Genomic DNA, 56,753 nt, shown 5'->3' on the forward strand with positions numbered 1-56,753 from the left:
CGACATGACCGCGCTGTATCTTGAGCGTTACATGAACTTCGGGCTTTCGCTCGAGGAGCTCCAAAGCGGCAAGCCGATCATCGGGATCGCTCAAACGGGAAGCGACCTCAGCCCGTGCAACCGGCACCACCTCGTCTTGGCGGAAAGAGTGCGCGAAGGCATTCGGGAAGCTGGCGGTATTGCGATCGAATTCCCCGTCCATCCAATCCAGGAGACGGGCAAACGCCCAACCGCCGGACTCGATCGCAATCTTGCATACCTTGGCATTGTAGAAGTGCTCTACGGCTATCCGCTTGACGGCGTGGTGCTCACGATTGGTTGCGACAAGACTACTCCCGCCGCTTTGATGGCTGCTGCGACCGTGAATATTCCGGCGATTGCGCTCTCGGTTGGCCCAATGCTGAACGGGTATTTCAAGGGCCAGCGAACGGGATCCGGAACTATCGTCTGGCGCGCACGGGAAATGCTCGCGTCGGGCGAGATCGACTACAAGGAATTCATCAAGCTCGTTGCCAGTTCGGCCCCATCGACTGGATATTGCAATACGATGGGTACAGCGACGACAATGAATTCGCTGACCGAGGCGCTCGGGATGAGCTTGCCGGGTTCCGCAGCGATTCCAGCTCCTTATCGCGACCGCCAGGAATGCGCCTACCTCTCAGGCAAGCGCATTGTCGAAATGGTGGCGGAAGATCTCAAGCCTTCGGATGTTCTGACTCGGGAAGCATTCGAGAATGCTATCCGGGTCAATTCCGCGATTGGCGGTTCGACCAACGCGCCGATCCATCTGGCCGCAATCGCTCGCCATATCGGCGTCGATCTGCCGATCAATGAATGGGAGCGGCTGGGCCACGAAATTCCCTTGCTAGTCAATCTCCAGCCCGCTGGCGAATTTCTTGGTGAAGACTATTACCGGGCCGGCGGAGTTCCCGCAGTTGTCGCGCAGCTGATGGGTAAGGGCCTAATCCACGAAGGTGCCACAACCGTTAATGGCAAGTCGATCGGCGACAACTGCCGGGATGTCGCGATCGAGGACGAGCGGGTGATCCGCCCATTCAACGATCCGCTGCTCGAAAATGCCGGTTTCATAGTCCTGTCGGGGAACCTGTTCGATTCCGCGATCATGAAAACCTGCGTAATCTCGAAGGATTTCCGCGAGCGTTACCTCTCCGATCCTGACGACCCCGGTGCGTTCGAAGGGCCCGCGGTAGTGTTCGATGGGCCCGAAGAATATCACGCAAAGATCGACGACAAATCGACAGGGATTACGGCAGAGACCATCCTGTTTATCCGGGGCGCTGGGCCGATCGGCTATCCCGGGTCTGCCGAAGTCGTTAATATGCGTCCGCCCGCATACTTGCTCGAGGAAGGCATTCGCGCCTTGCCGTGTGTAGGCGATGGCCGGCAGTCAGGGACGAGCGGCAGCCCTTCGATCCTCAACGCCAGTCCGGAAGCTGCCGCGATGGGTGGGCTTGCACTCCTGCGCACCGGCGACCGGGTGCGGATCGACTTGCGTAAGCGGAGCGCCAATATGCTCGTGCCGGACGAGGAACTGCAGGCTCGGCGCAAGGAACTGGAGGCAGCTGGCGGCTACGCCTACCCGGAAAGCCAAACACCGTGGCAGGAAATCCAGCGCAGTGTTGTAGGACAAATGTCATTCGGCGCGATCCTTGAGGGCGCAGAAAAATACCAGCGGATAGCGCAGACAAAGGGAATCCCGCGCGACAGCCACTAATCCTATGGCTTCGTCAGGATTTGGCGGAATCTTCCCTGACCGCCTGGTTGGAAACGATGTCTGGATCGGTCGCCAGTTCATAGAGGTAGTGGAAGCGTTCCTCTGTGCCCTTCTTCATCTTGGCGAGACCGGCTGCCTGGTCAGGCGTCAAGGCAAACTCGCTATATCCGCGTGACACGAGGCAGCGGGTCATAACCGAGACCAGATATTGCTGGAGTTCCGGGATGTTGACATGGAAATTCCTGCGCTGGATCATCACGTAATCCGTGAGCGGATCGAGAGCCTGCTGGTCCTGTAAGATGGTGTCCTGCTGCTCGACACCCCGCAGTGTATCCTTGTACGCTGTCTGGCCGGACATATCGGCCTTCGCACCAATCGTAGCGCAGTGGACCGCATCGGTGCGATAATTGGCGTATGAGACGCCAGCTTTGCCCCAAGATGTCACTTGCGGGGCATTGGGTGTCGCGCAAGCCGACAGGAAGCCTAGCGGCAGCAGAAGTCCCAGAGTTATAGCCCTTGAACGCATGACTGCCTCCGAAATCGACTGGTCCCGAGCTTGTTGATCACGCTTCGAGAAGAGCGTGCGTATCTTGTTCGGCCTGCGTGATCAGATCGATCGTCACCGATCGCGCTTTGGCCCCGTCGCCTTCTGCAATCGCGTCGAAAAGCGCGCGATGTTCCTCGATCGGATTGCGCGGCTTTCGATTGCCTCGATATTTGAAGTAGGTCGTCCAGCGGACCGCCGCGCCGATACTGGCGGACAGGCTTACCAGCAGTTCGTTGTCGGTCGCCTCGAGGATTGCCGCGTGGAATTCCTGATCCGCGAGCTGTCCTTCTGGGGTAGCAAGCGTGTGACGCGCCATTTCCTCAAGCGCGTGGCCCATCGTGGCCAACTGGCGGGAGGTTTTTTTATTCGCGGCGAGCTCGGCCGCTGCGGGTTCCACAATTAGGCGCAGTTCGAACAGACTCCTGACGAACTGCTTGGGCGGTGCGCCCTCGAACATCCACTCCAGCAATATCGGGTCAAGCAGGTTCCATGCCTCGCGCGCCCTGACCCTCGTTCCGATTTTCGGCTTACTTTCGATCAGACCACGTGCCGAGAGCATGCGCAAGGCTTCGCGAACGACACTGCGTGAAACGCCGAATGTTTCGGCGATCTCTATTTCACCCGGCAGCACGCTGCCAGGCTTATGCTCGCCCGTTACGATTGAAATACCGAGCGCCCGGGAGATCTTGATATGCGATGGCTCTCGTTTTGTCTTACCGTTGGCCAACAGCGGTCCCCCTTGCATATTCATGGCATCTCCCGCCCTTTTCCATAGCAGAGTTCGGCATTGCAACCTGAATCTCCGCTCTTGATTTTCGATTAGCATCCTATATTGTCTGACAAACAAGTCAAAGGCTGATTGAGGGATGGGGAAATGGCGGTGCTTGCAAGGCTCGCGGCTCTGGGAATTGTTGCTGCATTGCCTGTTTGCGCTGCATTGGCGGCGTCCGACGATCCGCGCATCGATCCGGTACAGGTCGACCCGTTGCGGCCCGATTGGGAAAATCCCGCAGTCTTCGCGCGCAACAAGCTTCCCGCTCACGCCACCGGCTTTCCGTTCGAGAGCCGGACGCTTGCGCTGCGCAACGATCTGGGAGCGTCAAATCGCTACGTGCCTCTTGACGGATTGTGGAAATTCCACTTCTCGCCCAACGTGAACCAGCTGCCAAACGGCTTCGAGAAGCCAGGCTATGATGTTTCGCACTGGAAAGACATTCCGGTACCATCCGATTGGCAAGCCCAGGGATACGGGCAGGCGCTTTACAACAATATCCACTATCCCTTCCCGGCTAACCGGCCGCTGATCCCGCACGATATCGACCCTGTCGGCTCGTACCGCCGCGATGTAACCATTCCTGCTGGCTGGCAAGGCAGCGACGTGATCCTGCACGTCGGCGCGGCCAAGTCGGCCTACTATGTCTGGGTCAACGGAAAGAAGGTCGGCTATTCGCAAGATTCGAAGCTTCCCAGCGAGTTCGATGTCACCTCCTTTCTGCAGCCTGGCCAGAATACGGTAGCGATTCAGGTCTTCCGGTGGTCCGATGGAAGCTATCTCGAGGACCAAGATTTCTGGCGAGTCTCCGGAATCGAACGCTCGGTTTATCTCTATGCCGTGCCCCAAGAACGGATTGAGGACACTTTCGTCCACGCAGGGCTCGACGAGGCTTATCGTAATGGCCAGCTGAGCGTCGACTTGAAAGTGCGAGGCGGGAATGCTGCTCAAGTGCGCATGACGCTGTTCGATGGTGATCGCGAACTACTCTCCCGCGTTGCCAGGCTTGGAGCGAGCAGAACAGACCGCACCGTCACTTTGAAGGCAGCGATCCCAAATGTTCGCCAATGGACCGCAGAAACGCCAAACCTTTACACGTTGGTTACAGAGCTGGTGGATGCCAATGGCAAGTTGCTACAGTCGACCGCACGCCGGATCGGTTTCCGCACCGTGGAAATCCGCGACGGACTGGTCTCTGTAAATGGCAAACCGATCACCATCCGCGGGGTGAACCGACACGAGCACGATCCTGAGACGTTCCACGTCGTTTCCCGCGCCACGATGGAACATGACATTGCCTTGATGAAGCAGAACAACATCAATGCTCTGCGCACCTCGCACTATCCCAACGACCCGTACATATACGAACTCGCTGACAAATACGGGCTCTACGTGCTCGATGAAGCCAACATCGAGAGCCACGGTTACATGGATTTTGCCAATCGGCATCCCGATGAGCGCGCGCATTGGCAGATCGGATTCGACCCGGCCTGGTATGACGCACATATCAGCCGCGTGACCAACATGGTCGAGCGGGACAAGAACCATCCCTCGGTCATCTTCTGGTCACTCGGCAATGAAGCCGGCATCGGTCCGGCGTTCGAGAAGGCGGCAATGGCCGCCAAGGCGCGCGATCCCGGCCGCTTAATAAGCTATTTGGGCTGGGGAACGTGGGGTGATTATCAGGACCACCGTCCCAACTGGTACGCGGACATCTATGCGCCGATGTACGACGGCGTGAAGGCCCTAAGTGACTACGCAACCAACTGGACATTCAAGCAGCCGGTGATCATGTGCGAATACGCCCACATGATGGGTAATTCGGGCGGCGACCTGAAGGATTACTGGGACACGATCTACGCCCATCCTGACAAGCTTCAGGGCGGATTTATTTGGGATTGGGTCGACCAGTCGATCTATGCCTATACCAAGGATGGCCGACGCTACTGGGGTGATGGAAGCATCTACGGGCACAACCCGAGCGGTGATCAGGACATCGAATTCGGCGATGGGCTGCTCCAGTCCGATCGCACACCGAACCCGGCTCTCTACGAAGTGCACAAGGTCTATTCACCGATCGCCTTTGCGGACTTCGACCCGACGACTGGCAAGGTAACTGTTATCAACCATCACGATTTTCGCGACCTTTCAGGTTGGGATTTCGAATGGGAACTTGAAGAGGATGGCGTACCTGTTGCCGGTGGTTCGCTACCGGCAAGCAGCTTGGCAGCGCGCAGCGAAGGAACAATGGAGATCCCCTTTGCCCGCTACGCTCGCAAACCGGGCTCGGAGTATTTCGTGACCATTCGAGCCCGGGCCAAGGCGGGCGCGGTCCCCTTGGTGCAAGGCGGGACCATAACTGGCTGGGAGCAGTTTCTGGTCCAGTCGCCAAAGGAACAGGCAACACCGACGTCCCCGGGCACGGTTAAAGTAGACCAGTCCAAAACGGCGATCACTTTGTCGGCAGGCGATACGCAATTGTCGATCGACAGCAATACCGGCTTGGTCGGATCCTACACCGCACAAGGCAAGTCCTTGCTCATTGGAGGGGCGCCCAATTTCTGGCGAGCCGTGACCGACAATGATCTGGGCGTCGGTACGGCACGGAATTTCGCGATCTGGAAGGAACTCAGTTCCAAACGCACCGTATCCGCAATCACGACAAAGAAGCTCGATCATGCTGCCTCGATTTCGGTGGTCTATCAACTTGGCGAAGGGCAAGCGCGCTTCACGACCAGTTACACGATGATGGGCGACGGATCGGTCAAGGTGAACGGCCAACTCGAGCCGATCTCGAAGGACCTGCCTCCGCCCTATCGCGTCGGCCTCTCGTTCTCGATGCCGGAGGATTACAGCACCGTCGAATGGTACGGCAGGGGGCCGCATGAGAGCTACGTCGACCGCAAGACGTCGGCAGCAATCGGATTGTGGCGCGGTGCAATCGCTGACCAGAATCACGACTACATCCGCCCGCAGGAAACCGGCAACAAGGTCGACGTGCGCTGGATGGAAGTTGGCGGAAATGGGCGCGGCGTGCGGATTGTAGGCGACCGGCCACTGATGATGAATGCTCTTGCGTTTCCTTACGAAGACCTCTTCCGGCGTCCGCCGGGGACCTGGAAATCGACCGACGTAGTTCCGCACGGCAACGGCTCGCTACTTGTCGATTCGGTTCAGTGGGGCGTGGGTGGTGACACCCAGTGGAGCGACTTCGGTTGGCCGCTGGAACAGTATCGCACGACAGCAACACCGACAAAAATCAGCTTCAGCCTGTCCCCGTTCAGTGGGTCGGGCACAACCCCTGCAAAAGCGCGCCCAGCGCGCGAAACGGAGAGTGAATGATGTTCAAGCAGCTTGCCACAGCTTTGGCACTGGTGACCGCGGCGCCGCTGGCGGCGCAGACCACGGTTACCGTTGAGGCGGACCATCCGGCGCCGGTCTACAACAAACGACTGTTCGGCCAGTTCGCCGAGCACCTCGGCACGGGCATCGAGGATGGTATCTGGGTCGGCAAGGACAGCAAAATCCCGAACATCGACGGCTATCGCAAGGATGTCGTGGACGCCCTGAAGGAGATCCATGTTCCGGTAATCCGCTGGCCAGGTGGTTGCTTCGCAGACGAATATCACTGGCGTGAGGCGATCGGCGATCCGGCCAAACGCAAGGTAAAGATCAACACTCATTGGGGCTACGTGACCGAGGACAATGCCTTCGGCACTCATGAGTTCATGAATTTTGCCGAGTTGGTCGGTGCGGAACCCTATGTTTCGGGCAATCTCGGCAGCGCACCGCCCTACGAAATGGCGGAATGGGTCGAGTACATGACCGCGCCGATCGGATCGAGCCTCGCCAAGGAACGCGCCGCGAATGGGCGCGACAAGCCCTGGAACCTTACAATGTTCGGCCTCGGCAACGAACTGTGGGGTTGCGGCGGAAACATGCGGCCCGAATATGCCGCCGATCTCACCCGCCGCTACAGCACCTTCGTCAAGGTTCCTGCCGGCGAGCACCTGACAAAGGTCGCGAGCGGCGCGAATGCCGACGATACCAACTGGACCGACGTGATGATGAAAATGGCCGGCAATTCGTTCGATGCCATCGGTGTGCACTACTACACGATCCCGTACGACTGGGGTCACAAGGGCTCAGCGATCGGCTTCGATGAAGACCAGTGGGCCCGCACGCTTGCCAAGACTGAACGCGTCGACAAGATCATCTCCGATCACTCGGCGATCATGGATAAGTATGACCCGAACAAGCGGGTTGCGCTGCTGCTTGATGAATGGGGTACCTGGTACGATCAGGACCCCGGCACCCACCCGGGTTTCTTGCGCCAGCAGAATTCGCTGCGTGATGCTCTGGTAGCGAGCCTCAACTTCGATATCTTTGCCAAGCACACGGCTCGCTTGCGAGGCGCCAACATCGCCCAGATGGTCAACGTGCTACAGGCGATGATGTTCACCGACGGGGCCAAGATGGTGCGGACGCCGACCTACTATGTGTTCGACATGTACAAGGGATACCAGGATGGTGTCGTCTATCCCGTCGAAATTCAGACGCGCACCTATTCAAAGAACGAATGGTCACTCAATGATGTCAGCGCGAGTGCGGTCAAGGGCACCGACGGAGTGTTGCGTGTTGGTCTGACCAATGTCGATCCGAACAAGTCGGAACCAGTGTCAATCACGCTCGAAGGAGTGAGCGGAAGGTCGGTAAGCGGCCGCATCCTGACCGCTTCCAAAATAGACGCGCACAACACTTTCGACAATCCGGACGCCGTCGTGCCGGCCCCGTTCAACGGTGCACGTATCAAAGGCGAAAAACTCACGTTGACGCTCCCGCCGAAGTCAATCGTTATGCTTGAAATCCGCTAGTCAATGTCAGTGTCTCTGGTCCCGAAAGCACTTCTCGTCGCTTCGCTGGCCTGTGCGAGCGTGGCGGCGAGTGCTTCCGGGGAGATTGTTCAGCCGACTGTCAACACCGGCTCGGCTCTCCCACACGAATACGTGTCTGTGCACGACCCGGTAATGATCCGCGAGGGCAACACCTACTACGTCTATTCAACGACGAGAGGGGGACACGGCCCCCTGGTAGCCTGGAAGTCCAACGATCTGGCGCATTGGCAGCGCTTGCCCAGTCCGTTGGCGAACCTTCCCGACTGGGCCAGGGAGGCCGTGCCTGATGCGCGCGGCATGTGGGCGCCCGACATTACCCGTGTTGGTGGGAGATATCGGCTCTATTACGCGGTTTCCCGGTTCGGTACGCGCAATTCGGTCATCGGCCTTGCCAGTTCGGCGAGCCTTGATCCCAAGTCGCCGCACTACGGCTGGCGCGACGACGGGCCAGTGCTTTCGAGCAGTGACCACGATAATTTCAATGCGATCGACCCCAACCTGGTCGTAGACAGCAATGGACGCCAATGGCTTGCCTTCGGCAGTTTCTGGAGCGGCCTCAAGATTATCGAGCTCGATCCGGCAACAGGCAAACCAAGGTCCGATGCCAGCCCGATTTCAATCGCAGGTCGAGACGCAGCGCACGGCCATGCGATCGAGGCAGCGCTAGTCATTGCGCACGGGAAGTATCACTATCTCATCGCCTCGTTCGACAATTGCTGTCGCGGCGTGAAAAGCACCTACAAACTTGCTGTCGGGCGCTCGGAAGCGGTCACCGGCCCGTATGTCGATGAGCAAGGCGTCCCCATGCTCGACGGCGGCGGGACGATCATACTTCAGGCGGATAAGGACTCGCGCTTTCGCGGGCCCGGCCATGCAGGCTACTTCAAGGACCGGGATGGGGCCGAACTGCTCGTATATCACGCCTACGACGCGGACCGCAGAGGCCAATCGACCCTGCGCATCGCAAAGATTGTGTGGGATGCCCAAGGTTGGCCGGTGCTGGAAGACTTGCACTCATACAAGAGGAGAGACTGACATGGATCGACGTGGATTCCTGCATGCATCTGTGGCTGGGGCCGGGATGCTGGCTGTCCCTAGCCGCAGTTTGGCCGCCGAAGACTGCAAAATGCAGCAGGCCATAAATCCGCTGGTCTTCCAGCGCGCCGATCCGTGGGTCTTGCTGTCCGAAAGCGGAGATTACTACTTCACGGCATCGGTGCCCGAATACGATCGTGTGATCTTGCGCAGCGCACGCAGCGTGGCGGGGCTATCCAACGCGACCGAGCGGGTGCTGTGGCAACGACCGGCGAAGGGTCGCATGGGAGGGTATATCTGGGCTCCGGAAATTCATCGGATCCGCGGCCGCTGGCTCATTTATTTCGGTGCCGGTGACAGCGACGAGGTATTTCACGTCCGCGTCTATGTTCTCGTCTGCGATAGTGACGATCCGATGACCGGAAACTGGAGCGTTCTCGGTCAAGTTGAGACCGAGTGGGACACCTTCACTCTCGATGCGACAAGCTTCAACCATCGCGGCACGGACTACCTCTGCTGGGCACAGCAAGAACCCGGCATCAAGACCAATTCAAACCTCTATCTCGCGCCGCTGGCGACACCTACGACTTTTGCCGCGACCCCGGTGCGCCTTTCCATCCCGACGCTCGAATGGGAAATCCAGGGCTTCAAAGTCAACGAGGGTCCCGCATTCCATGCGCACGGGGACAAGGTTGTATTGACCTATTCGGCCAGCGCTACCGATGCCCGTTATGCGATGGGAATGCTTTGGGCCGATGCGGGTTCGGACCTGATGGATGCAGCCAGCTGGACCAAATCAATTGAACCGGTTTTCAAGAGCGCGCCCGATCACTGTGTTTTCGGACCAGGCCACAACAGTTTTACCAAGGACACCTGCGGGCGAGATCTGCTTGTCTATCATGCACGCAGTTACAAGGATATCGTAGGCGATCCGCTTTACGACCCGAACCGCCATACACGGGTGCAGCACTTCACATACGATGACAGGGGCCTGCCGGATTTTGGAGAGCCGGTCCGCGCTGGTCCGCTGCGCGATTGAGGTCGTGTGGCGGCTTTGCCGCCGCGCAACTCAGCGAAGCGCGACCACGAAATGGTGGACTTCGCCAGCGAAGGCCACATTGATCGTCGCGACCTTTGCCCGGCGTGAAACGCGATCTGTCAGGAATGCACCGCCGTGGCTTCCATGCGGCGTGATCTCGCTCTCGCCCAGCATGGACGCGCGCAGCTGACGGGCCTGGTCCGATTCTTCGACCGCCTCTTCGTCGGCATATCTCTCGCCGGGAATACCCGCCTTGACCCCGGTCCGATCACTGTTGTCGCTCTTAGCTCCCGTCGTGAAATCCGTCGTGCTAGCGGCGTTTGCTCCGTTTGCACTGCCACCGGCCCCAAAGCCGGCGAAATTGGGAGCACTAGCAGCGCGGGCCAAGGTGCTGTCGCTTGTACCGTGGCTGCGAGACCGGCCCAACAGATCGTCGACGGTAGCAACGTTTACCGCCTTTTGGTCGACAGTGATCGAAATCGAGCTTGGCCCGAACTGCTGCGAGGTATCGCTCCAGTTCGCGGCCACGATTCTGACGCTTAGGCGCTTGTCCTCGCGATCGGGGCTTACGTTGAGTGTGATCGCGCCCTTCACGCCCTTCGAGGTCAGCGTGTCGCCAGTTGCACCGTTTGTCGTTGATGTTTGGGTATCGCTCGGCTGACTGGCGGCCATCAGCGGTGCAGGGATTGCCAGCCCCAGGAGGGAAGCGGCGCAGAAAATTCTGATCATGGTCTTTGCCTCTTTTGAACTTCGAGTGGCATGTCCGGCAATCAGCCAGTGGGAGTCCCCTTGCCTCCGGGTGGAAGCGTCACGCCTTCACGCGTCTGGACGATCGGCTTCATGAGGCCATTTTTGTCGTAGCGCAGGTTCTCGACTGCGACCGAACGGCGGAATTGCATGCCCTTGACGCCATCGATTGTAAGCGTGCCGTTGTGGTAGAAGAAGTACCAACGCCCTTTGAATTTCGCGATGCCCGGGTGGATCGTGAAACTGTTGGTCGCCCTGCCGGTCAGTTCACCGCGAAATGTCCACGGCCCTTCAACCGACGGCGCGGTGGCGTAAGAGATGCGCTCGTTCTTCTGCTTGCCTTCGATGATCGAAGCATAAGTCAGGTAATAAAGCTTTCCTCGCCTATGCAACCAGGGACCTTCCAGGTAGTTGGTGACATGCAGCTCCTGGGGCTCGCCATCCAGCTCGATCATGTTCGGCTTGAGCTTGGCGAGATAGAGGTTGGAATTGCCCCACGCGAGCCAGCCGGTCCCATCGTCGTCGATAAACACCGTAGGATCGATATCGCTCCAAGTGCGCCAAGTCGCCTTGTTGTCGAGAACGAGAGCCGAGCCGCGTGCATCATGGCAGGGGCCGACGGGCGAAGCGCATTGCGCCACCCCAATCGCCTTGCCCGGATCGCTCTTGTCGTGTTCGACCGTCATATAGAAGAAGAACTTGCCGTTCTTCTCGATCATCTGCGTCGCCCATGCTTCGCCAGACGCCCATGCAAAGTCGGTCGGCTTCATTATCACGCCCCGGTTGGCCCAATGGCGCATATCCTTGGTCGAATATACGACCCAGTCATTCATCTTAAAGTTCTGGTCGCCTTCGTCGTGACCAGCATAGAGATAGAGCGTATCGCCCACTACCAGCGGTGCCGGATCGGCGGTGAACTCGTCGCGGAAAATCGGATTACAGCCAACACAATCGGTCGAATTCGCAGAAGCTGAACCGGCAGCCATCAACAATGCAATCGACAGAGCCGAGTTCAAGAGCGTTCGCATGACAACCTTCCCACTTTTCCGGAAGGCTATTTTGTCCTACAAAATATGTCAAGCGAGAGGAGATAAGCAATCATGTCAAAGGATGTGGCTTGTGCCACCGCGGTCCATCGGCGAAATTTCCTCGCCTCAGTCGGATTTCTTGCCGGACAATTAATCTGTCCGGTGTCATTCGCAAAGTCGCCTAGACCTCGCCAGAGGGTCATCATCGACAACGATTTTTCGGGCGACCCCGACGGTCTGTTCCAGCTAGCACACCACTTGCTTTCTCCATCAATAGCAATCCCCTTCGTAATCGGATCGCACATACATCGAGACGATTTCCTCGATCACTCAGAACTGCAAGCCGACAATGCCGCCGCGCGTGCGCATGCTTTGGTCGCGGCGATGAAACTTGCTCGCGCGCCGGAGATTCTGGCCGGACGAAATGCATCCCCAGTGCCAAGCGCAAGACCGCAACGCACTGTTGTAACCGATCGGATCATTGCCGAAGCCAATCGCTCGGACACTTCCGTACCGCTAGTTTATGCAGCTGGCGCCGGACTGACCGAGTTGGCAGAAGCTGTGCGCATAGCCCCCAGCATCGGCCGAAGGATAAGGCTGGTGTGGATCGGCGGGATGGAGTGGCCGCAGCTCACCGCCCCTGCGCTGCTCAAAACCGCGCCGGAGTACAACATGACGATCGACCTCGCAGCCGTGCGGACGATCTTCAATGCCAGCGATATCGAAATCTGGCAGGTGCCACGCAACGTCTATCGGCTGGCAGTGGTGTCGATGGCAGAGCTGCGAGCAAGGCTGGCAGAAGCCGGCTCGCTCGGCTCGTTCCTAGTCACCTCTCTGGATAGTGTCCGCTCGAGGTGGGACGATCAGATGGGCGAGACGTACATCCTTGGCGATTCCCCGCTCGTGACACTGACGGCGCTTCTCAGCGCGTTCGAACCGGATACTTCGTCGAGCAGCTATGTGGTTCGTTCGACACCGCTTATTGCGGCGAACGGAAGTTACATTCTGCAAGCAAGTGGCCGGCCAATGCGCGTCTACCGCTCGATTGACACGCGGCTGACCTTTGCCGACATGTTCGCGAAGTTTGCAGCTTTGGGTCAAGGTAAGGGAACGAGCCAAGCCGATGGATAGACGACCGACCAGCCGAGACGCCGACGCGGTGACGCGAGTTGTAATCGTCGGCGGCGGGACCGCCGGTTGGATGGCGGCTACCGCACTTTCCCGATTCTTCGGCTCCTCTACCTGTTCGATCACGTTGGTCGAATCCGATGCGATTGGCACCGTCGGAGTTGGGGAGGCGACAATCCCGCCGATCGTCGGTTTCAACTCGATGATGGGGATTCCCGAAGAAGAATTCATGCGCGAAACGCGCGCGACCTATAAGACCGCGATCGAGTTCGTGGGTTGGGGCAGCCCAAACAGCCGATACATGCATCCATTCGGTGCCTTTGGGCAGGACTTTCACGGGATCCCGTTTCATCAGCTTTGGTACAGCGCAAGATCGCGACAAAAGAGCGGACAATTCGACGAGTATTCGATGAGTGCGGCGGCCGCTCGCGCAGGTCGCTTTGCCAAGCCAGGACGGAACGAACAAACACCCTTGGCTCACATCGGCTACGCGTTTCACTTCGATGCCACTCTCTATGCGGCATACTTGCGTCGACGCGCAGAGCATCAGGGCGTCAAACGGCAGGAAGGTCGCATCGTCAAAGTCCACCGCAACGGCGAGAGTGGCGATGTAGCGTCAGTTGAGCTTGAAGACGGAACCGGAATCGATGGCGATATCTTCCTCGATTGTTCCGGATTCCGCGGACTTCTGATCGAAGAGGCGCTCGAAACAGGCTACGAAGACTGGAGCCAATGGCTGCCGATGGATCGGGCATTGGCGATGCCCACCTCCAATGTAGGTGCCCTGCATCCTCACACCCGGGCAACAGCCCATGCAGCAGGCTGGCAATGGCGCATCCCGTTGCAGCACCGCACCGGCAATGGCCACGTGTTCTGTAGTTCCTACATGGATGCCGACGAAGCTGAACGCATCCTCATGGAAAACGTCGACGGCGAGGCACTTGCCGAGCCACGCCTCCTCAAGTTCTCGACCGGAATGCGCAAGAAGGCATGGAACCACAACGTGATCTCGTTGGGGCTTTCGTCCGGTTTTATCGAACCGCTGGAATCCACAAGCATCCACTTGATCCAGCAAGGCGTCCTGCGATTCGTAGCCCTTTTCCCGGAAAGGCGGATCAACCCGGCCGAGCGCGACGAGTACAACGCCAATTTACGCCAGACCTATGAATACGTGCGCGATTTCGTGATCATGCACTACAAGGCCAACCGGAGAGAGGATAGCGAGTTCTGGCGTGCGATGCAGGCGATGGAGGTTCCGGACTCGCTCCAACATCGGCTCGACTTGTGGCAAGTCCATGGGCGGATTTTCCCTAAGGAAGCGGACATTTTCGTGACCCCGAGTTGGGCGGCAGTACTGTTTGGGCAAGAGGTTTGGCCTGAGCGACCGGACCAGGTGGTCGACGGGCTGGTCGTGGAGCATGTCGACAAGGCACTCGACGACATCCATACCGCTTATCGCGGGACCGCAGCGCGCCTGCCGACGCACGAAGAATACCTTCGCAAGATCGGCGCGTGGTCTGATCGCGCAGACGCGCGTCCCGATTGATCGTTCGATGAACTCAATCAAGACCAGTAGGCGAGATTTTCTTGGTGGCCTCTCTGCAGGTCTCGGAGCCTCCCACATATCAACGACAGCACTTGGCGCCGAAGCTCCTGTTTTTGAGCCAACCTGGGCATCGCTTACCAGCAAGTTCGCAGTTCCAGATTGGTTTCGCGACGCTAAGTTCGGCATCTGGGCACACTGGGGGCCGCAGTGCGTACCAATGGCAGGCGATTGGTACGGACGACGCATGTACCTCCAAGGTGACTGGAAATACCGCCATCACCTGAAACACTACGGGCATCCGAGCCGGACAGGCTACGTCGACCTGCTGGACGGTTGGACTGCCGAACGTTGGGAGCCGGAAAAGCTGCTCGATCTCTACCAGAGGGCAGGTGCGAAGTATTTCATGGCGCTTGCGGTTCACCACGACAACTTCGACACTTTCGCGTCGACTCATCACCCGTGGAATGCGACGCGGATCGGCCCGAAACGGGATGTAGTCGGCACTTGGGAGAGGTTGGTTCGCGAGCGAGGGATGAAATTTGCGATCTCCAACCACGGCTCGCACGCCTGGCACTGGTTCCAGCCCGCCTATGGTTATGATCCCGAGGGGCCGCTGAAAGGCGCTCGCTACGACGCGTGGCGCCTGACAAAGTCAGACGGCAGGGGCAAATCGTGGGAGGGGTTGGACCCACAAGCACTCTACACTGGGCGTAGCATGCCATTGCCGCCCGGTATGACTTCGATCAAACAAGCCAATGATTGGCATGAAGCGCACGATCGCGTCTGGACAGAAGCTTCGCCGCCGCACAACCCCTACTTCGCTGAACTCTGGAAGGCACGAGCGATCGATGCGATCGACCGCTATCGCCCAGACCTGCTTTATTTCGACGACACTGGCGACCTTCCGCTTGGCCAGGCCGGGCTCGATGTAACTGCGCATCTTTATAATCGAGGGATCGAATGGCACGGCGTACCCAACCAAGTTGCCGCTACCGCCAAGGAATTGCCGCCTGAAAAGGCTGCAGCAGTGATAGACGATGTCGAACGCGGGAATCTTTCAGAGATTGCTAAGGAACCATGGCAGTCTGATACCTGCATCGGGGACTGGTTCTATGACGAAGGCGTTTACATGCGCCACGAATACAAGACCGCAACTACCGTCATCCACCGGCTATGCGATACCGTCTCCAAGAACGGCAACCTCATGCTGAGCATACCGATCCGGCCAGACGGGATGCTCGATGCGGATGAACACGCGATCCTCGATCAGATCGGCGACTGGATGCAAATCAACTCCGAGGCGATTTTTGGCTCGAGACCTGCGCCGATTTTTGGGGAAGGACCAACGAAAGTTCCGGGCGGGATGATGGACGAGCATTCGAACGAGCCGTTCACGGCAGCCGACATTCGCTATACCCGCAAGGATGATGATCTCTACGCAATCGCACTCGGCCTTCCCGCAGACCGCAAAGTCCGCTTGAATGCGATAGATACAAGCGCAGTCCAGTTTGTCAGGCTACTGGGAGAAGCGGCACCGCTTCCATTCAGGCGAGAAGCGGGCGGATTAACAATCGAACTACCAGACAATTTGTCTCGGTCCCACGCGCTGGTGTTCCATTTGCCTTCGGTTCTTAGGAATTGAAAAGCGATTAAATAAATCGAACCTTGCGCAGAATCGGACCGCGAAACACTCCTAACTGCCGTTCTCTTAGTCCATGCTGTGGGCAATCCATTCCTAATCCCCACCATATTGGGCCGGTGGCGGAGTTTGCGAAAGGTGATGGATCAGCTCCACTTCGGCCTCACGGTATGGTCGTCCGTCGCGGTAGAGGACATCGTGAAACCATACCGACGGTTCGCTCAGGACATAGGGACGTTCCCAGCTGTCCCAAGGTAGCCATGTTTGCTCTTTTCCTCTCACGAACCCCCAGTTGAACATGGCAACATCGTGCTTCCAGCCGACCGGTAGCGATCCATCGAATGTCGAGCCCGCGCCACGTGCCATGTACTCCGTGCAAAACACCGGGCGGCCGTACGTCTCGAGTTGCTTTATGCGAGCCCGCATGCTCTCGGGCCATCCATAGTCATGGAAACTAATGACGTCAGATTGGGCGAGCTGGATCTTTTCCATAGGGATCAGCTGCTCGGGATCCGACCAATCGGCCACATAGCCTCCCCAGACGCCGCTCGTAAGCGGTTGCTCAGGGTCGACGCTGCGAGCCCATTCAAATACTTCCGGAAGTAGCTTTTCTACCAGCTGCACCTTGTCAGATGGTTGCCCAGGGTACTGGCTCGCGAGGTTGTCCGGTTCGTTCCAAAGATCCCAGCCAAGAATGCGCTTGTCGTGCGCGAACGTGCCGATGATGCCCTTCACATAGGCTTCCAGCCGCGGAATCTGTGCTGGATCCTGAAGCGCATCCGTGCCCGGAGACTGAACCCATCCAGAGTTATGGACACCAGGTATTGGGGGATGCTGTGGCCCCAGCTTGGGATGCGGATCCCAACAGCTATCGAAAAGCACGAACAAGATCTTGATGTGATGCCGGTCGGCAATGTCGAGTAGGGTGTTCATTCTCTTCACCAGGCCCGCACGATCCTGCCGCCAAAGCAGGTCGTGCAGGAAGACGCGCATGCTGGTCATCCCGATCTGCTGCGCCCAGCCGAATTCCTTGTCGATCTCAACCGGATCGAAGGTGTCGGCTTGCCACATCTCCAACTGGTTGATCGCGTTCGAGGGTAAGTAGTTTGCGCCCACGTGCCATTGCTGTGCGGCATACCATTGTTGAGCTTGCTCGGGGGTCCAACGGTCCCGCGCATGAGCCGCAGGTGAGGCAATCAATACAATGAGCAAGGCGATGAGGGTCGGGAATAACCTAACGGGAGGCAGTCCAATGGGTTTGGCGCAAAGGCCAACGGCCCGGTCGTGCAGCAATGGGAATAGGGTCAGTCGATCACGATAGTCCACCATTCCAACCAATCCCCCCAAATAGTTCGCATTCGGTTGCGAGCATCCGGGACCTAGCATTGGAGAGATCAAGCCGCCACAAACAAGAGATCGGAACCTGGATCTTCGCCAATGCGGCCATTCCGCTTCTGGGCCATTTGCGGACTGTCGGCCTTTGGTTCTCAGGGCTGAGAATGTAGAATGTCCGCAATTGGGTCTCTAGCTAAACGTCACTTCGGGTGAAGATCCTGGTTCTGACAGGTCGTAATTGGAGCTCCTCTCAAGGTCTCAAGGCCTCGATTGCGAAGGCGTACATTCGCGAAACTTGCGTATACTCCTCGAAGCGACCTCCGGCTCCATGGTGTCCACCCGCCATTTCGGTGTGGAGCAACATTGGTTGATCGCTTGTCGACAACTCACGGAGCTTTGCGATCCACTTTGCCGGCTCCCAGAAACCTACCCGGTCATCTGCAATTGCCGTGGTCGCTAGCGTAGGTGGATAGGCCTCAGGTCTGACGTTGTCGTACGGCGAGTAGCTGGCGATGTAGTCGTAAGCTTTTGGATCACTCAAAGGGTCACCCCATACCGGACGTGTAAGGGGAACGAGAGGATGCGTCGCGTCACTCATGGTGTTGAGCATATCTACGAAGGGTGCTTGGCCAATGACTGCTCCCCACATATCCGGCCGCATATTCTCAGCTGCTCCGACGAGCAATCCGCCGGCTGAGTACCCGTGTAAAACGATGCGCTTTTTGGCGGCATGCCTCTGCGTGATGAGCTCTTCGGCGCAGGCAATAAAGTCAGTAAAGCTGGTCTTCTTCGAAAAGCGTCGAGCTTGCTCAAACCACTGCCAACCCTTTTCTGACCCGCCGCGCACATGTGCGACCGCCCAGATCCAGCCGCGGTCGATTAGGGAGATGAGCGGGAGCGAGAACCCGGTTTCGTAACTGTAGCCATAGGCACCATAGCCAGTCAGCAGCAACGGAGCGCTACCATCGAGTTTCGTCTTCTTCGATCGAAGCACCGTGATCGGAACCTGAGCACCGTCTGGCGCTGTCGCATGGAGCCGCGCGACTACATAATCGCTGGATGAATATCCCTTTGAGAGCTCCGTCCGAGCAAGGAGCCGTCTCTTTCCTGTCGTCAGGTCACACGACAACCATTGCTCGGGAGTCCGCGGAGACTGGTACTTCAGTCGAAGCGTATCACGAGCGTATTCCGATGGCACCAAACTAAGCGAATATGCAGGTTCGTCGAACCTTATGGGTTGATACGGTTGGCTCCGATCCGCCCCAACCGCGTTCACATGGGCATTGCCTTCCACGCGCTCCAACCAAACCAGATGTCCTGCAAAGGGCTTCAATTCCGTTATGAAGCGCCCCGGCCTGACGGGAATCCACGGCTGCCAGTGTTCCCTTTGCGGCGTCGAAATCGGCGTGCGCATGATTTTGAAATCTTCTGCACCGTCAGCGTTGGTGCGGATCACGAAATCATCGCGCCAATGTTCGACGTCATAGAAAATTCCAACTTGCCGCAGCGCAACGAGAGTGGGCTCGCTGGTCGGATCATTGCCAGAAATGATTCGCACCTCGCTCGTCACATCGTTCCAGCATCGGATGAAGAGATATTGGCGCGAAGCGCTTGCCAGTACCTCGAGCAGATAGGCGGGGTCTTTCTCCTCATAGACGAGTTCATCATGCCCACCTCGAGCCAAGCGACGATAGAGGCGCGCGGGACGACTGTTTGCGTCGCGCCAGACCCAGAACAGCCACTTTGAGTCGGGGGAAAAGACGAAGTCGCCGAACGCGCTGGTCGGTGGATCGGGCATCAGATTGCCTGTCAGGATGTCTTTTACCTGGATCGTGAACTTCTCTGATCCAGTCGTGTCTTCTGCCCATGCAAACAACGACTGGTCCGGACTGTGTGTGACGTTCCTCACGGAAAAGTAGGGTCGGCTATCTGCCCGCGCCGCCACGTCCAGGAGTACGGTTTCTTTCGTACCTTTGCGCGGACGACGCAGATATGTCGGGTACTGCGCTCCAGGCGAGAAGCGAGTGATATAGGCCCAGTTGGCATCGAACTCTGGGAGTGGAGCAGGATCGGAGCCTGTCCTAGCAATCATATCCTGAACCAATTCGTGTTGCAGCTGGACTGTCGGTTTAAGCACCTGGCTGCTGTAGGCATTCTCTTGCGCGAGATAGGCCCCTATTCCCTGGTCGAGCGTCGTTGGATCACGCCAGACGTCCTTCCAGTTTTCTGGCTTGAGCCAGGCGTAGTCGTCGACTCGAACTCGCCCTAGTTGTTCAATCCGGCAGGGATGCTTTGGAGTGACAGGTGGCCGTGGCAATTTACACGCTGGGACCGGCCATGCTCGCGCTCCAGCCGAGACTGCTGCAAGTGCTACACCAGCTAGGAAGCTTCGCCGCCTCACGATGAACCCGCTGAGGATTGCCTCAGGCGATTGGTTTCCAACCGAGACTGGCGCTTCTTCCACCAAGTGTAGACACCGCTCACGCACATCTCTGCCGTAGCAAGACCAAGCAAGAAGATGATCGCGACGCCGATTGGACCAATCACTTCACCGCTGTGAAGAGGATAGAGAGATCGACTGAGCTTTCGACCCGCGCTGTCGGAATACGGGCTATCGATATATTCGAGATGTCCGTCGGCACCGCTCACATAGTAGGTAATGGGACCCAACCAACGATAGTTCTCGACTCCCGAGGGCGTAAACATAAGTCCATATAGATCCCGAGATCCAATGTAGCTGAGCTTGGCTGGTTTCCATTGAACGCCGTCAGCCAAGGCTGCCGCATTCGCCTCCTTGAGGGCTTTCGAAAATCCAATTGGCTGCTTGCTCAGGATCTCGGGTTCAGGTTGGTCGAATGGAGATTCCCGCGCAGGAGATATTGCCTCAACAGCTGGCGTGAAGGCCTCATCAAAGAAGTTCATGCATACAGAAGTGAAGGCGAGGACCACGACGCCAATAAAGAGCCACAACCCGCTTGCCCGGTGAAGGTCCAGCATGAAACGACGCAGCTTCGCACGACCATCAATCTTCCACATTCGCTTCCAACGCCGCCAAAATGGTTTGGTCAGAGGCAATGTCAGATAGAAGCCTACGACGTTTCCAACGAGCCATCCCAGGGCTGCCAGACCCATTATCCAGCGGCCCCAAGTTCCAGCGAGCAGAGTATAGTGAAACTGGAAAACGCCTTCGACGAGGTGGCGACGTCCCCACCCAGGTTCTAGCTTGCGGGTCCCGACGAGATGCCCGTCATGTGGGTCCAGGAACGCCTGATCAAAGCCTAGCGGCGATGCCGAATTTCGAGATGTGACGCCAAGCTCAATGGTATGTCCAACTGCAGTGCGGAGCGGGAAGGATACGACCTCGATTCCGGGATGACGGGCTTCGAACTTGGTGACAGCATCGATTGGATCAATCTGCACTCCTACAGATGAGGCAGAGAACAAATCAGGATTAAGCTTGGCGTCGATGGCCTTGTCGAAGCACAAGAAGCATCCTGTCACTGCAGCGATGAACAAGAAGCCAAGAGTCGTGAGCCCGAGGTATCTGTGAACCACTATCCAGAGCTGGTGAGTGCTAGCCCTGCTCATCAGACCTGATCTGACTTTGCCGCGCCGCGCTTCACATTAAAGCTCTGCATCCAATGCGCGAGGCCGTTTCCAGCGAGACTTTCGACGATTGCTGAAAGTACATCATCGCTCTCGTCCTGACCCAGTTTAAAGCGCGCATCGATCCTTCGGATTGGGGCGCGGAAGGCAATGATCCGTTGGATCAATTGATTGTAGCGCTCCCCAAGCTGATCTGCGCTCCAAGCAGGAGAATGGTCGCGCTCCATTTTCCTGACGAGCCTGGCGACCACCTCATCGTTCAACTTGGGGTCAAGATCGATTTCCGCCTCGATTCGCAATGCCGCATAGTTCCAAGTTGGTCCCCAGTTCGTGCGACCCGCCATCGATGGGGAAATGTAGCCGTGCGGGCCCATAAAAAGAAACAACGCAGACGAATCCGCAGTCACTGCTTCTACTTGCGGGTTGGAAACTGCGAAGTGGCCCACCAGTGAAATCGGTGCGCCTTGCTCATTCGTTTCGAGTAAGATTGGGAGCGGTGTCGCGCGAAATCGATCGGCGTTTGAGACAATCCAGGCAAACGGGTACGTCTCGATCAGTTCCACCACGTCCGAATTGGACCAATTTTCAAACCGTTTGCTCACGCAGAATTCGTCCCAAGAATGGTGCCCAGCCAATCCGCGGCATCGTCGAGAGCATTGGACGCAAGCCTGGAGATGCTCATTGCTTCGAGGAAGCTGTGCGTCGCACCCTTGTAAATTCTTTCGGTAACCGGAACGCCAGAATCGCGCAGCCGCCTGGCCATTTCCCGATTTTCATCGGCAAGGATGTCACATTCGGCGATGCACATGAACGCCCGAGGCAATCCTCGCAGATCACCTAAAAGCGGGCGCGCAAGTGGGTTCGCCTCGTCAGCCGAGTTGCGCAGATAGTCTGACCAAAAGTCAGCCATCTCGGCGACCGTCAGCATGAAATTGTCGCCATCGTAGCGCGCGTGCGAAGGGCGATCGGTCATGTCGTACGCGCCGTAGTTGAGCAGCATTCCGGCGACGACGTCTCTTCCGCTATCCCGCAATGCAAGATTTGCCGCCAATGCGAGGTTGGCTCCCGCCGAATCACCACCGGTTGCGAGACAGCCGGGATCCAGTCCGAACTGCTCACCCTCGGACCTTATCCACGAAATGACGTCAGCGATTTCCTCGAGCGCGCGTGGAAACTTCGCTTCGGGCGACAGACTATAATCTATGCCGATCACAGCGATCGATGCCCGGGCCGCGTATTCGCGCATGAGCCGATCGTGCGTATCGAGGCTGAATATCGTCCACCCGCCGCCGTGCATGTAAACTAGTCCCGGGATAGGCTCGCTACCTTCAACCGGACGGTAAATCCGAATCCGAGTTTCCCGAGGACCAACTTTAAGCTCTTGGGTGGAAGACATGGTTGGTCCCCCGGCTACCCACCGCCTGCGAACTTTCTCGGCGACAAGCCGTCGCTCGGCGGGCGCAAGGCCAGGCCGACCGCCGAATTCGGCACCATCCTCCGCGATCTGGTCGAGAAATTTCCGAATTTCGGGATCAACATCTTTCTGTTGTTCGGCTAGTCTGCTGATTCCGCTGGAACTCCCCGGCATCGTGCTCATACCTGCAAATCGGCGTTGCGCCTGTCGACACCTTGCAATGAACGACGACTGCAAGCTGTGCCTGCCGACGCGGGCCAGAAATCATTCCGCACGGGCAACTGACGCCCTGGATTCAAGGCTCGGTGTTGACTCGGCAGAGTAGAAGCATAGCCTGTGAAGTCGATTTGAGCAGTGATCAACGGGAACGGGCCAATCAAATCGTTCGATGAAACCACCTGCGAAACGCGCCCCGTTGTCGGCCTCGAAGATGAGTACCCGGCAGGATTTGTTGACCCCCCACACATGCACAGCCACGCGCAACTTCTCTACGCCTCGTCTGGCGTGATGTCGGTCGTTGTCGATGCTGAAAGCTTCGTTATCCCCCCTCAGCGCGCGCTCTGGATTCCTGCGGGCGCATTACACGAGGTGTCATGCAGAGGTCCGGTCTCGATCCGGACGCTTTATTTCGAAGATGCGCTGGGCGACCTCGCGGGAAGCGAGTGCAGGGTCATCGAGATTTCTGACTTTCTCAAGGCGCTTATCCTTGAATTGATACGCTGTAAGGACAACCACGATGTAGGTGGGAGACAAGAGCGTATCGTCGAACTTCTGATCGATGAGGTTCGCGCAATGCCCGTAGCTCCGTTCAGTGCTAAAATGCCTACGGACTATCGTTTGCTCAGGGTGTGCAGGCGGATCCTTGAGAACCCTGCGGATGACAGTGACCTCGATGACTATGCTTCGCTAGCAGGCATGAGCCGGCGAACCTTTACCCGTCTCTTCAGGCAGGAGACAGGCATGGGTCTCGCGGTCTGGCGACAACAGGTCAGGCTGATGGAAGCGGTTTCGCTGCTTGCAATGGGGCAACCAGTTACCACGGTCGCCTTTGATGTGGGCTACGAGAGTCCGAGCGCCTTCAGCGCCATGTTTCATCGCTCATTCGGCTCATCCCCGAGCCACTACAGGCCAGGTGGTTCGCAAAACCCACCCAGCTGACCAAGGAGGTCAGCAACTTCTAATCTCAGCGTTCCTCTCGCACGTATCTCCGCTGGCTTGGCCCATTCGCGACAATGTCAGGCCCTTTCGCGGATGCAGCATAGAGCGAGCAGCCGCAAACTGCATACCCGATGGCAACAGGCTTCCGTGAAGCCAATGCAAAGGGCGGTCACCATGACTCTTCGAACGTCAGCCAACCGAATTCGGTCGACCTTGCTCGTCGGCATAGCGGCGGGTGCGGTCATTGCAGTTCCCGCCCATGCGCAGGAAGCGAGCGACAGCAGCGCGCCGAAGACAGTCAAGACGACCGAGAATGGTGAAACCACGATCGTCGTTGTGGCCAAGAACTTCGTGCCGGCCGCTGCGGTTACGGCTACCAAGTCCGACATCCCTTTGGTCGAGACACCACAGTCCGTTTCGGTCGTCTCACGCGACCAGATCGACCTGCTCAACTTCACCGACGCGCAGCAAGCTGTTCGCTACACAGCAGGCGTATTTGGCGAGAACTATGGGCCGGACCTTCGCTTCGATTTCTTCACGGTTCGAGGCTTCACGCCAACCCAATACATCGATGGCCTGGCAGCACCTGCTTCGACCACGATCTCGACTGTGGGCCTCGACCTTTATGCCTTCCAGTCTCTCGAAGTACTCAAGGGCCCAGCGTCAGTGCTCTATGGCAGCTCACCTCCGGGAGGCATCTTCAACGAGACCAGCCGCCGCGCAGACAGCCAATTTGGCGGCGAGTTCGAGGTCAAGGGCGGCACCGACAACTTCAAGCAAGTTGCTTCCACGATAACCGGTCCGGTCAGCGATTCAGTCGATGTCCGCCTCACCGGCCTCTACCGCGATCGCGACGGCAACCCTGATTTCACTCATGCCAAGCGCGTGATGGTCGCGCCAACGGCGACGTTCCACTTGGGGGCTGATACCCAATTTACCCCGCTGTTCTACTACCAGTACGACAAGGTCACAGGTGGCACCGAGGGATTCCTGCCCGTCGCCGGTACGCTTGAATCCAATCCCAACGGTCAATTGTCGCGCAAGACAAACTCGGCGAATCCCGACGATGTATATGAACGTCATCAGTGGGGGGCAGGTTACAATTTCGAGCACAGTTTCGGTCCAGCATTCAAGTTCGTCTCGAACCTGAGGTGGAGCCATTACAAGGAAGAGACCCCTTACGGAGTCTACGATTCCGGTGGTTTCGTGAACACCACTGACTCGACCTTGGCGAACTATTACAAGACTATCTATCAGTCGAACTTCACCTACCGCGAGCAGGTGGAAGCCTTCACGACAGACAATCGGATCGAAGCGAAGCTCGGCAGTGGCCCGATCGAGAGCAACTTCATTGCCGGCATCGACTATCGCAACATTCACAATGTCGCAGACTATGGATTTGCCGGGTTCAATGAGACGATTGATCTCTACAATCCTATCTACGTCCCGGTCGAACCCACTCTTGGTTACACGACGCGATACAACCACCAACGAGTGAAGCAGACGGGCATCTACGCTCAAGATCAACTTGGAATTGGCGGCTTCAAGCTGCTCGCAAGCGGTCGCTATGACTGGGTCGATAGTTCGTACCTCACGCCTTACACGCTGGTCACCGATCCCGAGACCGTGAATTACGAGTCCTCGCACAAGTTCACGTACCGTGTCGGCGCAACCTACGTCACGGCCTCAGGGATCGCTCCCTACGTGAGCTATGCAACCTCGTTCCTGCCGCAGATCGGCACCGACTCGAATACAGGCAATCCGTTCGAGCCAAGTACTGGGAAGCAGTGGGAAGCCGGGTTCAAATTTGATGGTCGAAGCCTTGGCCCGGGCGTCAAGATCTTCGCGACCGCTGCCCTTTTCGACATCAAGCAGACAAACGTGGTTTCGACCAACCCGTCTGCCGGACCGGTCTACGGGACCGCTTCCGGTGAAGTTGAAGTCAAGGGAGGTGAGTTCGAGTTCGTCGCTCGCATTCACAACCAGCTCTCGATAAACGGGTCCATCAGCTATAGCGACTCTACCGTTCTCAAGAGCAACACTGCGGCTGAGATCGGTGCTCCACTTCCCGTCACACCGGAGTACAAGGCGTCGCTATTTGCTGACTACACAATCAGCAAAGGCACGCTTGGCGGCCTCGGCTTCGGCGCGGGCGTCCGCTACACTAGTTCGAGCGCAGGCAGCCTTCCGGGCTTCTACAACCCAGTTGTCTACTACGGCCAAGCTGCGACACTTTTCGATGCTGCGGTCCACTACGACACGCCCAGTTGGCGATTTGCCGTCAACGCCTCAAACCTCTTTGACAAGACGTACGTAGCGCGCTGCTCGGGACCAGCCGGCTGTGTATATGGTGCAAGTCGCGAGATCATTGGCACGGTGACGAAGAAGTTCTGATCAAGCAGCGTTCGCGCTCAATTATCACGCCGAGCTACGCCTCTCGAATCAGCAAGCTGTCTTAAACGGACCGGTTACGGACTGTCGGGTTTTGGGGCTTAAGGCCGGATTACATACGGCCCTCTACCGCACTGATCGAACAGCATGACAAGACCAGCAGATCGTCAGCGACAATAGTACTGAGCCCACCGGCAATGCCGTGCTGGCACGCTGTAAGGTGATCGGCATGGAGTGGCATTACATCGCGCCGGGAAGGCTGATGCAGAATCGCTACGTCGAGAGTTTCAGAGTTCACATGCGTGACGAGCTTCTGAATGAGACGTTGCTCCCCAGCATGACCCACACCCGCGTCAAGATCGCCGCCTGAGTGGAAGACAACAACCGGGAGAGCCCGTACTCATCCCTAGCATAAGTGACTCCGGTGGCGTTCGCCGCCGAACTTGATAAGCAATTGCCTGCTCCGCTACGCCTTATGCGTTCGACTAAGCCTTATCGGCTCGAATACGCAGCCCATTGTTTAGACCGCACTTATGCGCGAAATAATCGGCCAGTTCTAATCCAAGCTGGGGATCACGTCAAAATCCTTGCGAAGTTAGCCATTCATCATCTCAAATATCTGTGATGTGATCCCCTCATTCGCCGCGCGAAGCGGCTCGACCGCGAGGTGCGCATAGCGAGCGGTTGTCGCCGGGTCCGCGTGACCAAGAAGTCCTCCAATGATCGGAAGACCGAGGTTTGATGCTACCCCAACGCTTGCGAACGAATGCCGAAGATCATGGAGTCGAAAGTCCGACAGACCCGCTTCTCGTCGAACGAGAGCCCAAGGCCTTTGTAAGTCTGGTCTCGGTTTCGCCGGATTCTTTCCTTCGATCACAAACCTTGCGCTCTTCGCCTTTGAACGTAGCACTTGAAGGGAACATAGAATCTCGATCGCTGGCGCGCCCAGAATGATGGTCTTTGCTCCCGTCTTCGAATCAGGCAGCCGCACCAACCCAAGCGCCAAATCAACCTGAGACCACTCAAGATTTAGAATCTCGCGCAGCCTGGCACCGGTAAAAGCGAGGAGACGAATGGCCGCCGCGGAAAACGGACAGATTTTCGTGACCCTGTTTTCTGGCTTCGGCGCGTGTTTGATCTTCTTCGCAGGATCGGGCTTCCACTCAATTCCGATTGTTTCCGCGCGTGTAATCGCCGCCCCCAGCCTCGCGAACTCCTCCGGTGACAAGTAGCGCTCTCGAGGCTTGATTTTGAACTTCTTTATCCCTCGGGCAGGGTTCCGCTCGAAACGTACTCGGTCTCCTTCGCGACACCATTCGAAGAAATGGGAAAGTAGGATGACAACTCGGTTCGCAGTTGCGGGGTGACGAAGACCCAGTCGAGTGTGTACCTCGGTGATCTTGGACTTCGTGACTTGGTCTACTTTCATAGCACCGATTGCCGGAGAAATGTGCAACCGCCAGAGTCCCTCATATAAGTCGCGAGTTCTCTGCTTTCGAAATGGATTGGTTGCTGAAAGATAGTCGTCTCGAAGATCGTCTATCTTCTTGGCAGATCGAGCGCGCGCGATGGTCTCGGCGGGGTCGGATCCATTGGCAAAAACCTCGGCAAGAATATCGCGAGCCCGGCGCCGGGCTTCATCTGCGGAGACAACGTCTGCTCTACCAAGCGAGATTCGTCTCTTGGAAACACCGCGCCCGCCCGAACCTGGGCGGTACTCTACAATCCACGTTCGTGCACCGTTTGGATGTCGTGAGCTGGGGCTCGCAATGCGAATTCCGAAGCCCGCCAAGTCCGGATCATAGAGTATCCGCGGACGATCTGTGATAGGAAGAGACGTTGCCAGCTTGGTCGTGAGCCGAGGTCTCTCTTGAGCAATTTGTCGCCACCATGTCGCCACCGATCTGAATCTCGCATTTTTCCGAATCTGGCTGTGATTCGTGGATTCAATATCGGATTTCTGGAATAATGTGGACTCCAATCAATATCTTAATCTTAGAATCGGATCGCTCTTGTGTGCCCTAAAGTGCCATACAGTGCCAGGCCGTGACGAAGAAAATCTGGCCAGAATCGCTCTGGGGGTGTGGGGGTCGCTGGTTCGAATCCAGTCGTCCCGACCAGTGGATTTCCCCCTCTTCCTATCGCTCCGCCGCGCTCATCGAGTACGGTCTTGCCGAACGACCGCTCGCCCATCGCTTGTTCGGGCGGGCCTGCATTGTGAAACGCAGCGTGCTGCCGGCCATGATCTCGCCTTGGGTGACGTAGCTGCGCGCGAAAGGCTTCCCGTCGAGTGTAACAGAGCCGACGAACGGGTGCGCATCGTCCATATTGTCGGCGATGACGGTGAATGCCTTGCCGTTTGGCAGGTGGATCGTCGCCCGGTCCACGAAGGGTCGCCCGATCGCATATTGCAGGCTCCCCGGCGTGACCGGATAGAAACCCAGCGAAGTGAACACCAGCCAGGCAGACATCTGGCCTAAGTCGTCGTTCCCCGAAAGTCCGTCGGGTGTCGGCTTGTACTGGCTCTCGACGATCTGCTTGAGGCGCCCCTGCGTCTTCCACGGGGCACCCGCGTAGTCGTAGAGATAAGCGACGTGATGACTCGGCTCGTTGCCGTGAATGTATTGCCCGATCAGTCCAGCGATATCTTCGGCATGACTGTAGTCGAGTTTCGAATTGTCGAAATCGAACATCGCATCGAGCTTGGCGATGGCTGCCTTGTCGCCGCCCATTGCCTTGAACAGCGCAGCCTGGTCCTGCGGCACGAACCAGCTGTATTGCCAGGCATTGCCCTCGGTGTAGTCCGAGCCGTAGTTGATCGCGGTAGGATCGAACGGCGTGCGGAACTGGCCGTCCGATTTCCGCGCACGGACGAACCCGGTTTTCGGGTCGAACGTGTTCCGCCAGTAGCCCGCCCGCTTGTAGAACCGGGCCGCGATATCCTTCCTGCCCATCGCATCGGCCATGCGGGCGATGGTCCAGTCGTCGTAGGCGTACTCGACAGTCTTCGATGCCGCTTCGGGCTCTTTGTCGATCGGGACATAGCCCAGCTTCATGTAGTCGGCGAGATCGCCATAGGGACCGTAGGTTGCGCTCGCCACCATCGCATCGAGCGCCTTGTCAGCATCGAATCCCTTGATCCCCTTGAGATACGCGTCGGCGATGATCGGCACCGCGTGATAGCCGATCATGGTCCACGTTTCGCGCCCCTGGAACTGCCACACGGGCAGGATGCCGAACGGGCTGTCCTGCTGGCTGGCCAGCAGTGACCGGACGATGTCGGAGTTGACCTTCTCGGGCTGGATCAGGGTAAGCAGCGGCTGTTCGGCACGGAACGTGTCCCACAGCGAAAAGGTCGACCGGAAGGGAAAGTCGACCGTGTGGACCTGGTTATCCGCCCCCCGATAGCGACCATCGACATCGCCCGCGATCGAGGGGGCGAGCAGCGAATGATAGAGCGCAGTATAAAGGCTCGTGCGCATACCCTCGGGTGCTTCGATCTCGACCGCTCCCAGCGCTTTCTGCCACTCGGCCCTGGTCTTCGCGCGGATCGCGTCGAAGTCGCCCGGTTCGCTCGCTAGGTTGGCCAGTGCGCCTGCTTCGTCGACCGACGAGATTGCCACCTTCACTTCCAGCGGCCTGGGAAGTTGGCCGAAATCGAGCCGCGCAACGATCGCGCGCCCCTGTTTGTAGGCCACCTTGTCCGTCCCGCGTCCCGGCCCCTGGAACCCGCGGTAGGCGACACTTTTCTCGGTATCGACGAACGCGTGCCCGGCGACCGGCGCGGAGAGCTGCATCGCAAAGCACAGCACGCGGTCGGGCGCCCAGCCGCGCGTCTGGCGGCAGCCGGTGATCGTGCGATCGCCACGCAACCGGATCGAGGACCACAGGACCTTGCCCGGGTAGTTGTACAGCGACGTCCTGAGATCGAAAACGAGATGTGCCGCCTTGTCCGCCGGAAAGGTATAGCGATGGACACCGATTCGCGTGCCCGCGGTCATTTCTGCTCTCACGCCGTAGTCGGCGAGTGTAACAGCATAGTATCCCGGCTGCGCGACCTCGGTCGCGTGGCTGTAGCGCGAGCGATAACCCGATGCCGAGTCGGTCGCGCTACCCGGTTCGAGCGGCACTGCATCGCCGCTGACCGGCATCACCAGGAAATCGCCGAGGTCAGAGTGGCCCGCGCCCGAAAAATGGGTGTGGCTAAATCCCTGGATCGTCGGATCCTCGTAGCGATAACCTGCCGCGTGGCCGTAGCAATCGCGGATCGTGCAAGTCGTGTCGGTGTCGGGCGAGAGCTGGACCATCCCGAACGGGGCGACTGCGCCGGGGAAGGTGTGCCCTTCGCCGCCGGTGCCGATCATCGGATCGACGCTGTCATATGGCGTCGGTTCGGACTTTGCCGACAGGAGCGCGGGCCCCGATACGAGCGCGGGAACAGTAGCGAGAACGGCAGCGATACGAAGCAACTTGGGCATTCTGGCTCCTGTGCCGAATGGAAATTTCGCTTCCGCTCGATTGGGCGAGAGCCGCGCGCGACGCAAGACGGTTGTGAAACCGGACAAAATCGGCGAGGCCCGGTCGGCGAGGGAACAGGAGGATGGAGCGCGTGAAACTGCAACGGCGCACCTTGTTGCGCGGCGCGGCGGCGCTGGGTGCGATCGGCGGCTTGCCTCAATCGCTCCGCGCTGCGGATCCTGGTAGCGGGATCGACTGGAGCGCACTCGCGACCGACGTTCGCGACCAGATGGAGTTCGCGTGGGACAATTACCGCCGCCTAGCGTGGGGCAAGGACGAGATCAGGCCTGTTAGCGGGACGTTTTCCAGCTTCCCACTCAAGGACCGTCACCTCGGCCTGTCGCTGATCGAAGCGCTCGATACGCTTTGGGTCATGGGCCTCGACGAAGCGTTCGCCGCCGGGGTCGATTGGGTAAAGGGCAACCTCGATTTCGCGGTCGACGGCGAAGTATCGGTGTTCGAGACCTCGATCAGGCTGGTCGGAGGGCTGCTATCTGCTCATCATGCCAGCGGCGACCCTGCCTTGCTCGCCAAGGCCCGCGACCTCGCAGACAGATTGCTGCCCGCATTCGATACGCCCACCGGGATGCCGCGCCGGTTCATTAACCTAGCGACCGGCGAAACCCGCCAAAGCGTTACCAGTCCGGCCGACATCGCCACATACCTGCCGGAATGGGGTACGCTTAGCCTCCTGACGGGCGATGAGCGCTATGTCGAAGCGACAAAGCGCGCCGCAGTCGCAGTGTTCGAACGCCGGTCGAAGCTGGGCCTTGTTGCCACCCAGATCGATGTCGACACCGGTGAATGGCATTCGCGCAGGGCCACCGTCGGATCGTATTGCGACAGCTTCTTCGAATACCTGTGGGACAGCTGGCAACTGCTCGGGGATGCCGACTGCAAGGCGATGTACAACGTCTGCACCTCAGCCATCCTGAAGCACCAACAGGTCTGGCGGGATGGCGCGTTATGGTTCGCCGATGTCGATTTCGAGACCGGTGAGATCGTATCTACCGAACAGGACGAGCTGGCATCGTTCTACGGCGGCTTGCTTGGCCAGGGCGGCGCGATGAAGGAAGGGGCGGCATACACTGAAAGCTGGGCTGCACTGCAGGCGCGCTACGGCATCCTGCCCGAAGGATACGACTATCTGGCTGGAGAGGCGACGCAAATGACCAATTCGCTGCGCCCCGAACTGGCGGATTCGGCATTCACGCTGTGGCTGATCGATCGCGACCCGCGTTGGCGGTCGATCGGGCGCGACCACTTCCTGGCAATGAAACAATTCAACCGCGCACCCTTCGGCTTCACCGACATGGCGGATGTAACCAGCAATCCCAAGAGGCAGGCCGATCACTGCCCGGGTTACTGGTGGTCGGAGCAGATGAAATACTACTACCTGCTGTTTTCCGACACACCGCGCTTCGATTATGCGCGCAATTACCTGACGACCGAAGGCAATGTGTTGCAGGGCTTCCTGCCGCAGAGCGGCGCGACTTCGTAATGTGCACGGAAGCAGGAATGTGCGCCTGATCAGCCCCGGGCAGCACGGTCAAGCGGTTCGCCGTCGACCGGATAGCCGCAGTCCGCCGGGATTACGATCCACGGCCGGCCATCGCGCTCTTCGGTCCAGGGCGTGATCGTGCGCACCGGATGCGCCGCCGCATCGGCCCTTGCAGCGTCGAAATCGGCGAACCGGGCGAGCCGTTCGAGGTTTCGGCGGGTCGGGAAGATAATCATGATGTCGCCGCGATCGGCCGCCGCCAGAGCATCGGCAGCGGTGGTCCAGAACAGGCGGGTGTTCTCGGTCGCATCGATCTCGATCTCGACCGCCCCAGTGCCAAGGTCGGCGAGGTAGAAGCGGGTATCGAAGATGCGCGGGATGCGCTCGTTCTTCGGATGCCAGCGGGCGAAGGCGACCAGCGCATCCAGGTCTAGCGTCCAGCCCATCGTATCGAGCACCGGAGCCAGAACTCCGCTTTCGAGCAGCATCGCGCGCGCTTTGCGGGCATCGTCGGCCCCGACGGGCTCGCGCACCCCGATGACCAGTCCGGTTTCTTCCAGCGTTTCGCGCACGGCTGCCACCCGGCTGGCAGCTTCACTCCGCTCGAGACCGGTTTCGAGTGCATCGGCAAGGGCGAAATCCGCGTCGTCGATCCGCCCGCCGGGGAACACCGCCGCACCGCCGGCGAACGACATCTGCCGTGCGCGGGTAACCATCAGGATTTGCGGGGGGCCGCCCTCGGGGGCGTTGCGGAACACCACGACCGTGGCGGCAGGGATCGAAGGGCGCGGGCTGTCGGGGGAAGTTCGGTCGTTCATTGCAACCGTCTGTGCCGCCCTGCCGCGCGCTTGCCAAGCGGCAATTCAAATCGCTGTCGGGAAACCTTACACAATCGGATCGGGGTAAAAATTGTTAACCATCATGACCCGCAAGAATCCGCCACGAATTCGACTTGGCACGGTCCGTGCTAGGAACAGGGCACCCCAAAGTCTTCCTAAATGAGGCGGGGCCCCCGGTCTCCCGGCCCCGCCTCCCCGAACCCCAAGAGAAAGGCCCGCCCGGATATCCCGGACGGGCCTTTTCTCATTCGGCCACGAAGGGCGAGGATCAACCGGCCTTTGCGACCTGCTTTTCAGCCAAAAGCTGCTGCAGTTCGCCCGCTTCGTACATCTCCATCATGATGTCGCTGCCGCCGACGAATTCGCCTTTCACGTAGAGCTGGGGAATCGTCGGCCAGTCGGAGAACGACTTGATCCCTTGCCGGATCTCCATGTCCTGCAGCACGTCGACGCTGCCGTAGGCGACGCCGCAGTGATCGAGGATCGCGACCGCGCGGCTCGAAAAGCCGCACTGCGGGAACAGCGGAGTTCCCTTCATGAACAGGACGACATCGTCGTTCGAGACGATATCGGAGATGCGCTGGTTGACGTCGGACATGGCAATACGACCTGCTTTGGAAATTGGGCTTGCGCGTAATTAGTTGGGGACGGCGGTGGTGAGTTGCAAGGCGTGGAGTTCGCCGCCCATCCGTCCGCCGAGCGCTTCGTAAACCAGCTTGTGCTGTGCGACGCGGCTCTTGCCGGCAAATTGCGGCGCGATAACTCGGGCGGCCCAGTGATCGCCGTCGCCCGCAAGGTCGGTCATCTCGACCACCGCCCCGGGGAGCGCGGCTTCGATCATCCCGGCGATGTCGCCGCCGTTCATCGGCATGGCGTCAGGCCTCGCCCATCAATTGGCGGCGCGCTTCGATCGCTTGCTGCTCGAGGGCGGTTCGCACTTGCGCTTCGTCGATCTCGATCCCGGCCTGGGTCAGGTCGCCCAGCACCTTGCGGATCACGTCTTCGTCGCCCGCTTCCTCGAAATCGGCCTGGACCACCGCCTTGGCATAGGCATCGGTCTCTTCGGGCGTCAGGCCCATTTTTTCGGCCGCCCACTGGCCGAGCAGCCGGTTGCGGCGCGCGGCAATGCGGAAGGCTGTTTCCTGGTCGAATGCGAAGTGCGCTTCCTCGGCGCGCTCGCGGTCATTGAAATCGGTCATCGTTTTCCCCAAACGGAATATGGACTTCTGGACATAGGCGCGCCTGCCATGAGCGGCAAGCGCGGTCAGTCCATTGTCACGACGAGCTTGCCCACCGCTTCGCGATTCTCCAGCTTGGCGATAGCGTCGCCGCCGCGCTCGAGCGGGAAAGTCTCCGACACCAGCGGATCGATCTTTCCAGCCTTGAGCAAGGCGAACAGCTCCTTGACCTGTTCGTGGAACTTGCCCGGCTCGCGGGCCGTAAACGCGCCCCAGAACACGCCGCAGATGTCGCAGCTCTTGAGCAGGGTCAGGTTGAGCGGCATTTTCGCGATGCCCGCCGGGAAACCGACCACCAGGAAGCGCCCCTCCCACGCGATCGCGCGCAGCGCCGGCTCGGAATACTGCCCGCCGACGATATCGTAGACGATGTTCGCCCCATCAGGACCGCACGCTGCCTTGAACGCATTAGCGAGCTCCTTGCTCGCAGCCTTGTCCATCTCGCCCTTGGGGTAAATGACCACGTCGTCAGCCCCGGCTTGTTTCGCAATCTCGCCTTTCTCCGCGCTCGAGACGGCGGCGATCACTTTAGCGCCGAACGCTTTGCCGAGTTCGACCGCAGAGAGGCCCACGCCCCCCGCCGCGCCGAGGACCAGCATCACGTCGCCTTGCTTGATGTGGCCGCGATCCTTGAGGCCGTGGATCGTAGTGCCATAGGTCATCATCAGCGATGCGGCCTTCTCGAACGGGACGCCGTCGGGCACCGCAAACATCCGGTTGGCGGGCACGCAGACCTTCTCCGCCAGACCGCCATTGCCGATCCCGGCGAGCACCTTGTCACCCGCTTTCCAGCCTTCGACGCCTTCGCCGACCGCTTCGATAACCCCGGCGATTTCACCGCCCGGCGAATAGGGTCGCTCGGGCTTGAACTGGTAGAGGTCGCGGATCATCAACGTGTCGGGATAGTTGATCGCACAAGCCTTCACATCGACCAGCACCTGCCCTTTTCCGGGCGTGGGAACATCGACTTCGTCGAGGGTAAGGGTTTCGGGCCCGCCAACTGCGTGGGTCCTCAAAGCTTTCATGCGGCTCTCTCCGTTCCGTGGGCCAGCCAGGGCATGTCGCCCGCTTGCCTCTGTTCATAGGTAGCGATAGCGGCGTCGCGCGAGAGAGTCAGCCCGACCTCGTCGAGCCCCTCGATCAGGCAATGCTTGCGAAACGGGTCGATCTCGAACGTGAAGCGATCCTGGAACGGGGTAGAAACGATCTGGCTTTCCAGGTCGATCGAGACGGGATCGGTCTGCGCGACCTCCATCAGGCGGTCGACCTGCTCTTGCGGCAGGACGACCGTGAGGATGCCGTTCTTGAACGCGTTACCGGAAAAGATGTCCGAAAAGCTCGGCGCGATCACCGCCTTGATACCGAGGTCGAGCAGAGCCCAAGCTGCGTGCTCGCGGCTCGATCCGCAGCCGAAGTTGTCGCCTGCGATCAGGATCGAAGCGCCGGCAAATTTGGGATCGTCGAACACGTTCCCGGCTTCGGCGCGCACTGTCTCGAATGCGCCTTGCCCCAGCCCGTCGCGGGTGATGGTCTTGAGCCAGTGGGCCGGAATGATCACGTCGGTATCGACGTTCTTGCGCCCGAACGGGATCGCCCGCCCTTCCACTTCGCTCAAGGGTTCCATCAGTCGGTCTCCGGTGGCTCGCCCGACGGGATCGTGTCGGTCTTCTGCGCCTTCTTTTCCTTGCGCTTGTTGGCATAGAGCAGGGCAGCAGCGATCGCTGCCGACCCAATGGCACCAGCGGCCATGGCCGCGGCTTTCCCGGTGATCTTCTTGGTCATGCGATCACACATGGTCCGCGCACGGTAAGCGTGCAAGGGGTCGCGTTCGGTTCCACCCCGCGCCTGCTCAACGCACCAGTTCGCGCACGTCGGTGAGTTTGCCGGTCACTGCGGCGGCGGCCGCCATCGCCGGGCTGACCAGGTGCGTGCGTGCGCCCGGACCTTGCCGGCCGACGAAATTGCGGTTGCTGGTCGAAGCGCACCGTTCGCCTGCGGGCACCTTGTCGGGGTTCATCGCGAGGCACGCCGAACAGCCCGGTTCGCGCCATTCGAGCCCGGCATCGATGAACACCTTGTCGAGCCCTTCGGCCTCGGCCTGCGCTTTCACCAGTCCTGACCCAGGGACAACGATCGCCCATCGCACGTTCGCGGCCTTGTGCCGACCGCGCAGCACTTCGGCAGCGGCGCGCAAGTCTTCGATCCGGCTGTTGGTGCAGCTGCCGATGAACACGTTCTCGACCGGGACTTCGGACAGTTTCTCTCCCGGCTCGAGCCCCATGTAGGCAAGGCTCTTGCGCACCGCTTCCTGCTTAGAAGGATCCACGAAACTTTCCGGCGACGGAACCACCGCCCCGATCGGTGCGACGTCTTCCGGGCTGGTGCCCCAGGTCACGGTCGGCTCGACCGTGCTGGCGTCAATCGTTACCGACTTGTCGAACCTTGCGCCGTCGTCGGTGGCGAGCGAACGCCACCACGCGACCGCGCGTTCCCAGTCGTCTCCGGTCGGCGCGTAGGGGCGGCCCTCGAGGTAATCGAACACGACATCGTCGGGGGCGATCAGGCCGGCGCGTGCGCCCGCCTCGATGCTCATGTTGCACACCGTCAGCCGGCCCTCCACGCTCATCGCCTCGAACACGGGCCCGCGATATTCGATGACGTAGCCGGTACCGCCCGCCGCGCCGATCGTGCCGATGATATGGAGGATCAGGTCCTTTGGCGTCACGCCGGGGCCGAGCGCGCCGGTCACGCGCACTTCCATCGTCTTCGATTGCTTGAGCAGCAGCGTTTGCGTCGCGAGAACATGCTCGACTTCGCTGGTGCCGATCCCGAATGCCAACGCGCCGATGCCTCCATGGGCCGCGGTGTGGCTGTCCCCGCAGACGATCGTCGCGCCGGGGAGCGAGAAACCCTGCTCGGGCCCCACGACATGGACAATCCCCTGCGCCGGAGCGGTCGCATCGATGTATTCGATCCCGAAGTCGGGCGCGTTGCGTTCGAGCGCGGCGAGCTGTGCCGCGCTCTGCGGATCGGCAATCGGCAAGCGCTTGCCTCGCGAGTCGAGCCGGGGAGTTGTCGGCAGGTTGTGGTCGGGGACCGCCAACGTGAGGTCTGGCCGGCGGACCTTTCGCCCGCTCACGCGCAGCGCCTCGAACGCCTGCGGGCTGGTGACTTCGTGGACCAGGTGGCGGTCGATGTAGATCAGGCTGGTGCCGTCATCGAGCGTTTCGACGACATGGGCATCCCAGATTTTCTCGTAAAGCGTGCGGGGGCGGCTGGCCATGCAGTGCTGGCTAAAACCGCCCCCGTCGGCGGGCAAGATGGGAAATCTTGTCCCGGCTCAAGCATCAGCCCTTGGCTGGCGCCTTGGTCGTTGCCTTGACCGGAGTTTTGACCGTCGTCTTCGACGCGGTCTTCACCGGCGCCTTGGCGGCAGTCTTCTTGCTCGAGGTCTTCATCGATGCCTTGGTCCACTTGGCCTTCTTGCTCGACTTGGTCGATGCAGTCTTGGTGGTGGCCTTGGCCGGAGTGGCCGTGACCTTGGCTGGGGCCGAAGTCTTTGTCGTCGCGGCAACGGCGGGGAGGGCCATACCGAGAGCGGCGGTGGAAACGAGGGTAACAGCAACAATCTTGAGCGAATTGCGCATTGTACATTTCCTTAAGGTCCCGGTGGACAATCACGCCGGGCCAATCGCGAAAATTTCCGACAGAGGTTTTGTTTCCCGCCAATTTTGTAACGAATTGTCGCTTCCAAGCAGGCATCTGACGAATCCATTGAAATTCCGACTTTTGTCATGGATTGGAAACGATTGGCGTGGTAACTGACATGTATGTCAGCAAAGCCGTTCCACCACCCGATCAATATCACCCCCGACGACATCGATTTCATGGGGCACGTGAACAATTCGCGTTACCTCAACTGGGTGCAGGACGCGGTGCTGGCGCATTGGAACAAGCTGGCCCCGGCCGAAGCGGTCGCCGAGCGGTTGTGGGTCGCGCTCAAGCACGAGATTACCTACCGCAAGCCCGCGTTCCTCGACGACGACGTGATCGCTCGCACGGTGTTGGAAAAGATCCACGGTGCACGAGCTTTCTACCACACCGTGATCGAACGCGGCGAGGAAGTTATCGCCGAAGTACGTTCCAGTTGGTGCTGCGTCGATGCCGGAACGCTGCGTCCGGCCCGGATCGGCGAGGAAATCGCGCGGTTCTTTTTCCCCGTCGACTGACCTATATTGCCGCGCGCAATGGTTGCGCTGGTCCCCTTTCTCATCGTGCTTGCGAGCACTCTCGCGATGGAAGGCGTCGCTTGGGCGAGCCACAAGTATGTGATGCACGGGTTTGGCTGGGCATGGCACCGCGACCACCACGAACCGCATGATGGTTTTTTCGAAAAGAACGACCGCTTCGCGCTGGTCGGCGCGGCAATGAGCATTTCGATGTTCGCGCTCGGCAGCCCGCTGGTGATGCGAGCAAACGCATGGTGGCCGGGCACCTGGATCGGGCTTGGCATCTTGCTCTACGGTATCGTTTACACGCTGGTGCACGACGGGCTGGTCCACCAGCGCTGGTTCCGCTGGGTGCCCAAGCGCGGTTATGCCAAGCGGTTGGTCCAGGCGCACAAGCTGCACCATGCAACGATCGGTAAGGAGGGCGGGGTCAGCTTCGGGTTCGTGTTCGCGCGCGATCCTGCAAAGCTCAAGGCCGAACTGGCCGCCCAGCGCGCTGCGGGCATAGCGAAAGTACGCGAGAGCGCCGGGGCCTAACCGGCCAGCAACCGCTCCGCCATTGCGCGCACCTCGGCACCCATGTCGTCCCGCTCGAGTGCCAGTGCCAAGGTCGCTTCGACAAACCCGGTCTTGCTGCCGCAGTCGTAGCGCTTGCCGTCGAACGTCACTGCGTGGAACGGCTGGTTGCCGATCATCCGCGCCATCGCGTCGGTCAGCTGGATCTCGCCACCCGCGCCTTTCTCTTGGTCTTCGAGCGTGCGCATCACTTCGGGCTGCAGGATGTAGCGGCCCGAAATGATCTTGTTCGATGGGGCTTCGGCCACCGGCGGCTTCTCGACCAGTCCGGTGACTTCGGTCAGGCTATCGGAGATCTGCGCACCGGGCGCGATCACGCCGTAGCTCGAAACGGCTTCGTGCGGTACTTCAAGCACCGAGATCAGGTTCCCGCCGACCTCATCGTAGGCTTCGACCATCTGCTTCATGCAGCCGGTGCCGCCCTTGCGCGCAATCATCAGCTCGTCGGGCAGGAAAATCGCGAACGGCTCGTCCCCGACGATCGCGCGGGCGCACCAGATCGCGTGACCGAGGCCCATCGGCACCTGCTGGCGCACGGTGATGATGTCGCCCGGCGTGAACCGCGTGGGTTCGAGCACGTCGAGCGACTTTCCGCGCTCTTCCATCGTCGTCACGAGTTCGTAGGCGATGTCGAAATGTTCGACGATCGCAGTCTTGCCGCGACCGGTGACGAAGATCATCTGCTCGATCCCCGCTTCGCGGGCTTCGTCGACCGCGTACTGGATCAGCGGCCGATCGACGATCGGCAACAATTCCTTCGGGATCGCCTTGGTCGCGGGAAGGAATCGGGTGCCGAGGCCCGCGACGGGGAACACGGCTTTCTTGATCGGTTTGCGGCTGCTCATGGGGTGTAGCGATACGAAGCGCGTGGCGCCTGCGCAACCGCCGACTTGCGGGCGCGATCAAACGCGCTAAGGCCTGAAGTCATGGACAAGATCATCATCGAAGGCGGCAAGCGCCTTTCCGGCACGATCCCGATTTCCGGCGCGAAGAACGCCGCGCTCACGCTGATCCCCTGCGCGCTGCTCACCGACGAACCGATGACGCTGCGCAACCTGCCGCGCCTCGCCGATATCGACGGGTTCCAGCACCTGATGAACCAGTTCGGGGTGACGACCGTGATCCAGGGCAGTCGCCCCGAAGATTTCGGGCGGGTGATGAGCCTCGAAGCGACCCGGATCACCGGCACCGTCGCGCCGTACGATCTCGTGCGCAAGATGCGCGCCTCGATCCTCGTGCTCGGCCCGATGCTGGCGCGAATGGGTGAAGCGACCGTGTCGCTGCCCGGAGGCTGCGCGATCGGCAACCGCCCGATCGACTTGCACTTGAAGGCGCTCGAGGCGTTCGGGGCGACGATTGAACTCGCGCAGGGTTACGTGCGCGCGCACGCGCCGGATGGCGGGCTCCCGGGCGGCGAATTCGACTTCCCGGTGGTTTCGGTTGGCGCGACCGAGAACGCGCTGATGGCTGCGGTGCTGGCGAACGGCACCTGCCGCCTGCTCAATGCCGCGCGCGAGCCGGAGATCGTCGACCTGTGCAACCTGCTGGTGGCGATGGGCGCGGAGATCGAAGGGATCGGAGGGTCGGAACTGACGATCCACGGGGCCAAGCGCCTGCACGGGGCGACCTACCGCGTGATGGCCGACCGCATCGAAGCGGGTTCCTATGCCTGCGCCGCGGCGATTACCGGTGGCGAAGTCTATCTTGACGGAGCCAAGGCCGACGAAATGCAGGCCACGCTGCACGCGCTGCGCAACATCGGGGTCGAGTGCGAAGCCGACAAGAAGGGCGTGCGGATTGCTGCGAACGGCCCGCTCAAGGCAACCAACCTCACCACCGCGCCCTATCCCGGCCTTGCGACCGACATGCAGGCGCAGCTGATGGCGTTGCTGACGGTGGCTGAAGGCACCAGCGTGCTGACCGAGACGATCTTCGAGAACCGCTACATGCACGTGCCCGAACTGGCGCGCATGGGGGCCGATATCGAGACCAGCGGCCGCACCGCGATCGTCAAGGGCGTGAAGCAGCTGCACGGCGCGGAAGTGATGGCGACCGACCTGCGCGCTTCGATGAGCCTGGTGATCGCCGGGCTCGCCGCCGAAGGGCAGACGCAGGTCCGCCGCCTTTATCACCTGGATCGCGGCTACGAACGGCTCGAAGAAAAGCTCGCGCTGGTCGGCGCGCAGGTCGAGCGCGTCGGCGACGACTGACGCTGGCTCAACGCCCGGGCGCGTTCGCCACAAGCCAGATCCGGATTGCTCCCGCCAACCCGCACGGATGCTCGGCGCGGATACGCTCCTCGTCGATCCGTGCGACGAGCCCGGCGATCGGCACGCTTTCGCGTTCGGCCGCTTCGCGCAGCATGTCCCAGAACAGCGGCTCGAGGCTGATCGAGGTCTTGTGCCCGGCAATCGCAACCGAACGCTTGACCGGCGGGTGGTAGGGCGTTGTCATTCGCTGCTCCATAGCGCGCCGCACGCCATCTGTCCGCCCCGGCTGGCTAGGTCGCTTCGCTACCGATCAGCCAGCAAGCGCCCGGGAGGGCGACGCTCTCTCCCACCGTATGCGCAGCAAAGGCCTCGCGGATCGAGGCGGTCGCGGCGATCTTCACTTCGTCGGGTTGCGGGCGCAGCCAGCTGTTGACTGCGCCGATCAGAGTCGATTGCGCGACCGCTTCGTCGAGCCCGCGGCCGGCCGCAATGTCGAGATCGAGCGACAGTTTTTCGAACCGTGGTGCCGCCCATCCGGCGGCGGTGAGCACTTCGGAGGTATAGTCGGGATTGGCGAAGCCGAACATGCCCGGCGAATTGGGCGCACCAGCCGGGCGCGGCGGGATATGCGGCCGGACCGCGTCCATCGGCACTTCCATCCACTGGTTCTCTGCAAGCGGGGCCCAGCAGACCATCGCCAGACGTCCGCCCGGAGCCACCGACGAACGGATGTGCGCGAACGCAGCAACCGGATCGCCGAAAAACATCGTGCCGAACGCCGACACAACGAGATCGAATGTGCCGAGATCGGCGGTGGCGGCATCGGCTCGGTGCCAGGAAACATTGCCGATCACCGCTGCCTCGGCCCGGCGCTGCCCTTCGGCAAGCATCGGGCCGGAGATATCGACCCCGACTACCGAGCCGCTTTCACCCACTGCACGTGCGATGTCGAGCGTGACCGCGCCACATCCGCAGCCGACGTCGAGCACCCGCTCCCCGGCTTGCGGAGCGGCAAAGGCGAGCAGCGCGTCGGTTACCGGCTGGAGCGTGATGTCGGTGTGCGCTTGCCGCTCGACCCAGATATTGCCGCCGGTACCGTTCCAGAACGACAGCATGTCGGCATTGACTTCAGCGGCTTCGGTCATCGCTTGCGACCCTTCTTCGGATACATTCGGCTTGCAGACGGGCAGCCGCTATCCCCCGTCCTGCGGCCGAAATTCGACGGCGGCAAGTCTCCGAATTGCGGGGTCGGGTCAGGCGACTGCGGGTTTGCGGGCGAACACGCCGAACCCGGCGATGATCGCGTAGCAGATTGCCGGGATGATCAGGGCGAGCGCATAGCCGGTGTGGTCGGACGTGAACCCGTAGAGAGCCGGGATCACAGCGCCGCCGGCAATGGCGACGTTGATGATGCCGGAACCATCCGCCGCGCGCGGACCGAGCTTTTCGCAAGCGAGCGAGAAAATCGTCGGGAACATGATCGAATTCATCAGTCCCACGGCAAGCAGGGTATAGGCTGCAACCGTCCCATGGCTGTTGGCCGAAATGAGGATCAGCGTGATCGCGCCCAACGCATTGAACGCCAGCACCTTGCCTGGGCTGAACAACCGCAGCACGCCGGAACCAACGAACCGCCCGACCAGCGCGCCGCCCCAGTAGAACGATACGAGCCAGCCGATCGCTGCTGCACTCTGGTTGAGCACGCTTGCTTGCTCGAGATAGTTGATCATGAAGCTGCCGATCGACACTTCGGCACCAACGTAAAGAAAGATGCACGCCGCGCCGTAACCGAAGCGCGGCCGCCGCAGCAGCTTCAACCCGTCGATGAAGCTGGAATCCTCGTGGCGTTCGCCTTGTAATTTGTTGCGGAACATCCACACGACGCCCGCGACCACGGCAATCGCCAACGCCAGGCCGATGTAGGTCTTGGCGATGATCTGCGTCTCGGTCGCGCGATAGGCATCGAGAGCCGGACCCGAGAGATCGGAAGCACTGACACCAGCGATGCTGCCGAGGATGATCCCGGCGCCGACCAGTGGGAAGATCGTCGTGCCGAGCGAATTGAAAGCCTGCGCGAAGGTCAGGCGGCTATGAGTCGTCTTCGCTGGACCGAGCAGGCTGATCAGCGGGTTGGAGACGACCTGCACGATCACCACACCGCTCGCGAGCACGAAATACGCAAGCAGGAACAATTCGAAGACCGCCATCTGGCTCGCCGGGATGAACAGCAAACAGCCTACGATCATCAGCGAAAGACCGGCCGCAGCACCGCGCATGTAGCCGATCTTCTTGACCAACTTGGCGCCGGGGATGCCGACGATGGCGTAGGCGACGAAGAACCACACCTGCACCAGCGATACTTCGAAGTTGGAGAGCGTGAACAACTCCTTCAACTTGGGGATGATCACGTCGTTGAGTGAAGTGATCCCGCCAAAAATGAAAAACAGCCCGAAGACGAAGAACTGCAGTCCCGGCGCATTGATGTTCTGCCCGTCCGCATCCTCGGGTAGCGGATCAGTGCTGCTGGCAACGTCGGGGGCAAGGGCCATCGCGGTTCTATCCTCTCTATACCGGATGCCGGGTCTATCTACGCCCGACCATATTGTAAATGTGATCGTTCACATTCGCAATATGGTCAACAGGAATATGAATGCACGGGCCTTGCCGACCAGATCGTTCAGCCGAGCGCCTTCACCTTGCGGCGATAGGCGTGGAGCAACGGCTCGGTATAGCCGTTGGGCTGTTCGAGTCCTTCGAACACCAGCGCGCGTGCAGCCTGGAAGGCGAGGCTGCCTTGCGGATCGCTCGCCATCGGCTTGTATGCCGGATCGCCTGCATTCTGCGCATCGACCTTGGCCGCCATCCGCAGGAACACCGCATCGACTTCCTCGGGAGTTGTGACCCCGTGATGCAGCCAGTTGGCGATGTGCTGGCTGGAAATGCGCAGGGTTGCACGGTCTTCCATCAGCCCGACGTCGTTGATGTCCGGCACTTTCGAACAGCCGACCCCTTGGTCGACCCAACGCACGACGTAACCGAGGATGCCTTGCGCGTTGTTCTCCAGTTCCTCGCGCACTTCGCCTTCGGACCAGTTGGTCCCTTCGGACACCGGGATCGTCAGCAGGTCCGACAGGGCCGCAACCGGCTCGGCGGCGCGTTCGGACTGACGCGCGAACACATCGACTGCGTGATAGTGCGTCGCGTGGAGCGTCGCGGCGGTCGGGCTCGGCACCCACGCGCAGTTGGCCCCGGTCATCGGATGGCCGATCTTCTGTTCGAGCATGGCAGCCATCAGGTCCGGCATCGCCCACATGCCCTTGCCGATCTGCGCCTTGCCCGAAAGACCGCAGGCGAGCCCGATCTGGACGTTGCGATCCTCGTAGGCGGTGATCCACGGCGTGGTCTTCATCGCGCCCTTGCGCAGCATCGGGCCGGCCTGCATCGCGGTGTGCATCTCGTCACCCGTCCGGTCGAGGAAGCCGGTGTTGATGAACATGATCCGGTCCTTCACCGCCTCGATGCAGGCGGCAAGGTTGACGCTGGTCCGGCGTTCCTCGTCCATCACCCCGACCTTGAGCGTGTTGCGCGCCAGCCCCAATAGGTCTTCCACCGCATCGAACAGATCGTTGGTGAAGCGCGCTTCCTCCGGCCCGTGCATCTTGGGCTTGACGATATAAACCGATCCTTCGCGGCTATTGGCCAGCTTGCCGAGCCGCTTGAGATCGTGGAGCGCGACAAGGCTGGTGACGATCCCGTCGAGAATGCCCTCGGGTGCTTCACTGCCATCGGCGAGGTGCACCGCAGGGGTCGTCATCAGGTGGCCGACATTGCGCACCAGCAACAAGCTGCGCCCATGCAGAGTCAGCGGCGAACCGTCGGTCGCGGTGTATTCGCGGTCGGGGTTGAGAGCGCGGGTCATCATCTTCCCGCCCTTCTCGAAGGTATCCTCAAGGTCGCCCTTCATCAGGCCGAGCCAGTTGCGATAAGCCAGCACCTTGTCTTCGGCGTCGACCGCCGCAACCGAATCCTCGCAGTCGCAGATCGTCGAAACGGCGGCTTCGAGGATCACGTCAGCGACCCCTGCCGGATCATCCTTGCCGATCGGGTGGTCGCGATCGACCACGATCTCGATGTGCAGGCCGTTGTTCTTGAGCAGCAGGTTGTCGCCCGCGGTGCCGACAAGTTGCGACTGGTCCTTCAATTGCGGCGCGGTGCCGTCCCAGTCGGCCCACGAGCCACTGGCGAGCGGTACCGCCTTGTCGAGGAACTCGCGTGCCCACGCGATCACCTTCGCGCCGCGCTTGGGATCGTAACCCTTGCCTTCCGCTTCGCCGGGGATCGCGTCGGTGCCATAGAGCGCATCGTAGAGGCTGCCCCAGCGCGCATTGGCCGCGTTCAAGAGGAACCGCGCATTGAGGATCGGCACCACCAGCTGCGGACCGGCGACGGTTGCCAGTTCGCTATCGACTTTTTGCGGATCGGCGGTGAACGGGGCGGGCTCGGGCACGAGATAGCCGATCTCGGTGAGGAACGCGGTGTAGCCGTCCATGTCCTCGATCTTGCCCGGGTTGGCCTTGTGCCAATCGTCGATCTTGGCCTGGATTGCGTCGCGCTTGGCCAGCAGCTCGCGGTTGCGCGGGGTAAAGGTGTCGAAGATCCTCGCCGCACCCGTCCAGAAGTCGTCATCCGAAATGCCGGTGCCGGGCAGTGCCTCGTTCTCGATAAACGCGGCAAGTTGCGGGGCAACGCGCAAGGTGCTTCGCTGGATCGGGTCGCTCACTGAATCTTTCTCCTCGCGCATAGGTATGCAAACCCGGTCGCGTTACCGTGCCGCTTGCCGGTCTCGCAAGGTGCAATCGGGTTGTCCCGGCGATAGTATGGCTTGCCCACTCAGGGGCGGATTGAACTCGGGCGGCGAAGGCTTACCTTGCTCGCGAGACCGAACCCGCCGGAGAATTGCCGATGCTCACCTGGAATGCCGTCGTCGCCCGCGCGAAGGAGGGCAATCCCGCCCCGCCCCGCCGGGTGGAAAGAAGCGAGGCGGAATGGCGCGCGCAGCTGAGCGACGAACAGTTCTATGTCACCCGCCAGCACGGTACCGAACGGCCGTTCAGCAGCGAGATGTGCTCGCTGTTCCAGCCGGGCCGCTACGCCTGCGCGTGTTGCGGCACCGAACTGTTCGATTCGGCGACCAAGTTCGAAAGCGGCACCGGCTGGCCGAGCTTCGGCGAACCGGTGGAAGACGCCGTGGTTTCCTACCACGCCGACACCAGCCACGGGATGGTCCGCATCGAAGCGCTGTGCGCGGTATGCGATGCGCACCTGGGCCATGTGTTCCCCGACGGCCCACCGCCGAGCGGCCTGCGCTATTGCATGAACGCGCTCTCGCTGGAGAAGGTCCACGACTGACGCACCTGCCCTCGACCAGACCGAAACCATTGCCGCCGGCTGGAGCTTCGACAACAGCTTCGCGCGCCAGCTCGAAGGGTTCTACGCGCCGTGGCAGCTCGAACCGGTCGCTGCGCCGCAACTGCTGCATTTCAATCGCGGGCTGGCCGAACGGCTGGGGCTGGGGTTCAACGGCCTGAGCGAAGCGGACCTTGCGCGAATCTTTGCCGGAAACGCATTGCCCGAGGGTGCGGATCCGATCGCGCTTGCCTATGCGGGGCACCAGTTCGGGCAGTTCAACCCGCAACTGGGCGATGGGCGGGCACTGCTGCTGGGCGAAGTCGTCTCGCCCGACGGCCAGCGGTTCGATATCCAGCTCAAGGGTTCGGGCCGCACGCCGTTCTCGCGCAATGGTGACGGGCGATCGGCGCTCGGCCCGGCGCTGCGCGAATATCTCGTGTCCGAAGCGATGGCCGCGCTTGGCGTGCCGACCACGCGCTCGCTCGCGGTGGTGGCGACCGGCGAGAAGGTCCAGCGCGAACGGGCCGAGCCTGGCGGCATCAGCACGCGCGTCGCGGCGAGCCATATCCGCGTCGGAACCGTGCAGTTCTTCGCTGCACACCTTGGGCCGGATTACGTGCGCCAACTGGCCGACTACACGATCGCACGGCACTATCCGGCAGCGGCCGAAGCGGAAAATCCCTACCTCGCGCTGTTCGAGATGGTGATGGACGCGCAAGCCGCGCTCGTCGCGCAATGGATGAACCTCGGCTTCATTCACGGGGTCATGAACACCGACAACATGGCGCTTTCGGGCGAAACGATCGACTACGGCCCGTGCGCCTTCATCGACAGCTACGATCCGCGCACAGTGTTCAGCTCGATCGATACGCAAGGCCGCTATGCGTTCGGCAACCAGCCGTTTATTGCTCGCTGGAACCTGATCCAGCTGGGCAATGCGATGCTGCCGGTGATCGCCGAACAGGACGATGCGGCGACCGAGAAGGTTACCGCGCTGCTCGAACAGTTCCCGGAACGCTACATCGCCGCGTGGCTCAAGGGGATGCGCCGCAAGCTTGGCCTGGTTGACGTGCAGGAGGGCGATCTCGACCTTGCCAGCCGCCTGATGAAGGCGATGGAAGGGCAGTCGGTCGATTTTACGCGGTTCTTCCGCGCGCTTGCCCGTGTGCCCGCGGAAGGGCCGGGTATCGCATCCGCGCTGTTCGACGACCCGGCGGTTGGCGAGGCATGGATCGCCGAATGGCTGACCCGGATCGAAGGCGATTCCTTGTCCGCCGCCGACCGCCGCGCCGCGATGGACGCCGCCAACCCGGTCTACATCCCGCGCAACCACAAGGTCGAGGAGGCGCTCGCCGCAGCGATCGAGGGAGACATGGCACCGTATGAACGCTTGCTCGATGCCGTGACGCGCCCGTTCGAGGAGCGTGACGGGTTCGAGGAGTACGCCCGGCCCGCGCCTGACAGCTTCGGGCCCTACGTCACCTTCTGCGGCACCTGAGCCTCAGGTGTCGGGCCGCCCCTTCATCAGCGCGTTGCGGGTGCATCTGGCGACCAACTCGCCGTGCTGGTTGGTGCAGGTGTGTTCGAACTCGACGATCCCCTGCCCGGGGCGCGACCTGCTTTCGCGCAAGGAAATCACCTTGGTGTGCGAGCGCAGTGTATCGCCCGCGAACACCGGCTTGGGAAATACCACGTCGGTCATGCCCAGGTTCGCCACCGTGGTGCCCATCGTCGTGTCGTAGACGCTCATCCCGATCATGATCCCGAGCGTGTAGAGGCTGTTGAACAGCGGCTTGCCGAACTCGGTGCTTTCGGAAAAGTGGTTGTCGACGTGCACCGGCTGCGGGTTCAGCGTCATCAGGCTGAACTGGATGTTGTCGTACTCGGTCACCGTGCGCGAAAAGGCATGGTCGAATTCCTGCCCGACCGCGAAATCCTGGAAGTAGAGGCCTGGCATCGAAGTGCTCCCTGGCTACCGACGTCGATCGCCGGATTACCCGCGAGCGCCTATCACTACTGCGCAGGTTCGCCAACTTGCCCTCGACAGCGGTCGGCAAGCAATGCCAATAAGTCCTCGAATCGAACCTAACACGCCCGGACAGCGGGAGCGGGAGAGCACGAATGGCATACGAAACGATCAAGGTAGAGCGCAGCGGAGACGTCATGAAGCTGACGCTCAACCGGCCCGAGCGGCTCAACGCCTGCCCTCCGCAGATGGCCGACGAGATCTTCGCTGCCGTGCGCGATCGGGGCGATGTGCGCGCCATCCTGGTGACCGGCGAAGGCCGCGCGTTCTGCTCGGGCGCAGACCTTGCCGCCAATGCGCAATCCTCGATCACCGGCGGCGACCGAGCCTATTCCTCGCTGCAGGGGCACTACAATCCGATGATCGCGTTGCTCGCCAGCGTGCCGGTGCCGGTGGTCAGTGCGGTCAACGGCCCGGCCGCGGGCGTTGGCTGCTCGATCGCACTAGCGGCAGACTTCGTGATTGCCGGCAAGAGCGGCTATTTCCTGCAAGCGTTCGTCAATATCGGGCTGGTTCCCGACGGCGGATCGAGCTGGATGCTGCCGCGCCTGGTCGGCAGCGCGCAAGCGACCCGGATGATGATGCTGGGCGAGAAGATCGGCGGCGAAGAAGCCGAACGGATCGGCCTTATATACAAGTGCGTCGAAGACGATGCGCTGGCGGGCGAAGCGACCGCGCTCGCCGAGCGTCTTGCGAGCGGCCCGACCGTTGCGCTGGGCCTGATGAAGCGTACCATGCGTGCTGGCCTCTCGGCCGACTTCACCACCACATTGCAAACCGAAGCCGAAACCCAGCGGCAGGCAGGCGGCACGGCCGATGCCGCCGAAGGAGCAATGGCGTTCCTGCAAAAGCGCAAGGCCGCGTTCAAAGGCGCGTAGCGGCAACCTTGATGGTTTCGAGCGGGATCGCAGTACCGCCGACCGCTGCGTAGCTCGCGAAAAGGTCTGCGAAGTGCTCCTCCATCGTTCGGCTCTTGGCGGTGAACGCAGGAAACGGCTGGCTGAACATCTGCGTGATCGCATCGGCTGCGCTCGCGGCGCTTCCGGCCTTGTAACGTAGCCCCGCGCCATTGCGTGCGTGGTCCGCTGCGCCGCCCAGGTCCGGCACGATCGACGGCGTACCTGACGCGCGCGCTTCGGCAGCGGCCATGCAGAAGGTCTCTGCCTCGCAGCCGTGGATCAATGCATCGGCGCTGGCGACGATCCGGGGAAACTTCTCGCGGCTGGTTTCCGGCCCGAACACACGGATATGTGGGTTGCCGCCGATCCGCTGCTGGATCGTGCGTTTTTCCTTGCCCTGCCCGAACAGGACCAGGCCCAGTGGAAAACGTTGCCCGGCCGAATGCACCGCGTCGACCACCATCGGCCAGCGCTTTTCCGCCGACAGCCGCCCGACGCCAAGCAGCAGGTGCGCATCGGGCGGTAAGCGGCATTCGCGCAGCAGTTCCGCCCGCAATTCCGGGTCGCGCTTGGACGGCGAAAACCGATGAGCTTCGATTCCCATCGGGTTGATCTCGACATTGGCAACCCCGCCGCGGCGGAGCCGCTCGCCGAGCTCGTGGCTCGCACAGACCACCCGGTCGTAGACCTCGCCCATCGCGCGCATATGGTCCCAGAACTGGTAGAAATGCCTATCGATCGTCTCGCGCCGGAACGGCGGGGCGAGCCAGCGATAGGCATAGGCCGACATCGGATCGGCATGCATCACCATCGAACGCGGAGCCGCACCGTCCCACTTGGCGACCATCGCCGCGCTGTGCCACGGCGAGGACACTTCGACGAAGTCCGGCGCGAGCGCATCGAGCGCGTCGTGCACCTGGTCGGTATCGTCGAAATAGTGATACTTCCGATCGAGCGGAAACTTCGGGCACGGTACGTAAACGATCCGCGCGCCCGGCCCGCGCTCGATCACTTCGTGCCGCGCACCGGGGGCAAGGATCGTAATCTCCTGGCCGAGCTGCGGACCGATGGCGAGCTTCTGTTCGACATAGGTCCGCACACCGCCGCCATGCGGGGTATAGAAACCGCAAACGTCAACGATGTGCATGGGCCAAGGCCCTTAGCGCTTGAGCGGAGCAACTCCAAGCCCGTGGCGATAGTTCATCACGACGTCGATCGGCGTCGGCTTGGTACCAGCCTGGACGGCTACCTTGTCCGCCTTCGGCTTGCCCCAGCCCAGCCGGGGGTTGTTCGAAAAGCCGATGCCATCGACCGTCCAGCCGAACTTGCGGTTTTCGTCGCGGTCATGCAGCACGCTGACCGCGTAGGTCCCGGCGCTCGGCACCCGGATGCAGATCGGCGGAGTCGTACTCGCTGGCACTACCACCCGGCTGAAGGTCTTGCCTTCGTTTATGAGGATGTTGTCGTCCTGCAGGAAATCCTGCTTGGTGGCGGGATAGACCTCGATCTTGAGGTTGCCCCTTGTGTCTTTCATGCCCACGGGAGTGACCATGAACGAAGGGCCGCTCTCGTTGGGTCGGCACTTCCCGGCCGCAATCCCGAGATCGGGGGTTGACGGGACGGGAGCCGCTGCGACGAGCAGCAACCCGGCTGCGGGGAGCAGTAGAGCTCTCATTTGGCTATCTCCGGTCTGACAAGATCGGCCACGCCGAGCACTGCTGCGACGCTGAGGTGCGTGATCAGCAGCAGGCCGGCCATCATCGCCATGAGCGTGCCGATCGCGATGTCCTGGCCGAAAAGGAACACCGCGAGCCCGGCGAACACGACATCCTTGTTGGGGATGAAGGGCAGGCGAGAAATGAGCATGCGGACGGTGGCAAGGAACAGCCACCAGACCACGGGTACGTTGCTGAGCGCGAGGTGCCACAGCAGCGCTGCGAGCGCGATCGAGGCGATGATGCGCGCGATATGCACTCCGAAAATGAACACCAGTTCCTTGCGCGAGAGCGAGAAGATCGTCTTGCGAAACGCCATCGCCGCAATTGAAATGAGCAGCACCACGGCCAGCGACCACAGCAGCGCACGGCTACCCTGCTGCAGGATCGTGCTGCCGATCATCGGCCACACCCCGATCAGCAGGATCAGGGTAATGGCGTTGCCGGCGACAGCCGAAAGGATCGCAACGTCCTTCACCGCGCCGAACGGGGCAGCGACCATCGCGGTGCGCTTGCGCGCCCATGAATAGAAATAGGCTTCACCGAGATAGCCGAGCAGCAGTTCGTTGGCGACGAGCTTGCGGAGCAATGCGCCGAACCCGCTCACGGGGATATGCCACAACCGCCTGAAAATGATCCATTCGCTGATCGGGCCAGCGAGGTAGAAAAACGGGAAGACCAGCCAGAACAGCGGCGAGCGCGGGATGAGCGCCCATAGCTCCACAAAATTGAGCGAGCGCAGCTGCCACGCCACCGCACCCAGCAACGCCAGCGAAACCGCCATCGGCAGCAGGTTCCACAGCTTGTTGCGCGTGGGACGGTCGAGCGGTGCCAGCTCGATGCGGTCGCTGTCAGGCGTCAAGGCAAGCGCTTCCTGCGTCATGGTGTGACGTTGCGTCGGTCCAGTCTTGTCCAGAGTGCGGGTCTTCGGTCTTCGTGCCGGCCGATTGGCGGCACGACTTCTCGGTACCTGCGAAGTAGACAGCGGCAGATTTATCCAGTGTGAATTCTCCGGCCAGCAAAGCGTCAGGTGCCGGCATCGCCTGGCAAGTACGGCCATGCGGCTGCGGATAGGGAAGTGTGATCGCCATGCGCCTGCGCTCAGTTCGCCTGATGACCGACAAGGTCGGCGTAGCGTGCAGCGGGGCGACGGCGGGCAAATGCAGACACCGTCCGGTCGATATCGGCTAGGATCGATGTCTTCGTGACATCGCCGGGATGGACCGCCACCCGCACGGTCTCGAGCGGGCGCAGCGCGGTGCGCGCCAGCCCGGCGAAGAACAATGACGAAGCCGTGCGCATGGTCGAGCGGCTCGCCCAGGTTATCACCGGCCCGCGCGCGAGGATCGCGCCATCGGACGGGCACCAGACGCGGAAATGGTCTTCGGCCAGGCGAAAGCCGACTTCCGACAGCGCTTCGCGCGCGCCATCGCCATAGAGCCAGGCCGGCGCGACGAACCCGGCCGCCTCGCGTCCGGTCACATCTTCGACCAGCGCCTTGCCTTCACGCATTCGCCGCGCGGCCTCGCCACGCGACAGGCCGAGGAACTCGCCTTCGCCGGCGGTCATGTGCTTCGCCTTGAAGCTGGCGAGACCATCGTGCTCGGCGAGGTCCTTGTGGAACCACCCGTGGACGAACATCTCGACCCCGCGATCGGCCCAGCCGCGCAGCTTGGCACGATATCCGGCGTTGCGTTGGAGCGGATTGGCTCCCCAATGGTCGGGCACCACCAGCATCGCGAACCGCGGCCCGCCAAGCAGTGCTTCGAGCCGATCGACCAGCCGGTCCACCTGTTCGGAAAATCCCGGGCCGACGTCGTGGATCGAGACGAGCAGACGCGGCGCGCTCACTGGCACGGTACCCCGAAGGGGGGCGCTGCTCGATCGACAGCGCCGGATAGGCTCGGTTCGGTTCGCATGGGTTGTCCCGCTTCAACGGGTAGTGAGCGGGGGGGTAAATTCAAGTGCGGATCGCTGGATTTGCGGTCAATACGGGTCAGATATCGCCTGATTGGCGGCAAGGGCGTTAACCTTTGGGACGCGCCCGTCCCGCCGGGGGACGCGCCTGCACCGCGCGCTGGCACACACCGAGGCACTGCGGCATAACCTGCTGTATGGACACGATGGTCAAATGGATCGGGGGAGCGACGGCAGCCGTAGTGCTTGCATTCGCCGGGGCCACAATCGCCGGTGATATGGTTGCACCCGCCAAAGAAGCGCCTGCACCGAGCCTGGTCGACGCGATCCCGGTCGACCAAGCAGCGCTGACCAAGGACAACGCCGCCGAAGCCGACAAGGCTGCGATGGCCGCAACCGAGGCGCGCCTCGAGAAAGCCTCCGACAAGAAACCGGTCGACCAGCAATTCGTCGTCAAGCGGATCCTCGATATCAAGGGCCCGATCAAGTACGGCCAGTATTTCTGGGACGACAAGGGCGTGCCCGATGGCCCGATCGTGATGACCGTCGATCTCGATGCCCGAGTGCTTTCGGTGTTCAGGGACGGTTACGAGATCGGCGCCGCCGCCGTACTGCTCGGCACCGACGAATATCCCACACCGCTCGGAACTTTCCCGATCCTGCGCAAGCAGCGCTACAACGTGTCCGAGAAATACGGCAACGCACCGATGCCGTGGAGCATGTTCCTGACCCGCGACGGGGTGGCTATCCACGGTGGGCACGCGGTCGAAAACGGCTATGCCAGCCACGGTTGCATCTCCGGGCCGGACGGGTTCGTCTCCAAGATTTTCGCGATCGCCAAACCGGGCGACAAGGTCATCATCACGCGCGGCAAGATGATGACGAAGGGCGATTCTATCCTTTGAGCGGAGCGCGCGGCGGTTCGCGGCGCAGTTCCCAGCTCTCGCCAAGTGATCGGGCGAGCACTCCCGCGACATTGCCTCCGCGACCATGGCGCAAATCCCGCTCCAACTGAGCGACGGCCGTACCGCGCGGCTCTCCGCCCAGCGATGCGATTGCCCGTGCGAGCACCCGCAACCGGATCGCCAGCGGCGCCGACGGGGCGTAACGGATCGTGCCCTCTGCCTCCTCGACGCATTCGTCCCACTCGCGCGCCGCAGCCCAGTCGAGCGCCTCGTCGGCATCTGAAAGATGGGCTGCGCTTTTCGCCAGCGCGCCGGCATCGAGCCAGTCGGCGGTGGCGAGCGCAGCGCGAACCCGGGTCCGATCGAAGCGATCGTCCACGTTCGACGGATCGACCGCGGGTGACAGGTGCGCTGCCTTGCAGATTTCCTCCAGCTCCCGCTTCCGCCAGCCGAACAGCGGCCTGACGAGCACCGCGCCGCCCGGAGCATTCCCGCGCGCGCGCACTCCGGCAAGACCTGCCGCTCCGCTCGCCCGGTTGAGCCGCATCAGCAGCGTCTCGGCCTGGTCGTCGGCATGATGCGCGGTCGCGAGCGCGTCGAGACCTCGCCCTGCCAACCACGCCTCGAGCGCAGCATAACGCGCAGCGCGCGCTTTCGCCTGCAGGTTGCCCGGCGCCACTTCGACCGACAGGGTCGAATGGGGGATGCCAAGATCGGCACAGATCGACGCGACCATCGCCGCTTCATCGGCACTTGTTTCCCGCAGACCATGATCGACGGTCGCCGCCTCGACCTGGTCCGGCAGGGCGTGGTGCGCCAACAGCAGCAGCGCCAGGCTGTCCGGCCCGCCCGACACGGCGACGCCCAGCCGCCCGCCTTCGGGCCAGACCTTCGACAGGTCGGCCCGGAAGCGGTCAATCAGTTCGGGCGGAAGCGCCGTATCAATTGCACTTCACTTTCTTTAGATCGCCCTCGTACTGGTCACGCAGGCGGCCCGAGGCAATCGCAGGATAGGTCTCGCTGAATTCGGCCAGCGCAATGCACGCGCGCTTGGTATCCTTCTCGACGATCATCGCATCGGCGAGATAGAGCAGGCTGTCGGGCGCGCGGGCACCCTGCTTGTCGGCCTGGTAATTCTTGAGGAACCACGCCGCCGCCTGCTGCGGTTTGCCGTCGTCGAGATAGGCGCGGCCCAGCAGGTTGCGGGCATAGCTGATCCGCCAGTGATCCGGATACTTGTCGACAAACATCGTCAGCTGCTGCTCGGCCTCGGGGTAGAACTTGGCATCCCACAGGCGGAATCCGTAGCTGTACTCGTCATCGCCGGCATCGTCGGTCTTGGGCTTGGTGATCGCCTGCACCGCCGCCAAACGCTGGGCGCTCGGGCCGGTGTTACTGGCGGCTTCGGGGGCTTTGTCCGGTTTGGCAGGGGCGGGAGCAGGCTTCGCATCCGAACCGCCTGTCATCGCCTGCAGGTTCGAATCGACCGCTTCGCCGTTGTCGGGCTTGGCCGCGTCCGTAGGCGCGTTCGCATCCGCCGCCTTGCCCTTGTCGAGGGCGTCCAGCCGCGCATTGATCAGGTTGATCGCGTTGGTGTTGACCTCGGTCTGGGCCGTAATCTGCGCCAACTGCGATTCGAGCGCATCGAGCCGGGCGAGGATATCGGTCACCGCAGTCGGAGATGCGGTGTTGGTAGTGGTCGTTGGTGCGGTTTGCTGCTGTGTAATCTGCGGCTCGAAGAACTTGCCGTCGGCACCCGGGAAGACCTTGCGCTGGAGCGCGCGAATTTCCGCTTCCACCTTGCGCAAGCGTGCGGCGGTGTCGGTATCCTGCGCGGCGGCAGGCATTGCCGCGCCGGCGATGGCAACGAGCGCCAGCGGCGCAGCAATAGCCCGAATGGTGAGAATTCTCATGTGATCCCTTCCGTCCGATGAACCCTGGTCGGCCAGACTTGCAGCGCCCGGCAGAATGCTACCTGAACGCCGACTGCGGCACGATTGCCGCCATATCCCCGGCTTGTCGAGCGCGTTCCCCGGCTAAATCGGGCAAAACCGCGCGTTCAGTTCGCCGAACCCGTTGCGACCGGGGCAGGAGTCGGTGCCGGTGTCGCCGGAGCCGACGTTGCTGGCTGCGCCGGGGTCGGCGCGGGCCGAGCCAGCAATGCCGCAGCAGTTACCGGGACATCCTTCATGGTCACCTGCACTTCCGACAACTTGGGCACCGCCTGTCCGCCGATCGTGATCGCGAACGCCTCGGGCCGCCCGGTCCAAACCATCGGTCCGCTTGCGTCGGCTGGCACGGTGTAACTTTCGCCCTTGGCCATCTGTTTCTGCATCAGCTGCTTGCCGCTGGCATCGTAAAACTTGATCCACGAACCGTCCTCGAGCGATGTAAACACCACCGACCCCCCGGTTGGTGTCGGTGACGGCATGGAGGCGGGCGCTGGTGCTGTGCTGGCAGGTCCCGCCGGTGCCTTGTCAGGCCCAAGCAGCGAGGCCGGGCCCGCTCCGGGCGCGATGACCCGGCTGTAGAACATCGTCCCGCCGACCAGCAGGAGGATCACTGCGGCGATACTGAGGACCGTGAGCCCACGCGAGGGGACCCGCGCCGGATCGCCCGGCTCGAACGTTGCCACCCGCTGACGTTCGGCGGGATCGCTGTCCGCCAGGTCGGCCCGCACCTCGTCAAGGACCTGCCCTTCGTCGAGACCAAGCAGGCGCGCGTAGGTGCGCGAAAACCCGATCGCATAGGTTCGC

Annotated in this window: 52 protein-coding genes and 2 pseudogenes (2 of these 54 cut by a window edge); 20 read left to right on the plus strand and 34 right to left on the minus strand. The window is 60.9% G+C overall.

What is annotated here, in order from left to right:
• Window positions 1-1,735, plus strand: partial view of an IlvD/Edd family dehydratase gene (locus CJO11_RS06140; protein ID WP_095011922.1) — the 3' portion only. The gene continues 65 nt to the left of window position 1, outside the view; only the last 1,735 of its 1,800 coding nucleotides appear in the window; its start codon lies off the left edge, out of view; it ends in the stop codon at window positions 1,733-1,735.
• 13 nt (window positions 1,736-1,748) lie between these two features.
• On the opposite strand, the gene CJO11_RS06145 is transcribed toward CJO11_RS06140, so the two are convergent.
• Window positions 1,749-2,261, minus strand: a complete 513-nt coding sequence (locus CJO11_RS06145; RefSeq protein WP_150124984.1) for a hypothetical protein — start codon at window positions 2,259-2,261, stop codon at window positions 1,749-1,751.
• 37 nt (window positions 2,262-2,298) lie between these two features.
• Complete coding sequence (locus CJO11_RS06150) at window positions 2,299-3,009, minus strand: FadR/GntR family transcriptional regulator (protein ID WP_240504588.1); 711 nt, start codon at window positions 3,007-3,009, stop codon at window positions 2,299-2,301.
• Between the two features lie 147 nt (window positions 3,010-3,156).
• Here CJO11_RS06150 and CJO11_RS06155 point away from each other — a divergent pair, with 147 nt between their 5' ends.
• From CJO11_RS06155 to CJO11_RS06170, 4 genes are all read left to right on the plus strand, one after another.
• Window positions 3,157-6,396: a glycoside hydrolase family 2 TIM barrel-domain containing protein gene (locus CJO11_RS06155; RefSeq protein ID WP_095011924.1), complete on the plus strand. Its 3,240-nt coding sequence runs from the start codon at window positions 3,157-3,159 to the stop codon at window positions 6,394-6,396.
• The gene (locus CJO11_RS06160; RefSeq protein ID WP_095011925.1) at window positions 6,393-7,928 is read left to right on the plus strand and encodes an alpha-N-arabinofuranosidase; all 1,536 of its coding nucleotides are present in this window, start codon (window positions 6,393-6,395) and stop codon (window positions 7,926-7,928) included. The genes CJO11_RS06155 and CJO11_RS06160 overlap by 4 nt, the downstream gene beginning before the upstream one ends.
• Window positions 7,929-7,937: 9 nt before the next feature.
• Window positions 7,938-8,984, plus strand: a complete 1,047-nt coding sequence (locus CJO11_RS06165) for an arabinan endo-1,5-alpha-L-arabinosidase (RefSeq protein ID WP_240504589.1) — start codon at window positions 7,938-7,940, stop codon at window positions 8,982-8,984.
• 91 nt (window positions 8,985-9,075) lie between these two features.
• Entirely contained in the window at window positions 9,076-10,023 is a 948-nt protein-coding gene (locus CJO11_RS06170) for a glycoside hydrolase family 43 protein (RefSeq protein WP_240504590.1), read from the plus strand.
• A gap of 30 nt (window positions 10,024-10,053) precedes the next feature.
• Here CJO11_RS06170 and CJO11_RS06175 read toward each other — a convergent pair whose 3' ends face one another.
• Together CJO11_RS06175 and CJO11_RS06180 are read right to left on the minus strand one after the other, a co-directional pair.
• Window positions 10,054-10,752: a hypothetical protein gene (locus CJO11_RS06175; RefSeq protein WP_095011928.1), complete on the minus strand. Its 699-nt coding sequence runs from the start codon at window positions 10,750-10,752 to the stop codon at window positions 10,054-10,056.
• 41 nt (window positions 10,753-10,793) lie between these two features.
• On the minus strand, window positions 10,794-11,798 hold the full coding sequence (locus CJO11_RS06180; protein WP_095011929.1) for a glycoside hydrolase family 43 protein: 1,005 nt from the start codon (window positions 11,796-11,798) through the stop codon (window positions 10,794-10,796).
• A 72-nt stretch (window positions 11,799-11,870) separates the two neighbouring features.
• On the opposite strand from CJO11_RS06180, the gene CJO11_RS06185 reads away from it, so the two are divergent.
• Genes CJO11_RS06185 through CJO11_RS06195 form a run of 3 tightly spaced genes read left to right on the plus strand, consistent with a single transcriptional unit; the run spans window position 11,871 to window position 16,114 of the window.
• On the plus strand, window positions 11,871-12,929 hold the full coding sequence (locus CJO11_RS06185) for a nucleoside hydrolase (RefSeq protein ID WP_095011930.1): 1,059 nt from the start codon (window positions 11,871-11,873) through the stop codon (window positions 12,927-12,929).
• Window positions 12,922-14,472, plus strand: a complete 1,551-nt coding sequence (locus CJO11_RS06190; protein WP_095011931.1) for a tryptophan halogenase family protein — start codon at window positions 12,922-12,924, stop codon at window positions 14,470-14,472. The genes CJO11_RS06185 and CJO11_RS06190 overlap by 8 nt, the downstream gene beginning before the upstream one ends.
• 7 nt (window positions 14,473-14,479) lie before the next feature.
• The gene (locus tag CJO11_RS06195) at window positions 14,480-16,114 is read left to right on the plus strand and encodes an alpha-L-fucosidase (protein ID WP_095011932.1); all 1,635 of its coding nucleotides are present in this window, start codon (window positions 14,480-14,482) and stop codon (window positions 16,112-16,114) included.
• A gap of 93 nt (window positions 16,115-16,207) precedes the next feature.
• Here the strand turns inward: CJO11_RS06195 and CJO11_RS06200 are convergent, their stop codons facing one another.
• From CJO11_RS06200 to CJO11_RS06220, 5 genes are all read right to left on the minus strand, one after another.
• Window positions 16,208-17,440, minus strand: coding sequence for a cellulase family glycosylhydrolase (locus tag CJO11_RS06200; RefSeq protein ID WP_150124985.1), 1,233 nt, complete (start codon window positions 17,438-17,440; stop codon window positions 16,208-16,210).
• A gap of 256 nt (window positions 17,441-17,696) precedes the next feature.
• Window positions 17,697-19,763, minus strand: a complete 2,067-nt coding sequence (locus CJO11_RS06205; protein WP_169829143.1) for a S9 family peptidase — start codon at window positions 19,761-19,763, stop codon at window positions 17,697-17,699.
• Window positions 19,764-19,843: 80 nt separating this feature from the next.
• Window positions 19,844-21,034 carry a PepSY-associated TM helix domain-containing protein gene (locus CJO11_RS06210; RefSeq protein WP_095011934.1) on the minus strand — a complete coding sequence of 397 codons (1,191 nt, stop codon included), beginning with the start codon at window positions 21,032-21,034 and terminating at the stop codon, window positions 19,844-19,846.
• A complete protein-coding gene (locus tag CJO11_RS06215) occupies window positions 21,034-21,654 on the minus strand; it encodes an FMN-binding negative transcriptional regulator (protein ID WP_205651112.1) in 621 nt (206 codons plus the stop codon). The genes CJO11_RS06210 and CJO11_RS06215 overlap by 1 nt, the downstream gene beginning before the upstream one ends.
• A complete protein-coding gene (locus CJO11_RS06220) occupies window positions 21,651-22,649 on the minus strand; it encodes an alpha/beta hydrolase fold domain-containing protein (protein ID WP_240504591.1) in 999 nt (332 codons plus the stop codon). The genes CJO11_RS06215 and CJO11_RS06220 overlap by 4 nt, the downstream gene beginning before the upstream one ends.
• A gap of 171 nt (window positions 22,650-22,820) precedes the next feature.
• Here CJO11_RS06220 and CJO11_RS06225 point away from each other — a divergent pair, with 171 nt between their 5' ends.
• The 3 genes and pseudogenes from CJO11_RS06225 to CJO11_RS06235 all read left to right on the plus strand — a co-directional run.
• Window positions 22,821-23,624: an AraC family transcriptional regulator gene (locus tag CJO11_RS06225; RefSeq protein WP_240504592.1), complete on the plus strand. Its 804-nt coding sequence runs from the start codon at window positions 22,821-22,823 to the stop codon at window positions 23,622-23,624.
• Window positions 23,625-23,798: 174 nt separating this feature from the next.
• The gene (locus CJO11_RS06230; protein ID WP_095011936.1) at window positions 23,799-26,018 is read left to right on the plus strand and encodes a TonB-dependent siderophore receptor; all 2,220 of its coding nucleotides are present in this window, start codon (window positions 23,799-23,801) and stop codon (window positions 26,016-26,018) included.
• Between the two features lie 113 nt (window positions 26,019-26,131).
• Window positions 26,132-26,502 (plus strand): annotated as a pseudogene (locus tag CJO11_RS06235) (integrase core domain-containing protein); the annotation flags it as partial.
• A gap of 108 nt (window positions 26,503-26,610) precedes the next feature.
• Here the strand turns inward: CJO11_RS06235 and CJO11_RS13475 are convergent.
• Window positions 26,611-27,153 (minus strand): site-specific integrase, encoded by a 543-nt coding sequence (locus CJO11_RS13475; protein WP_420823150.1) that lies wholly within the window; start codon window positions 27,151-27,153, stop codon window positions 26,611-26,613.
• Here CJO11_RS13475 and CJO11_RS13355 point away from each other — a divergent pair.
• Window positions 27,089-27,247 (plus strand): hypothetical protein, encoded by a 159-nt coding sequence (locus tag CJO11_RS13355; RefSeq protein ID WP_240504593.1) that lies wholly within the window; start codon window positions 27,089-27,091, stop codon window positions 27,245-27,247. The genes CJO11_RS13475 and CJO11_RS13355 overlap by 65 nt on opposite strands.
• 350 nt (window positions 27,248-27,597) lie before the next feature.
• On the opposite strand, the pseudogene CJO11_RS13480 reads toward CJO11_RS13355, so the two are convergent.
• Window positions 27,598-27,915, minus strand: a pseudogene (locus CJO11_RS13480) (Arm DNA-binding domain-containing protein); the annotation flags it as partial.
• Window positions 27,916-28,153: 238 nt separating this feature from the next.
• A complete protein-coding gene (locus CJO11_RS06245) occupies window positions 28,154-30,493 on the minus strand; it encodes a GH92 family glycosyl hydrolase (RefSeq protein WP_095011938.1) in 2,340 nt (779 codons plus the stop codon).
• Between the two features lie 122 nt (window positions 30,494-30,615).
• On the opposite strand from CJO11_RS06245, the gene CJO11_RS06250 reads away from it, so the two are divergent.
• Window positions 30,616-32,034 carry a glycoside hydrolase family 47 protein gene (locus CJO11_RS06250; RefSeq protein ID WP_095011939.1) on the plus strand — a complete coding sequence of 473 codons (1,419 nt, stop codon included), beginning with the start codon at window positions 30,616-30,618 and terminating at the stop codon, window positions 32,032-32,034.
• Between the two features lie 29 nt (window positions 32,035-32,063).
• On the opposite strand, the gene CJO11_RS06255 is transcribed toward CJO11_RS06250, so the two are convergent.
• From CJO11_RS06255 to CJO11_RS06295, 9 genes are all read right to left on the minus strand, one after another.
• Window positions 32,064-32,852: an NUDIX domain-containing protein gene (locus CJO11_RS06255; protein WP_095011940.1), complete on the minus strand. Its 789-nt coding sequence runs from the start codon at window positions 32,850-32,852 to the stop codon at window positions 32,064-32,066.
• A 289-nt stretch (window positions 32,853-33,141) separates the two neighbouring features.
• Complete coding sequence (gene grxD / locus CJO11_RS06260) at window positions 33,142-33,471, minus strand: Grx4 family monothiol glutaredoxin (protein WP_095011941.1); 330 nt, start codon at window positions 33,469-33,471, stop codon at window positions 33,142-33,144.
• Window positions 33,472-33,510: 39 nt separating this feature from the next.
• On the minus strand, window positions 33,511-33,744 hold the full coding sequence (locus CJO11_RS06265; RefSeq protein WP_095011942.1) for a BolA/IbaG family iron-sulfur metabolism protein: 234 nt from the start codon (window positions 33,742-33,744) through the stop codon (window positions 33,511-33,513).
• Between the two features lie 4 nt (window positions 33,745-33,748).
• Window positions 33,749-34,072 carry a DUF1476 domain-containing protein gene (locus tag CJO11_RS06270; RefSeq protein WP_095011943.1) on the minus strand — a complete coding sequence of 108 codons (324 nt, stop codon included), beginning with the start codon at window positions 34,070-34,072 and terminating at the stop codon, window positions 33,749-33,751.
• Window positions 34,073-34,137: 65 nt separating this feature from the next.
• Entirely contained in the window at window positions 34,138-35,136 is a 999-nt protein-coding gene (locus CJO11_RS06275; protein ID WP_095011944.1) for an NADPH:quinone oxidoreductase family protein, read from the minus strand.
• Window positions 35,133-35,735: a 3-isopropylmalate dehydratase small subunit gene (gene leuD / locus CJO11_RS06280; RefSeq protein ID WP_095011945.1), complete on the minus strand. Its 603-nt coding sequence runs from the start codon at window positions 35,733-35,735 to the stop codon at window positions 35,133-35,135. Before leuD ends, CJO11_RS06275 begins: the two co-directional genes overlap by 4 nt.
• Window positions 35,735-35,893: an isopropylmalate isomerase gene (locus CJO11_RS06285; protein WP_095011946.1), complete on the minus strand. Its 159-nt coding sequence runs from the start codon at window positions 35,891-35,893 to the stop codon at window positions 35,735-35,737. The genes leuD and CJO11_RS06285 overlap by 1 nt, the downstream gene beginning before the upstream one ends.
• Window positions 35,894-35,960: 67 nt before the next feature.
• Entirely contained in the window at window positions 35,961-37,394 is a 1,434-nt protein-coding gene (leuC, locus tag CJO11_RS06290; protein ID WP_095011947.1) for a 3-isopropylmalate dehydratase large subunit, read from the minus strand.
• Between the two features lie 64 nt (window positions 37,395-37,458).
• Window positions 37,459-37,758 (minus strand): hypothetical protein, encoded by a 300-nt coding sequence (locus CJO11_RS06295; protein ID WP_095011948.1) that lies wholly within the window; start codon window positions 37,756-37,758, stop codon window positions 37,459-37,461.
• A 183-nt stretch (window positions 37,759-37,941) separates the two neighbouring features.
• Between CJO11_RS06295 and CJO11_RS06300 the strand changes: the two genes are divergently transcribed.
• On the plus strand, window positions 37,942-38,340 hold the full coding sequence (locus CJO11_RS06300; RefSeq protein ID WP_205651113.1) for an acyl-CoA thioesterase: 399 nt from the start codon (window positions 37,942-37,944) through the stop codon (window positions 38,338-38,340).
• Window positions 38,341-38,358: 18 nt separating this feature from the next.
• The gene (locus CJO11_RS06305; protein WP_095011950.1) at window positions 38,359-38,877 is read left to right on the plus strand and encodes a sterol desaturase family protein; all 519 of its coding nucleotides are present in this window, start codon (window positions 38,359-38,361) and stop codon (window positions 38,875-38,877) included.
• On the opposite strand, the gene CJO11_RS06310 is transcribed toward CJO11_RS06305, so the two are convergent.
• Entirely contained in the window at window positions 38,874-39,761 is an 888-nt protein-coding gene (locus CJO11_RS06310) for a UTP--glucose-1-phosphate uridylyltransferase (protein WP_095011951.1), read from the minus strand. The genes CJO11_RS06305 and CJO11_RS06310 overlap by 4 nt on opposite strands.
• A gap of 81 nt (window positions 39,762-39,842) precedes the next feature.
• Between CJO11_RS06310 and murA the strand changes: the two genes are divergently transcribed.
• A complete protein-coding gene (gene murA / locus CJO11_RS06315) occupies window positions 39,843-41,126 on the plus strand; it encodes a UDP-N-acetylglucosamine 1-carboxyvinyltransferase (RefSeq protein ID WP_095011952.1) in 1,284 nt (427 codons plus the stop codon).
• Between the two features lie 7 nt (window positions 41,127-41,133).
• On the opposite strand, the gene CJO11_RS06320 is transcribed toward murA, so the two are convergent.
• The 4 genes from CJO11_RS06320 to CJO11_RS06335 form a co-directional block, all read right to left on the minus strand.
• Complete coding sequence (locus CJO11_RS06320) at window positions 41,134-41,370, minus strand: ribbon-helix-helix domain-containing protein (RefSeq protein ID WP_095013251.1); 237 nt, start codon at window positions 41,368-41,370, stop codon at window positions 41,134-41,136.
• A 46-nt stretch (window positions 41,371-41,416) separates the two neighbouring features.
• The gene (locus tag CJO11_RS06325; RefSeq protein WP_095011953.1) at window positions 41,417-42,271 is read right to left on the minus strand and encodes a class I SAM-dependent methyltransferase; all 855 of its coding nucleotides are present in this window, start codon (window positions 42,269-42,271) and stop codon (window positions 41,417-41,419) included.
• 108 nt (window positions 42,272-42,379) lie between these two features.
• Complete coding sequence (locus CJO11_RS06330; RefSeq protein WP_095011954.1) at window positions 42,380-43,675, minus strand: sugar MFS transporter; 1,296 nt, start codon at window positions 43,673-43,675, stop codon at window positions 42,380-42,382.
• Window positions 43,676-43,803: 128 nt separating this feature from the next.
• Entirely contained in the window at window positions 43,804-45,906 is a 2,103-nt protein-coding gene (locus tag CJO11_RS06335; RefSeq protein ID WP_420823147.1) for a malate synthase G, read from the minus strand.
• Between the two features lie 182 nt (window positions 45,907-46,088).
• On the opposite strand from CJO11_RS06335, the gene msrB reads away from it, so the two are divergent.
• Both msrB and CJO11_RS06345 read left to right on the plus strand, forming a co-directional pair.
• A complete protein-coding gene (gene msrB / locus CJO11_RS06340; RefSeq protein WP_095011956.1) occupies window positions 46,089-46,535 on the plus strand; it encodes a peptide-methionine (R)-S-oxide reductase MsrB in 447 nt (148 codons plus the stop codon).
• A 28-nt stretch (window positions 46,536-46,563) separates the two neighbouring features.
• Window positions 46,564-48,033: a protein adenylyltransferase SelO gene (locus CJO11_RS06345; RefSeq protein WP_095011957.1), complete on the plus strand. Its 1,470-nt coding sequence runs from the start codon at window positions 46,564-46,566 to the stop codon at window positions 48,031-48,033.
• A 3-nt stretch (window positions 48,034-48,036) separates the two neighbouring features.
• Here CJO11_RS06345 and CJO11_RS06350 read toward each other — a convergent pair whose 3' ends face one another.
• The gene (locus CJO11_RS06350; protein ID WP_095011958.1) at window positions 48,037-48,492 is read right to left on the minus strand and encodes a MaoC family dehydratase; all 456 of its coding nucleotides are present in this window, start codon (window positions 48,490-48,492) and stop codon (window positions 48,037-48,039) included.
• A 164-nt stretch (window positions 48,493-48,656) separates the two neighbouring features.
• On the opposite strand from CJO11_RS06350, the gene CJO11_RS06355 reads away from it, so the two are divergent.
• Window positions 48,657-49,439 (plus strand): enoyl-CoA hydratase-related protein, encoded by a 783-nt coding sequence (locus tag CJO11_RS06355; protein ID WP_095011959.1) that lies wholly within the window; start codon window positions 48,657-48,659, stop codon window positions 49,437-49,439.
• On the opposite strand, the gene CJO11_RS06360 is transcribed toward CJO11_RS06355, so the two are convergent.
• The 4 genes from CJO11_RS06360 to CJO11_RS06375 form a co-directional block, all read right to left on the minus strand.
• Window positions 49,426-50,607, minus strand: a complete 1,182-nt coding sequence (locus CJO11_RS06360) for a glycosyltransferase (protein WP_095011960.1) — start codon at window positions 50,605-50,607, stop codon at window positions 49,426-49,428. The two genes, CJO11_RS06355 and CJO11_RS06360, sit on opposite strands and share 14 nt — an antisense overlap.
• A gap of 12 nt (window positions 50,608-50,619) precedes the next feature.
• Window positions 50,620-51,135: a DUF2141 domain-containing protein gene (locus CJO11_RS06365; RefSeq protein ID WP_095011961.1), complete on the minus strand. Its 516-nt coding sequence runs from the start codon at window positions 51,133-51,135 to the stop codon at window positions 50,620-50,622.
• On the minus strand, window positions 51,132-52,058 hold the full coding sequence (locus tag CJO11_RS06370; protein WP_095011962.1) for a hypothetical protein: 927 nt from the start codon (window positions 52,056-52,058) through the stop codon (window positions 51,132-51,134). The genes CJO11_RS06365 and CJO11_RS06370 overlap by 4 nt, the downstream gene beginning before the upstream one ends.
• Window positions 52,059-52,276: 218 nt before the next feature.
• Window positions 52,277-53,032, minus strand: a complete 756-nt coding sequence (locus CJO11_RS06375; RefSeq protein ID WP_095011963.1) for a DUF2334 domain-containing protein — start codon at window positions 53,030-53,032, stop codon at window positions 52,277-52,279.
• A gap of 257 nt (window positions 53,033-53,289) precedes the next feature.
• Between CJO11_RS06375 and CJO11_RS06380 the strand changes: the two genes are divergently transcribed.
• Window positions 53,290-53,997, plus strand: coding sequence for a L,D-transpeptidase family protein (locus CJO11_RS06380; RefSeq protein WP_095011964.1), 708 nt, complete (start codon window positions 53,290-53,292; stop codon window positions 53,995-53,997).
• On the opposite strand, the gene tilS is transcribed toward CJO11_RS06380, so the two are convergent.
• From tilS to CJO11_RS06395, 3 genes are all read right to left on the minus strand, one after another.
• On the minus strand, window positions 53,987-54,853 hold the full coding sequence (gene tilS, locus CJO11_RS06385; protein WP_095011965.1) for a tRNA lysidine(34) synthetase TilS: 867 nt from the start codon (window positions 54,851-54,853) through the stop codon (window positions 53,987-53,989). The two genes, CJO11_RS06380 and tilS, sit on opposite strands and share 11 nt — an antisense overlap.
• 85 nt (window positions 54,854-54,938) lie before the next feature.
• Window positions 54,939-55,910 (minus strand): tetratricopeptide repeat protein, encoded by a 972-nt coding sequence (locus CJO11_RS06390; RefSeq protein ID WP_095011966.1) that lies wholly within the window; start codon window positions 55,908-55,910, stop codon window positions 54,939-54,941.
• A gap of 146 nt (window positions 55,911-56,056) precedes the next feature.
• Window positions 56,057-56,753 carry the 3' portion of a helix-turn-helix domain-containing protein gene (locus CJO11_RS06395; RefSeq protein ID WP_095011967.1) on the minus strand. It continues 176 nt past the right edge of the window, so the window shows 697 of its 873 coding nt (coding positions 177-873); its start codon lies off the right edge, out of view; its stop codon occupies window positions 56,057-56,059.

Origin of the sequence: Tsuneonella mangrovi (genome assembly GCF_002269345.1) — a bacterium.
Taxonomy (GTDB): domain Bacteria; phylum Pseudomonadota; class Alphaproteobacteria; order Sphingomonadales; family Sphingomonadaceae; genus Tsuneonella; species Tsuneonella mangrovi.

What these genes read in the sequence shown, in the direction of transcription:
- grxD (WP_095011941.1), bottom strand. Translation starts at nt 33,471, where the DNA reads ATGTCCGACGTCAACCAGCGCATCTCCGATATCGTCTCGAACGACGAT.
- CJO11_RS06265 (WP_095011942.1), bottom strand. Translation starts at nt 33,744, where the DNA reads ATGCCGATGAACGGCGGCGACATCGCCGGGATGATCGAAGCCGCGCTC.
- CJO11_RS06180 (WP_095011929.1), bottom strand. Translation starts at nt 11,798, where the DNA reads ATGCGAACGCTCTTGAACTCGGCTCTGTCGATTGCATTGTTGATGGCT.
- leuC (WP_095011947.1), bottom strand. Translation starts at nt 37,394, where the DNA reads ATGGCCAGCCGCCCCCGCACGCTTTACGAGAAAATCTGGGATGCCCAT.
- CJO11_RS06270 (WP_095011943.1), bottom strand. Translation starts at nt 34,072, where the DNA reads ATGACCGATTTCAATGACCGCGAGCGCGCCGAGGAAGCGCACTTCGCA.
- CJO11_RS06355 (WP_095011959.1), top strand. Translation starts at nt 48,657, where the DNA reads ATGGCATACGAAACGATCAAGGTAGAGCGCAGCGGAGACGTCATGAAG.
- CJO11_RS06200 (WP_150124985.1), bottom strand. Translation starts at nt 17,440, where the DNA reads ATGGTGGACTATCGTGATCGACTGACCCTATTCCCATTGCTGCACGAC.
- CJO11_RS06190 (WP_095011931.1), top strand. Translation starts at nt 12,922, where the DNA reads ATGGATAGACGACCGACCAGCCGAGACGCCGACGCGGTGACGCGAGTT.
- CJO11_RS06145 (WP_150124984.1), bottom strand. Translation starts at nt 2,261, where the DNA reads ATGCGTTCAAGGGCTATAACTCTGGGACTTCTGCTGCCGCTAGGCTTC.
- CJO11_RS06175 (WP_095011928.1), bottom strand. Translation starts at nt 10,752, where the DNA reads ATGATCAGAATTTTCTGCGCCGCTTCCCTCCTGGGGCTGGCAATCCCT.
- CJO11_RS06320 (WP_095013251.1), bottom strand. Translation starts at nt 41,370, where the DNA reads ATGACAACGCCCTACCACCCGCCGGTCAAGCGTTCGGTTGCGATTGCC.
- CJO11_RS06380 (WP_095011964.1), top strand. Translation starts at nt 53,290, where the DNA reads ATGGACACGATGGTCAAATGGATCGGGGGAGCGACGGCAGCCGTAGTG.
- msrB (WP_095011956.1), top strand. Translation starts at nt 46,089, where the DNA reads ATGCTCACCTGGAATGCCGTCGTCGCCCGCGCGAAGGAGGGCAATCCC.
- murA (WP_095011952.1), top strand. Translation starts at nt 39,843, where the DNA reads ATGGACAAGATCATCATCGAAGGCGGCAAGCGCCTTTCCGGCACGATC.
- CJO11_RS06360 (WP_095011960.1), bottom strand. Translation starts at nt 50,607, where the DNA reads ATGCACATCGTTGACGTTTGCGGTTTCTATACCCCGCATGGCGGCGGT.
- CJO11_RS06285 (WP_095011946.1), bottom strand. Translation starts at nt 35,893, where the DNA reads ATGACCAAGAAGATCACCGGGAAAGCCGCGGCCATGGCCGCTGGTGCC.
- CJO11_RS06160 (WP_095011925.1), top strand. Translation starts at nt 6,393, where the DNA reads ATGATGTTCAAGCAGCTTGCCACAGCTTTGGCACTGGTGACCGCGGCG.
- CJO11_RS06220 (WP_240504591.1), bottom strand. Translation starts at nt 22,649, where the DNA reads ATGAGCACGATGCCGGGGAGTTCCAGCGGAATCAGCAGACTAGCCGAA.
- CJO11_RS06185 (WP_095011930.1), top strand. Translation starts at nt 11,871, where the DNA reads ATGTCAAAGGATGTGGCTTGTGCCACCGCGGTCCATCGGCGAAATTTC.
- CJO11_RS06230 (WP_095011936.1), top strand. Translation starts at nt 23,799, where the DNA reads ATGACTCTTCGAACGTCAGCCAACCGAATTCGGTCGACCTTGCTCGTC.
- CJO11_RS06275 (WP_095011944.1), bottom strand. Translation starts at nt 35,136, where the DNA reads ATGAAAGCTTTGAGGACCCACGCAGTTGGCGGGCCCGAAACCCTTACC.
- CJO11_RS06350 (WP_095011958.1), bottom strand. Translation starts at nt 48,492, where the DNA reads ATGCCAGGCCTCTACTTCCAGGATTTCGCGGTCGGGCAGGAATTCGAC.
- CJO11_RS06370 (WP_095011962.1), bottom strand. Translation starts at nt 52,058, where the DNA reads ATGACGCAGGAAGCGCTTGCCTTGACGCCTGACAGCGACCGCATCGAG.
- CJO11_RS06365 (WP_095011961.1), bottom strand. Translation starts at nt 51,135, where the DNA reads ATGAGAGCTCTACTGCTCCCCGCAGCCGGGTTGCTGCTCGTCGCAGCG.
- CJO11_RS06170 (WP_240504590.1), top strand. Translation starts at nt 9,076, where the DNA reads ATGCAGCAGGCCATAAATCCGCTGGTCTTCCAGCGCGCCGATCCGTGG.
- CJO11_RS06245 (WP_095011938.1), bottom strand. Translation starts at nt 30,493, where the DNA reads ATGCCCAAGTTGCTTCGTATCGCTGCCGTTCTCGCTACTGTTCCCGCG.
- CJO11_RS06255 (WP_095011940.1), bottom strand. Translation starts at nt 32,852, where the DNA reads ATGAACGACCGAACTTCCCCCGACAGCCCGCGCCCTTCGATCCCTGCC.
- CJO11_RS06250 (WP_095011939.1), top strand. Translation starts at nt 30,616, where the DNA reads ATGGAGCGCGTGAAACTGCAACGGCGCACCTTGTTGCGCGGCGCGGCG.
- CJO11_RS06325 (WP_095011953.1), bottom strand. Translation starts at nt 42,271, where the DNA reads ATGACCGAAGCCGCTGAAGTCAATGCCGACATGCTGTCGTTCTGGAAC.
- CJO11_RS06310 (WP_095011951.1), bottom strand. Translation starts at nt 39,761, where the DNA reads ATGAGCAGCCGCAAACCGATCAAGAAAGCCGTGTTCCCCGTCGCGGGC.
- CJO11_RS06155 (WP_095011924.1), top strand. Translation starts at nt 3,157, where the DNA reads ATGGCGGTGCTTGCAAGGCTCGCGGCTCTGGGAATTGTTGCTGCATTG.
- CJO11_RS06295 (WP_095011948.1), bottom strand. Translation starts at nt 37,758, where the DNA reads ATGCGCAATTCGCTCAAGATTGTTGCTGTTACCCTCGTTTCCACCGCC.
- CJO11_RS06195 (WP_095011932.1), top strand. Translation starts at nt 14,480, where the DNA reads ATGAACTCAATCAAGACCAGTAGGCGAGATTTTCTTGGTGGCCTCTCT.
- CJO11_RS06305 (WP_095011950.1), top strand. Translation starts at nt 38,359, where the DNA reads ATGGTTGCGCTGGTCCCCTTTCTCATCGTGCTTGCGAGCACTCTCGCG.
- CJO11_RS06330 (WP_095011954.1), bottom strand. Translation starts at nt 43,675, where the DNA reads ATGGCCCTTGCCCCCGACGTTGCCAGCAGCACTGATCCGCTACCCGAG.
- CJO11_RS06300 (WP_205651113.1), top strand. Translation starts at nt 37,942, where the DNA reads ATGTCAGCAAAGCCGTTCCACCACCCGATCAATATCACCCCCGACGAC.
- leuD (WP_095011945.1), bottom strand. Translation starts at nt 35,735, where the DNA reads ATGGAACCCTTGAGCGAAGTGGAAGGGCGGGCGATCCCGTTCGGGCGC.
- CJO11_RS06390 (WP_095011966.1), bottom strand. Translation starts at nt 55,910, where the DNA reads ATGAGAATTCTCACCATTCGGGCTATTGCTGCGCCGCTGGCGCTCGTT.
- CJO11_RS13355 (WP_240504593.1), top strand. Translation starts at nt 27,089, where the DNA reads ATGGCCGCCGCGGAAAACGGACAGATTTTCGTGACCCTGTTTTCTGGC.
- CJO11_RS06210 (WP_095011934.1), bottom strand. Translation starts at nt 21,034, where the DNA reads ATGAGCAGGGCTAGCACTCACCAGCTCTGGATAGTGGTTCACAGATAC.